Source organism: Vulcanococcus limneticus LL, assembly GCF_002252705.1.
Lineage (GTDB): Bacteria > Cyanobacteriota > Cyanobacteriia > PCC-6307 > Cyanobiaceae > Vulcanococcus > Vulcanococcus limneticus.
Window position 1 is genome coordinate 1 of sequence record NZ_NQLA01000010.1, and the last position, 54,305, is coordinate 54,305.

The 54,305-nt window shown below is 69.4% G+C and carries 56 protein-coding genes (1 of these 56 running past the window's edge); 19 read left to right on the forward strand and 37 right to left on the reverse strand.

Annotated elements, in window-relative coordinates:
* Positions 1-49: 49 nt before the first annotated feature.
* The 3 genes from CJZ98_RS06410 to CJZ98_RS06420 all read right to left on the reverse strand — a co-directional run bounded on the left by CJZ98_RS06410 (position 50) and on the right by CJZ98_RS06420 (position 1,410).
* On the reverse strand, positions 50-550 hold the full coding sequence (locus CJZ98_RS06410; RefSeq protein ID WP_094589569.1) for a DUF6079 family protein: 501 nt from the start codon (positions 548-550) through the stop codon (positions 50-52).
* Positions 525-1,013 carry a BREX-3 system P-loop-containing protein BrxF gene (brxF, locus tag CJZ98_RS06415; protein WP_094589571.1) on the reverse strand — a complete coding sequence of 163 codons (489 nt, stop codon included), beginning with the start codon at positions 1,011-1,013 and terminating at the stop codon, positions 525-527. The genes CJZ98_RS06410 and brxF overlap by 26 nt, the downstream gene beginning before the upstream one ends.
* A 160-nt stretch (positions 1,014-1,173) precedes the next feature.
* Positions 1,174-1,410 carry a hypothetical protein gene (locus tag CJZ98_RS06420; protein WP_094589573.1) on the reverse strand — a complete coding sequence of 79 codons (237 nt, stop codon included), beginning with the start codon at positions 1,408-1,410 and terminating at the stop codon, positions 1,174-1,176.
* Here CJZ98_RS06420 and CJZ98_RS06425 point away from each other — a divergent pair.
* On the forward strand, positions 1,393-1,800 hold the full coding sequence (locus CJZ98_RS06425) for a hypothetical protein (RefSeq protein WP_094589575.1): 408 nt from the start codon (positions 1,393-1,395) through the stop codon (positions 1,798-1,800). The two genes, CJZ98_RS06420 and CJZ98_RS06425, sit on opposite strands and share 18 nt — an antisense overlap.
* 71 nt (positions 1,801-1,871) lie before the next feature.
* Here CJZ98_RS06425 and CJZ98_RS06430 read toward each other — a convergent pair whose 3' ends face one another.
* The 8 genes from CJZ98_RS06430 to CJZ98_RS06470 all read right to left on the reverse strand — a co-directional run bounded on the left by CJZ98_RS06430 (position 1,872) and on the right by CJZ98_RS06470 (position 7,870).
* Entirely contained in the window at positions 1,872-2,084 is a 213-nt protein-coding gene (locus CJZ98_RS06430) for a hypothetical protein (RefSeq protein ID WP_094589577.1), read from the reverse strand.
* 751 nt (positions 2,085-2,835) lie between these two features.
* Positions 2,836-3,111, reverse strand: a complete 276-nt coding sequence (locus CJZ98_RS18210; protein ID WP_157910895.1) for a hypothetical protein — start codon at positions 3,109-3,111, stop codon at positions 2,836-2,838.
* A gap of 407 nt (positions 3,112-3,518) precedes the next feature.
* Entirely contained in the window at positions 3,519-4,310 is a 792-nt protein-coding gene (locus tag CJZ98_RS06440; protein WP_094589581.1) for an RAD52 family DNA repair protein, read from the reverse strand.
* Between the two features lie 50 nt (positions 4,311-4,360).
* Positions 4,361-4,600, reverse strand: coding sequence for a hypothetical protein (locus tag CJZ98_RS06445; protein WP_094589583.1), 240 nt, complete (start codon positions 4,598-4,600; stop codon positions 4,361-4,363).
* Between the two features lie 101 nt (positions 4,601-4,701).
* The gene (locus tag CJZ98_RS06450) at positions 4,702-5,325 is read right to left on the reverse strand and encodes a siphovirus Gp157 family protein (RefSeq protein WP_094589585.1); all 624 of its coding nucleotides are present in this window, start codon (positions 5,323-5,325) and stop codon (positions 4,702-4,704) included.
* Between the two features lie 68 nt (positions 5,326-5,393).
* Positions 5,394-5,891, reverse strand: coding sequence for an SLOG family protein (locus CJZ98_RS06455; protein ID WP_094589587.1), 498 nt, complete (start codon positions 5,889-5,891; stop codon positions 5,394-5,396).
* A 1,392-nt stretch (positions 5,892-7,283) separates the two neighbouring features.
* Entirely contained in the window at positions 7,284-7,520 is a 237-nt protein-coding gene (locus CJZ98_RS06465; protein WP_094589592.1) for a hypothetical protein, read from the reverse strand.
* Positions 7,521-7,558: 38 nt separating this feature from the next.
* The gene (locus CJZ98_RS06470) at positions 7,559-7,870 is read right to left on the reverse strand and encodes a hypothetical protein (RefSeq protein WP_094589594.1); all 312 of its coding nucleotides are present in this window, start codon (positions 7,868-7,870) and stop codon (positions 7,559-7,561) included.
* Positions 7,871-7,963: 93 nt separating this feature from the next.
* Between CJZ98_RS06470 and CJZ98_RS06475 the strand changes: the two genes are divergently transcribed.
* From CJZ98_RS06475 to CJZ98_RS06485, 3 genes are all read left to right on the forward strand, one after another.
* A complete protein-coding gene (locus CJZ98_RS06475; RefSeq protein WP_094589596.1) occupies positions 7,964-8,482 on the forward strand; it encodes an AbrB family transcriptional regulator in 519 nt (172 codons plus the stop codon).
* 79 nt (positions 8,483-8,561) lie between these two features.
* Entirely contained in the window at positions 8,562-9,017 is a 456-nt protein-coding gene (locus tag CJZ98_RS06480) for a DUF6554 family protein (protein WP_232756272.1), read from the forward strand.
* A gap of 61 nt (positions 9,018-9,078) precedes the next feature.
* Positions 9,079-9,426: a hypothetical protein gene (locus CJZ98_RS06485; RefSeq protein WP_157910896.1), complete on the forward strand. Its 348-nt coding sequence runs from the start codon at positions 9,079-9,081 to the stop codon at positions 9,424-9,426.
* 43 nt (positions 9,427-9,469) lie between these two features.
* Here the strand turns inward: CJZ98_RS06485 and CJZ98_RS06490 are convergent, their stop codons facing one another.
* Both CJZ98_RS06490 and CJZ98_RS19510 read right to left on the reverse strand, forming a co-directional pair.
* A complete protein-coding gene (locus CJZ98_RS06490) occupies positions 9,470-11,047 on the reverse strand; it encodes a DEAD/DEAH box helicase (protein ID WP_094589600.1) in 1,578 nt (525 codons plus the stop codon).
* Positions 11,019-11,162: an EspF repeat-containing protein gene (locus CJZ98_RS19510; RefSeq protein ID WP_094589684.1), complete on the reverse strand. Its 144-nt coding sequence runs from the start codon at positions 11,160-11,162 to the stop codon at positions 11,019-11,021. Before CJZ98_RS19510 ends, CJZ98_RS06490 begins: the two co-directional genes overlap by 29 nt.
* A 126-nt stretch (positions 11,163-11,288) precedes the next feature.
* Here CJZ98_RS19510 and CJZ98_RS06500 point away from each other — a divergent pair, with 126 nt between their 5' ends.
* Complete coding sequence (locus CJZ98_RS06500) at positions 11,289-11,735, forward strand: HNH endonuclease (protein WP_094589602.1); 447 nt, start codon at positions 11,289-11,291, stop codon at positions 11,733-11,735.
* A 5-nt stretch (positions 11,736-11,740) separates the two neighbouring features.
* Here CJZ98_RS06500 and CJZ98_RS06505 read toward each other — a convergent pair whose 3' ends face one another.
* On the reverse strand, positions 11,741-12,001 hold the full coding sequence (locus tag CJZ98_RS06505; RefSeq protein WP_094589604.1) for a hypothetical protein: 261 nt from the start codon (positions 11,999-12,001) through the stop codon (positions 11,741-11,743).
* A 78-nt stretch (positions 12,002-12,079) separates the two neighbouring features.
* Here CJZ98_RS06505 and CJZ98_RS06510 point away from each other — a divergent pair, with 78 nt between their 5' ends.
* Positions 12,080-13,087 (forward strand): NAD-binding protein, encoded by a 1,008-nt coding sequence (locus CJZ98_RS06510; protein WP_232756273.1) that lies wholly within the window; start codon positions 12,080-12,082, stop codon positions 13,085-13,087.
* On the opposite strand, the gene CJZ98_RS06515 is transcribed toward CJZ98_RS06510, so the two are convergent.
* Positions 13,063-13,242, reverse strand: a complete 180-nt coding sequence (locus CJZ98_RS06515; protein WP_094589608.1) for a hypothetical protein — start codon at positions 13,240-13,242, stop codon at positions 13,063-13,065. The genes CJZ98_RS06510 and CJZ98_RS06515 overlap by 25 nt on opposite strands.
* Between CJZ98_RS06515 and pdxA the strand changes: the two genes are divergently transcribed.
* Complete coding sequence (pdxA, locus tag CJZ98_RS06520) at positions 13,241-14,287, forward strand: 4-hydroxythreonine-4-phosphate dehydrogenase PdxA (protein WP_094589610.1); 1,047 nt, start codon at positions 13,241-13,243, stop codon at positions 14,285-14,287. The genes CJZ98_RS06515 and pdxA overlap by 2 nt on opposite strands.
* A 21-nt stretch (positions 14,288-14,308) precedes the next feature.
* Here the strand turns inward: pdxA and accB are convergent, their stop codons facing one another.
* Both accB and efp read right to left on the reverse strand, forming a co-directional pair.
* A complete protein-coding gene (accB, locus tag CJZ98_RS06525) occupies positions 14,309-14,776 on the reverse strand; it encodes an acetyl-CoA carboxylase biotin carboxyl carrier protein (protein WP_094589612.1) in 468 nt (155 codons plus the stop codon).
* 5 nt (positions 14,777-14,781) lie between these two features.
* Complete coding sequence (efp, locus tag CJZ98_RS06530) at positions 14,782-15,342, reverse strand: elongation factor P (RefSeq protein WP_094589613.1); 561 nt, start codon at positions 15,340-15,342, stop codon at positions 14,782-14,784.
* Between the two features lie 219 nt (positions 15,343-15,561).
* Here efp and CJZ98_RS06535 point away from each other — a divergent pair, with 219 nt between their 5' ends.
* On the forward strand, positions 15,562-16,641 hold the full coding sequence (locus CJZ98_RS06535; RefSeq protein WP_094589615.1) for a peptidylprolyl isomerase: 1,080 nt from the start codon (positions 15,562-15,564) through the stop codon (positions 16,639-16,641).
* Between the two features lie 24 nt (positions 16,642-16,665).
* On the forward strand, positions 16,666-17,727 hold the full coding sequence (thiL, locus tag CJZ98_RS06540) for a thiamine-phosphate kinase (protein ID WP_094589617.1): 1,062 nt from the start codon (positions 16,666-16,668) through the stop codon (positions 17,725-17,727).
* 95 nt (positions 17,728-17,822) lie between these two features.
* On the opposite strand, the gene CJZ98_RS06545 is transcribed toward thiL, so the two are convergent.
* Entirely contained in the window at positions 17,823-18,845 is a 1,023-nt protein-coding gene (locus tag CJZ98_RS06545) for a type I glyceraldehyde-3-phosphate dehydrogenase (protein WP_094589619.1), read from the reverse strand.
* Between the two features lie 188 nt (positions 18,846-19,033).
* Here CJZ98_RS06545 and murC point away from each other — a divergent pair, with 188 nt between their 5' ends.
* The 3 genes from murC to CJZ98_RS06560 are packed head-to-tail and all read left to right on the forward strand — an operon-like array spanning position 19,034 to position 21,771.
* The gene (murC, locus tag CJZ98_RS06550; RefSeq protein WP_094589621.1) at positions 19,034-20,476 is read left to right on the forward strand and encodes a UDP-N-acetylmuramate--L-alanine ligase; all 1,443 of its coding nucleotides are present in this window, start codon (positions 19,034-19,036) and stop codon (positions 20,474-20,476) included.
* 3 nt (positions 20,477-20,479) lie between these two features.
* Positions 20,480-21,400 carry a UDP-N-acetylmuramate dehydrogenase gene (gene murB / locus CJZ98_RS06555; RefSeq protein ID WP_094589623.1) on the forward strand — a complete coding sequence of 307 codons (921 nt, stop codon included), beginning with the start codon at positions 20,480-20,482 and terminating at the stop codon, positions 21,398-21,400.
* Between the two features lie 29 nt (positions 21,401-21,429).
* Positions 21,430-21,771: a YbaB/EbfC family nucleoid-associated protein gene (locus CJZ98_RS06560; RefSeq protein WP_094589625.1), complete on the forward strand. Its 342-nt coding sequence runs from the start codon at positions 21,430-21,432 to the stop codon at positions 21,769-21,771.
* A gap of 45 nt (positions 21,772-21,816) precedes the next feature.
* On the opposite strand, the gene rsgA is transcribed toward CJZ98_RS06560, so the two are convergent.
* From rsgA to grpE, 4 genes are read right to left on the reverse strand one after another with little or no spacing between them, the layout of a single operon-like run.
* Positions 21,817-22,881 carry a ribosome small subunit-dependent GTPase A gene (rsgA, locus tag CJZ98_RS06565; RefSeq protein WP_094589627.1) on the reverse strand — a complete coding sequence of 355 codons (1,065 nt, stop codon included), beginning with the start codon at positions 22,879-22,881 and terminating at the stop codon, positions 21,817-21,819.
* The gene (locus CJZ98_RS06570) at positions 22,871-23,131 is read right to left on the reverse strand and encodes a sulfurtransferase TusA family protein (protein WP_232756274.1); all 261 of its coding nucleotides are present in this window, start codon (positions 23,129-23,131) and stop codon (positions 22,871-22,873) included. Before CJZ98_RS06570 ends, rsgA begins: the two co-directional genes overlap by 11 nt.
* A gap of 5 nt (positions 23,132-23,136) precedes the next feature.
* Positions 23,137-24,267 (reverse strand): molecular chaperone DnaJ, encoded by a 1,131-nt coding sequence (gene dnaJ, locus CJZ98_RS06575; protein ID WP_094589629.1) that lies wholly within the window; start codon positions 24,265-24,267, stop codon positions 23,137-23,139.
* 3 nt (positions 24,268-24,270) lie between these two features.
* A complete protein-coding gene (gene grpE / locus CJZ98_RS06580; protein ID WP_232756276.1) occupies positions 24,271-25,044 on the reverse strand; it encodes a nucleotide exchange factor GrpE in 774 nt (257 codons plus the stop codon).
* A 156-nt stretch (positions 25,045-25,200) separates the two neighbouring features.
* On the opposite strand from grpE, the gene CJZ98_RS06585 reads away from it, so the two are divergent.
* The 3 genes from CJZ98_RS06585 (at position 25,201) to CJZ98_RS06595 (ending at position 29,700) form a co-directional block, all read left to right on the forward strand.
* Positions 25,201-27,114 (forward strand): GspE/PulE family protein, encoded by a 1,914-nt coding sequence (locus CJZ98_RS06585; RefSeq protein ID WP_094589633.1) that lies wholly within the window; start codon positions 25,201-25,203, stop codon positions 27,112-27,114.
* A 135-nt stretch (positions 27,115-27,249) separates the two neighbouring features.
* Positions 27,250-28,332, forward strand: a complete 1,083-nt coding sequence (locus CJZ98_RS06590) for a type IV pilus twitching motility protein PilT (RefSeq protein WP_094589635.1) — start codon at positions 27,250-27,252, stop codon at positions 28,330-28,332.
* Between the two features lie 102 nt (positions 28,333-28,434).
* Complete coding sequence (locus tag CJZ98_RS06595) at positions 28,435-29,700, forward strand: type II secretion system F family protein (protein WP_094589637.1); 1,266 nt, start codon at positions 28,435-28,437, stop codon at positions 29,698-29,700.
* Positions 29,701-29,730: 30 nt separating this feature from the next.
* Here the strand turns inward: CJZ98_RS06595 and CJZ98_RS06600 are convergent, their stop codons facing one another.
* Positions 29,731-31,029, reverse strand: coding sequence for a BaiN/RdsA family NAD(P)/FAD-dependent oxidoreductase (locus CJZ98_RS06600; RefSeq protein ID WP_232756285.1), 1,299 nt, complete (start codon positions 31,027-31,029; stop codon positions 29,731-29,733).
* Between the two features lie 248 nt (positions 31,030-31,277).
* On the opposite strand from CJZ98_RS06600, the gene dusA reads away from it, so the two are divergent.
* Positions 31,278-32,345, forward strand: a complete 1,068-nt coding sequence (gene dusA, locus CJZ98_RS06605) for a tRNA dihydrouridine(20/20a) synthase DusA (protein WP_094589688.1) — start codon at positions 31,278-31,280, stop codon at positions 32,343-32,345.
* Between the two features lie 53 nt (positions 32,346-32,398).
* On the opposite strand, the gene CJZ98_RS06610 is transcribed toward dusA, so the two are convergent.
* The 7 genes from CJZ98_RS06610 to CJZ98_RS06640 form a co-directional block, all read right to left on the reverse strand.
* Positions 32,399-32,923: an RNA recognition motif domain-containing protein gene (locus tag CJZ98_RS06610; RefSeq protein ID WP_094589641.1), complete on the reverse strand. Its 525-nt coding sequence runs from the start codon at positions 32,921-32,923 to the stop codon at positions 32,399-32,401.
* Positions 32,924-33,048: 125 nt separating this feature from the next.
* Complete coding sequence (gene argH, locus CJZ98_RS06615) at positions 33,049-34,449, reverse strand: argininosuccinate lyase (RefSeq protein ID WP_094589643.1); 1,401 nt, start codon at positions 34,447-34,449, stop codon at positions 33,049-33,051.
* A 102-nt stretch (positions 34,450-34,551) separates the two neighbouring features.
* Complete coding sequence (locus tag CJZ98_RS06620; protein ID WP_094589690.1) at positions 34,552-35,943, reverse strand: PP2C family protein-serine/threonine phosphatase; 1,392 nt, start codon at positions 35,941-35,943, stop codon at positions 34,552-34,554.
* A gap of 292 nt (positions 35,944-36,235) precedes the next feature.
* Complete coding sequence (gene ftsY / locus CJZ98_RS06625; protein WP_094589645.1) at positions 36,236-37,951, reverse strand: signal recognition particle-docking protein FtsY; 1,716 nt, start codon at positions 37,949-37,951, stop codon at positions 36,236-36,238.
* Between the two features lie 8 nt (positions 37,952-37,959).
* Positions 37,960-38,577: a transcription antitermination factor NusB gene (gene nusB / locus CJZ98_RS06630; RefSeq protein WP_094589647.1), complete on the reverse strand. Its 618-nt coding sequence runs from the start codon at positions 38,575-38,577 to the stop codon at positions 37,960-37,962.
* Entirely contained in the window at positions 38,577-39,326 is a 750-nt protein-coding gene (locus CJZ98_RS06635; RefSeq protein ID WP_094589649.1) for a DUF502 domain-containing protein, read from the reverse strand. Before CJZ98_RS06635 ends, nusB begins: the two co-directional genes overlap by 1 nt.
* An 81-nt stretch (positions 39,327-39,407) precedes the next feature.
* On the reverse strand, positions 39,408-40,058 hold the full coding sequence (locus CJZ98_RS06640; protein WP_232756277.1) for an HpsJ family protein: 651 nt from the start codon (positions 40,056-40,058) through the stop codon (positions 39,408-39,410).
* Between the two features lie 31 nt (positions 40,059-40,089).
* Here CJZ98_RS06640 and queG point away from each other — a divergent pair, with 31 nt between their 5' ends.
* The 3 genes from queG to CJZ98_RS06655 all read left to right on the forward strand — a co-directional run bounded on the left by queG (position 40,090) and on the right by CJZ98_RS06655 (position 44,601).
* Complete coding sequence (gene queG / locus CJZ98_RS06645; RefSeq protein ID WP_094589651.1) at positions 40,090-41,073, forward strand: tRNA epoxyqueuosine(34) reductase QueG; 984 nt, start codon at positions 40,090-40,092, stop codon at positions 41,071-41,073.
* Between the two features lie 26 nt (positions 41,074-41,099).
* A complete protein-coding gene (locus tag CJZ98_RS06650; protein ID WP_094589653.1) occupies positions 41,100-41,996 on the forward strand; it encodes a tetratricopeptide repeat protein in 897 nt (298 codons plus the stop codon).
* A 94-nt stretch (positions 41,997-42,090) separates the two neighbouring features.
* Complete coding sequence (locus CJZ98_RS06655) at positions 42,091-44,601, forward strand: DNA gyrase/topoisomerase IV subunit A (RefSeq protein ID WP_094589655.1); 2,511 nt, start codon at positions 42,091-42,093, stop codon at positions 44,599-44,601.
* A gap of 51 nt (positions 44,602-44,652) precedes the next feature.
* Here CJZ98_RS06655 and purF read toward each other — a convergent pair whose 3' ends face one another.
* The 7 genes from purF to CJZ98_RS06690 all read right to left on the reverse strand — a co-directional run.
* The gene (gene purF, locus CJZ98_RS06660; RefSeq protein WP_390625496.1) at positions 44,653-46,173 is read right to left on the reverse strand and encodes an amidophosphoribosyltransferase; all 1,521 of its coding nucleotides are present in this window, start codon (positions 46,171-46,173) and stop codon (positions 44,653-44,655) included.
* A 44-nt stretch (positions 46,174-46,217) separates the two neighbouring features.
* Positions 46,218-48,641, reverse strand: a complete 2,424-nt coding sequence (gene purL, locus CJZ98_RS06665) for a phosphoribosylformylglycinamidine synthase subunit PurL (RefSeq protein WP_094589659.1) — start codon at positions 48,639-48,641, stop codon at positions 46,218-46,220.
* Positions 48,642-48,798: 157 nt separating this feature from the next.
* Complete coding sequence (locus CJZ98_RS06670; protein WP_232756279.1) at positions 48,799-49,773, reverse strand: RNA methyltransferase; 975 nt, start codon at positions 49,771-49,773, stop codon at positions 48,799-48,801.
* Positions 49,774-49,777: 4 nt separating this feature from the next.
* A complete protein-coding gene (dnaN, locus tag CJZ98_RS06675; protein ID WP_094589661.1) occupies positions 49,778-50,908 on the reverse strand; it encodes a DNA polymerase III subunit beta in 1,131 nt (376 codons plus the stop codon).
* Between the two features lie 618 nt (positions 50,909-51,526).
* The gene (thrC, locus tag CJZ98_RS06680; protein ID WP_094589694.1) at positions 51,527-52,585 is read right to left on the reverse strand and encodes a threonine synthase; all 1,059 of its coding nucleotides are present in this window, start codon (positions 52,583-52,585) and stop codon (positions 51,527-51,529) included.
* Between the two features lie 100 nt (positions 52,586-52,685).
* Positions 52,686-53,291 carry an alpha/beta hydrolase gene (locus CJZ98_RS06685; protein WP_094589663.1) on the reverse strand — a complete coding sequence of 202 codons (606 nt, stop codon included), beginning with the start codon at positions 53,289-53,291 and terminating at the stop codon, positions 52,686-52,688.
* 46 nt (positions 53,292-53,337) lie between these two features.
* Positions 53,338-54,305: the final stretch of an ABC1 kinase family protein gene (locus CJZ98_RS06690; RefSeq protein WP_232756280.1), read on the reverse strand. Its footprint extends 1,171 nt past the window's final position; only the last 968 of its 2,139 coding nucleotides appear in the window; its start codon lies off the right edge, out of view — the gene reads right to left on this strand; its stop codon occupies positions 53,338-53,340.

Below are 54,305 nucleotides of genomic sequence, written 5' to 3' on the forward strand. Positions count from 1 at the left end.
CCGCACCTCCGGAATGACAGCTCGTCATTCCACCTTGTTCAACCTCTGATCAGGGCATTCGGGCCTCGGGATTTACACCACGCGAAGGGACGCGGCCGAAATGGACTCCATGCTCCGCCAGGGCCTCCTGAAGGGTCTCCAGCACAAACTGCCGGAGCGACATCGAGGAGTTAATCTCTGCGCGGATAACGACAAAATGTCCCGCAATCTTCTCGGCTGCCTTGGCAACAGCAGGGTTTGTCAGCTTCTCTGCCAGTTCCGCCTTCTCAGCCACAGCGGAGATCACCGCTAACTGGTGAGACTTGCCTGTGCCGTAGTTGCCGACAACCAGAAGCCCCTTGTTATCCGCAGGCTCCTGGAATTGAAGTTGCTGGAAGATCACGCTTTCCAGCTGCTCACCCATGCGATCCGAGATCACAAAGGTCTGCACCAGCCTGAGGGCTTGGTCGTCGCGTTCAGCTTCGTTGAGCTGAACAACCGTTTCAATCGGATCAAACTGAATCAGGTCTGAATATTTCATGTCTTCACGCTCCTGCCAGGCCGTGACCATCGGCGGTCACAATCTGCACGTCTTTGACGTCGAGGCGCCGATATTCTGGGTGGTCGGGCGACCCGTAGATGAGCTTGCCTGCGGTGACCTCCCCTTGCCAGGCTGCGATCACCGTGCGGTTCCGCGAAGCACGCTGGAGCGCCATCATTGGCTCTTGCTGCAAGGCAGGGTGGAAGAGCAAGCCAATGTTGTCCAACATGCTCACTGTCTGATTGCCTTGCTCTTCGATTAAGTCCCTGACGATGTCTGCGGTTCGAAGTCGTCTTTGCTTGCTAGTGAGATCCAGCAGCCGCTCGGAAAGAACTTTGTTGAGGTTCAACAAGCTCCAGCCCTTGGCTACTTGGAGCTCGTTGAAAGCACTGGTTTTTCCACTGCCAGGGGGACCAGCCACCAAGACCAGGCGATAAAAGCTCTTCGATGCCAGCTCAGCTTGCTCAGCGATGCCGCGTGCCAGGTCTCTCATGGGCAGGGTGGTACAGCCGATCTAGCCGGGACTCGTAATGAGCGGCCGTTGCTGTAGGCCGCAGCACCCAGTCTGCCGCCAGGGCAGCCCAGGCGCAGCCAGTCTTCTCCTGCTCCTACCCGCCAATGCCGAACCTATGCAGCCTGTGCATTGTTTTGGCCTACGGGCCATGCAACCGCAGCGCCTCCTCGTATTCCGCCCCGATCCCCAGGCCTGAGTCCTCATCAGGCATCAGTCGCTTCATGCCCACGTGGATCAGACAGGCCAGGGCCAGGTCGCTCCAGCTGCCCGTCAGGGTCTTGAGGCTGCGGGAGCCCTCGATGGCACCAGCTACCTCACCCGCCATTCCTTTCAGCAGATAGGCGAACGCCAGCCCACCGTGGAGGACCTGAGCCATCCGGCCTGGCAGTGGGACGAGCAGGCGGTGCAGAGCACCAACCAGCGGATGGAGGGCCTGGCCATCAACGCCTTGCTGGTGCAGCTCTACCAGCCGGAACTGCTGACCACCGGCCCGGCTGCCAGGGTGCCCAGCGGCAAGGGCTTCTCGGCTGGTAGTGCGGACGACACCGGCGCCGTCACGCCCCAGGGCCCGGTGTGGATCGGCAAGGACTTACGGCTCGACCGCACCCCCAGGGCCCCATCAGAAGGGAGCGCGGCTGGCACCAGTAGCAGCGCCTCCCGTCGGCCCCACTGGCGCAGCGGCCACTGGCACACCGTGCTGCATGGCGAGAAGCGAAAATGCCGGCGGATGCAGTGGTTCCAGCCGGTGTACGTGGGGCTGAGCTGAGCACATCGACCCGGACACGACCCACACCCCCGAAGAAGAAAACCCGGCGGGGATGCCGCCGGGCATCCACCTCAGAGCACCTGGACCCTGGCCTGAGGCCCGAGCACCTGCTGCTGATTGGAGGCCAGGATCAGCGCCTCCTCGCGGGGCACGTAGTGCGGCTCGGCCGATATGTGCCCCTCGCGATCGAGGAAGAGCACCCTGAGGAGCTGGCCAGCGGCATCAAGCAGATGTACCGAGACGATGCGGATCGGGCAGGTGCGGCTGAGAGGAGCGGCGGCCATGGCTGTGCTGGCGAACGACACCGCCGTTCAGCCCCGGCGCCGCCTGTGCCACGCAAGGGGCGCGGAGCGCAGCGCAGCGACTCGCGTCAGCCCTTGCGCGGCGCGCAAGCCGGGGCAGGCCGGGTGGCGTGATCGCCAGCGCCATGGACCCACAACCCATCAAATCGATAGCCGCTGACGCAAGACCAGTCAGGTGTGCCGTACTGCGCCTAAACGGACGAACAATGCAGCCAACGCATAAAAATGACGGCCCAGAGAGACAGATTCAGACTTCACCGCAGCTAAGTAGACACATCTTGGATTGGCACACTGTCTAGGTATTGGTCTGGCGAGATTTTTTCAAGACCCATTGCGCCGCAAGGGATCTCAAGAATTCGGGATATTTTGGGTTATACGAGCCCGTAGTGCGCAGCCGGAAGAACTCGTGCACAGGACATTCACAACGCGCGAGTCTAAGCACCAAGGCCAAATTTTCGCAACATTTCACAACATCAGGCGCTTTGCCACCATCCCTGGTGGTACCTCCGCCTTGCACACCCCATCGGTGCTGCCAAACTGATTGGACCCCCGACAGGGACTGGCTCGGCTCGGTCTTCCGGGCAGGGAGCCCTGGGTCTTTCCAAAAGGAAAGGCTCAGGGGCTACTACCTCCCTGAGCCTCCCCTTGAAGGGTGCTCCTTCGTCAAGAGCTGCCTCATGGTGACTCATCAGAAGCCGGACGGCGAGTCCGGCGTACACAACTTCTCAATGGCTCATGGAGCCTTGACAGTTCCTGCATCGAGCCGCTCGATGCGTTCATTGGCTTGTTTAGAGGGTAGCCACTGCTCATCCTGCCAGCGCTCGGTCACTCCGGCAAGGAGGTGGCGGTGATGCCTGAGCCCCAGCCGACCCGCTGTTACCTGTACAAAGTCGAGGCTTACGGCGTCTCCGCTACGGGTGATCCCTATGCCGACGTTTTGCTGATCCATCCACAAGGCGGAACCTGCAAGGCCAAGGCCTTCAGCAGTTGCTTCGGCGACCTCGATCAACTCCCTGCCTTCGTGGGGTCTGAGGTGAGCCTGCAGGTGACGCCCTCGGGTCTACAGCTCAGGCCCTTGGCAGAACAGGCCATGCCTGGGCTTGAGGGCTCAGTCGATCCGGCGCCTGACCAAGGCCTGACGGCGGATCGCTCGATCTGGAACTCCGATTGCGCGTTCTTTCCCCCCGAGGCAGACCCTTCCGAGCCGCCCCCCACCCCAGGCAGCTCCACAATCCCAACCGTGCAGGAAGTTGCCGCGACTGTGGCCCGCCTGGCCAGGGACTTTGAGCTGCCCACCGTCATGTGGGTCCACCTGCCGATTCGGCATGAGCGCTCCTCGGATCAGCAGCGTTGCCCCCAGGGGCACCACGTGCCCCCTGAGGCCTGATGACCTGATGCAACCGCGCCGACTGCGGACTACGCCGCCATCTGCTGCTGCACCAGGTAGGCCTCAATCCAGTCGTGGTGCCGCTTCTGCAGGATCCGATCGGCGATGGAAGTGGCATCTTCCGGTACCTGAAACCGCTTGCGGAAGGCTTTGGTGAAGCCCTCCAGCACCGGCCGGGGCAGACCGCGCAAGGTGGCGAGGATCTGGCGGGTGGTGGCCGAGTCGAGGGGCGTGAGGCCGGGATCGTTGTTGGCGCTTGGGGTGGTGGGCGAGGGGCGGCGATGGATGGATCGCGTGCCGTTGCTGGCGCTGGCAGGCAGGGGAGCGCTGCTGTTCCCTGTCGCCTGGGTGACCTCGCGTTGCTGCTTGTCGTAGAGGGCCAGGCCGAAGGGGTTCCCGAAGGTCATCAGCGCCCGCTTCATGGCATCGGTTTCGGCTTCCTTAAGTGCCGATTCGTGGGCCTGTCCCAGATCGGCGTCGATGCCGTGGCCGGCGCCGCAGCCCTCGCGGATCAACTGGGCACCGCTGCCCTCACCCACGGTGATGCGCACCCGGGCGGTGTAGGTGACTCCCCAGCCGGGGCGTTGGTCTCGGCTCGTGCCTCTGGCACCGATGGTTCGTTCGCTTTGGTTGACGCAGCGGAGGGCGACGGTTTCGCGCTGCCAGCCGTCAAAGCCAAAGATCCTGTTCGCTTCCGCGATCACCTGCCAGCCCTCCAGATAGCTGACGGAGCTGCGGCCCTGCTCTCGCTGGCGCACCTTGGCGCGATCCAGCGGGGCGGAGAGGGCAGTGATCTGCTCGGGGGAAAAGGTGCAGGTCATGGCGACGAGGGGTGAGGTGGGGAAGTGTGTGGTGAATGCAGATGAGGCGATCAGCTGGTCGCACCGTGAGGTGCGCTTGGCAGCGCAGCGGCTTCTGGGTCGAGGGGTTCGATCAGCACCCAGCAGGGCGGTTCACTGCAGTGGATGTGCTGGGGCGACGGGCGGCGGCTGTTCTTGCGGAGGATCGGCAGCACCCAGCTGCACAGCCGGGTCGACCAGATGTGCCCCCTGGGCCGGGTGCTGGTGGGGCTGTTGGTGGCGGTGGTACTGGCGTAGCTGGTGAGATCCATGGCTCTGGTGATGGGGTGATCGGTGGCTGTGTGGGCTCTGGGGGGAGTGACGTGGGCCCGCTCCTGCAACAGGCCCGTGTGAAAGGGGGCCCTTGCCCCCCTCAGTGGATGCGCCAGCTGCGGCGGGAGAGGAGCTGGGCGCCTTCGATGTGGCGGCCGGCCTTGAGCGCTTCTTTGATGGCGGCCTTGTCGGGCTTGGTGGTGGTGGTGACGGCGAGCCACTCGGAATCGAGGGCCTCCTCGTCGTCGATCACGACAGCCGAGGATTTGCGGCTGCTGAGCTCGTGATTGGGGAACGAGAACCGTGTGGCCGCTGGCTGCAGCTGGGTGAGGACAAAGATCAGCGACTCCTCCAGGGCATCGGCCCGGCCGGCATCAGAGCGGGCCAGATCGGCGAGGCGCTTGGCCTGCTGCTGGCGGTAGGCGGCCTGACCGCGGAGGTGCTCGATCACCCAGCAGGTGGCATCGGCCTTGGCGGAGAGGGCCGCCTTGTTGCCCTCTTCTGCCAGCAGGGCGGCCTCAAGCTCGGCGAGGGCCAGGGCGCGCAGCTCGGGGTCATCCGTTTCCAGCTGCTCGGCCAGCTGGCCGATGGCGGTGGTGAGCTCCTGGGACTCGATGCCGAGCTGCCAGAGCGATCCGGAGCGCTGGAGGGAAAAGGCAGGACCAGAGGTATCCGGGGCCGAAGCAGGGGCGGCAACGGTGGGGATGGGAGTGAGAACGGCCATGACGGTGAGAGGAGGAACAGGAAATGGAGAGGAGGCGCGACAGAACGCCAAAGGCTTGTGGTGACTGATCAGGAGCGGGGAATACCAGCCGGAACGGCCCAGAGCCCGGCCGACGTGCTGACCTCGGCCACCGAGATCGGCACCGGCGAACGGGAAGCCATCCGGCGGGCCTGCTGCACGAGCGAGGCGGTGCCAACGCCACCGGGGAACGCCACCACCAGCACCGAGGCGATCGAGACCGGGGAGGTGTGGGCCACGGCCTGGGCAATGGCCTGCTCGAGCAACTCCCGATTACGGATTGGCCCAGCCGCCCGGCCATGCCGCTCCCACCGAGCTGGCATCACCACGGAGGACCAGCCCAGCTGATGGGCAGCGCGGCCAATGGAGGCATCGGCCCCACGGGCACCGCCATGGAGCAGCAGATGCACCAGCCGGCCGCCGCTGCGGGCCAGCAGCTCAGCAGCCACACGCTGATGAGGCCAAGCCAGATCCCGGCCGCCCCCGGCGGCGATCACCAGAGAGCGGGCCGGGGCAATCTCCGGCCGCGATTGAATACATAAAGCCATGGATTCAGTTGCCAGAAGGACAACTGATCGGGGCATCACAACTGCTCAGCGATACGCAGGGGTGATGGCGAGACCAGGGGACGAGGTTGCCGCCGGCGATGGGCTCAGGGCCTTTGGCGCAGCCCTTATTCTACCAGTACAAACGCACTCTCTGGCGGGCAGAGCGACTGCAGGGCAATGGATCTGCCCAAAGCAAAGGCATTCGCTGGCGGCCTTGGAAACTGATCAGCAAGACCGCCAAATTCAGCCCTGTATGCCCAGCTGGCCGCGCAGCCGCGCGAGGAGGCCTGGGGCCCACCTCTGCCCCCATTGATGCGGGCGAATGCCCGGCCACCGCAGCCGCGGGAAACGAGCCCTGCCCACCACCTCACCACCGGCCTCGGAGCGGAGGGCGGCGGCGGCTGGCCGATGCACGCCACGGCGCAGCCGTGGCACGCTGAAGGACGGCCGTCGCCGACCGGACACACTGCTGAAACCGCGGGGCCAGACGTTGGATAACTCAGCCCGCCAATCTCTCGGGTGCGCTGGATTCAACTTTCAGATCTTGCTTATACCTCGCGGTCTTGGCGAAGGATTGCCAAGGGCAGAGGAATACTTGGCTTGCGTAAAGAGAACGCCCTTCACAGAGCAGCCCTCGCCCCTTCGCCTTACGTCCGCCGGCTCCAACTCGCGCCTTCTCACAACAGGGGAGAAGGCCAAAACCTTCTCACAGACCTTCTCACATCCAAGCCTGAGGGCACATGAGACCCAAGAGAGCGCAACCAGTTCCGCTAATCAACCGAGAAGCTTCCCAAGCTGAACGTCGCCGGTTCGAGCCCGGTCACCCGCTTTCAGTCCAGACCTGAAGGAATTCCCTGAAAGCCTTCCACGGAGTGGCGTTAGCGATGACACGAGCGCTCCTGCCACTCTCGCTGACCCCAAACCCTTGCCCTGACCGACCGGAGTGGGAGGTCTGAGGCAGGATTCGTCTCCTTGGTGGGTGTGACGGGAGGTCGCGGCAGCAGAGCCGCTTCAGGCCCTCGTCTTAATCACCTGCAGCACTTGGGGGCCAATGCTTCCAGCCCGACGCTCGCAGTCCAGGGCCAGGAGAATGTGGCGCGCCGATTCCTCTATCGCGCCGCGGGCCGCAGCCTGCTTGGCCTCGGCCTCATGGGCTGCCGCCTGATGGGTCAGGTCGTGGCGTTGCTGTCCAGCGAGAGGACGGGGGGCAGCCAAGGGGTGCTGCCCCAAGCGGGGATGGTGTGCAACCACAGCTGATGGAGCAGCTGCTGGTGATGGAATCGTCTCCGGCATCAGCGGATCCGTAAATCCAACGATCGTTGATTGGAATGTAACGCACCAGCAAGATGCGAGGTGTGGTGCACCCAGCGCATCACGAAATCCACACCCATTTCAGGTGCCAGGTTCTTCGCGGTTGCCGCCGAGGGCTGCGATCTGGGCCCTCAGCTGCTCGGAGCGCTGCTGATCGCCACGGGTCACAGCCACCGCCAGGGCGAATTCCAGCTTCTCCAGCTGGTGATCGCCCTCAGCGAAGGAGCGGCAGGCGGGCGTGGGGCGCGCGGCACCCGGCTGGGACGGGTGCTGGGCGGGGCGCTGATTCACGAAGCTGGAGCTGTTGAAGCTGGCCATGGTTCGCTTTCTTCCCATTGTGGCACCGCCCACCAGGGTCAGGCGGCCAGGGGCGTGGCGTCGTCCGCATCCACGGATCGAAGTGGAGCCCCATCAAGCTCCAGGCCCGCCGCCGAGGGCTCCGAATCGGCCAGCAGGGCCCGGCAATCCGCCAGCAGCAGCTCCACCGACTCCAGGGAGCGCAGCTCGGCCGGATCGGGCTCCACCGGCGCCGCCACGGCCTCCAGCTGCAGCTGCAGCACAGCCAAGCGCTGTTCGAGCTTCACCAGCCGCTGGGACAGGGCCGCCACAGTCTGGGCCAGATCCTCGGTGGTGCGGGTGATGCGGAACGAAACCGATTCGGGACTCATCGGATCAAAGCGGTAGCGCCGATCACACCACAGAACCGTCAGCGACTCAAGCCTTCTCCCAGACTGGACAGCTTCCTCCCCGTCTGGCCCCGGATGCACCCCCCGCTGAATTTGCTGGTGTATCTGCTGGCTGGCCTGGCCGGCGGGCTGCTGGCCCTGCGCACCGGCATCCCCGCCGCACCGCTGGCGGGAGCCCTGCTCGGGGCCGGCCTGGTGAGCATGAGCGGCCGGCTTGAGACGGCCCAGTGGCCCCTGGGCACGCGCACCCTGCTGGAGATCGGCATCGGCACCGTGATCGGCACTGGCCTGACCAGCACCGCCGTGGCGGAGCTGCGGCAGTTGTGGCGGCCGGCCCTGCTGATCACCGTGACCCTGGTGGCCACGGGTCTGGTGGTGGGCCTGTGGTGCAGCCGCCTATTGGGCATCGATCCGGTGGTGGCCCTGCTGGGCGCCGCCCCGGGGGGCATCAGCGGCATGAGCCTGGTGGGGGCCGAGTTCGGCGTGGGAGCGGCGGTCGCGACCCTGCACGCGGTGCGGCTGATCACCGTGCTGCTGGTGTTGCCGCTCATGGTGCGACTGGTGCTGTCGCTGCAGGGGTCCCAGTCGGGTTAACCGGCCCTGGACAGGCCCAGCGCCCTGGATACGGTGGGCCCCTTCCCTCACCCCCGCCGGCTCCCGAGCCGCCGCCCCCATGGCCCACCCCGCCATCCGCCGCGCCCTCGCCGCGCTGCTGCCCGCTGGCCTTGGCGCCGTGGCCACGGCCCTGCCGCTGCTGCCGGCGGCCGCCGACACACCCGCTGACACACCCGCCGGCAAAGGTGCCCAGGTGTATTGCTTCATGCGCGGCGCCGGCAACAACCACGAAGTGAGCTGGACTGCCGCCTATTCCCTGATCAAGCGCCAGAGCGCCAGCCTGTTCAAGACGTCGCCGGAACATGCCGCGGTGATGATCACCGAGGCGGTGGTCCAGAACCCTGGCACCTTCCCAGACTGCGGCCGCTACCTGGGCAGCCTGTTCGAGCGGGCTGCCACCCCGCCTGAGGCCGCGGCCAGTCCCGCCGCCGGCAGCACTCCCTCGACCCAGGGCAGCGGCCCCACGCGCATTCCCACCAGCGGCGTCACCCGCAACGATCGCTACAACTACTGAGTTGGCATCCCAATCCCCGCGAGCCCAGCGACGGCCAGACCGCCAGCGCCCCCTGGCCCTGATGGTGCTGGGCACTGCCCTGGGGGGCCTGCTCGGCGGATGCGCGGCACCACCGCCACCGCAGGAGCAGGTCAAGGGCCCGGCGCGGGATGACTGTCTGCGGGAGGTGCGCCTCGACGCTCTCCAGACCGCCTTGGAGCGCTGCGATGCCGTGGTGGCCGCCTATCCCCGCGACCCCCAGCCGCGCAACGAGCGTGCCCTGCTGCAGTCCCTGGCGGGCAACCGGGTGGCCGCCTGCAGCGACAGCAGCGCCGCCGAGGTCCTGCTGCGCCAGGCCACGCCTGGACGCCGCGGCGACCCCCAGCTGGTGGAGGAGATCCGCATCCGCGCCGCCGGCTGCCGCGGCTGAGACCAGGCCGTTGCGATTGGGGGCTCACCCCAGGTCACCCTGCTCACCATTCGGCGAGCAGCCGCCGCACCATCTGCGGGAACGACTGGCGGCGCAGGGCACTGGAGTGGCGCCCCAGCAGCACCTCGATGCGCTCGGCCTTGCTGGCGATCAGGTCGTCCACCAGCTGGTCGGCGACGCCAAGCTGCAGCCAGTGGCACTGCAGCGGACCGCCCATGCCGATGCGATGGCAGCGGTCCTCCGCCTGCTCCGCGTCGCCGGGGGTCCAGGGGCGCTCCAGCAGCACCACGTGGCGCGCCCGGTGCAGGGTGAGGCCCAGCCCTCCCACGCCGAAGGTGCTGATCAGCAGCGGATCGGCGCCGGCCTGGAAGCGCTCGACCCTCGCCTGGCGCTCGGCCGGACGCACCCGGCCCGTCAGCAGCTCGCCGCCCAGCCGGGCCTGCAACAGCTCGGCGGCGGCCACGAATCCGCTGAACACCAGCACCGGCTCGCCCCGCCCCAGCAGTTCCCGCACCAGGCGGGTGGCGGCGGGAAGCTTGTATTCGGCGGCGATCTGGCGCAGGGCCGTGAACACGGCCAGGGCCTCGGCATCGCGCCGCACCAGGCCGGCGGCAGCGCGGCGGCGGTAGTCGTCCACCGCCAGATCGAGCCGGTGCTGGAAGCCCTGGCCCTCGCCGGCACTGAGGATCACGGGGTGGTGGAGCCGCTGCTTGGGCGGCAGGTCCAGGCAATCGGCCTTGCGGCGGTGCAGAAGCAGCGGTCGGGTGAGCCGCTGCAACTCCTTCAGGCCAGTGGCCCCCAGGGCCTGCCAGTGGCGCCGGCCACCGGGGCCCTCGCGCCAGTGGCCCTGGCAGTAGCGCTCCTCGTAGGCACGCTGGTCGGCGGCAAGGGGATGGCCGATGGCGGCCAGCAGGGGGAACAGCTGCACGGGGCGACCGTTCTTCATCGGCGTGCCGGTGAGCAGCCAGCAGGCCCGCAGGCGCGGATGGCGGGCCAGCCGCAGGAAGGCCCGGGTGCGGGTGGCGCCCAGGTTCTGGGCGTAGTGGGCCTCATCGGCGATCAGCACGGTGCCGGCGGGGGGCAGCTCGGCCGGCAGGCGGGCCCAGCTGAACAGCTCGATGGCCAGCTCCAGGGCCGCCGCCTCCTGGCGCCAGTGGGCGTGGAGCCCGGCGGGGGCCACCACCGCGATGCGGCCGCCACTGGCCCGGGCCAGGGTGCGGGCCGCCACCAGGGCGGTGAGCGTCTTGCCCAGGCCCATGGCGTCGGCCAGCAGCGCCCCGCGGCGGGCCAGCAGCCAGCGCACCGCCGAGCGCTGGTGGGCAAACAGGTGGCGGCCATCGGGCAGGGGCGCCTGGAGATCGGCCTCGGCCACCAGCTGCCGGTGCGGCGGCAGGGGCGGCAACGGCTGGCGCAGCCAGGCCAGCCACTGGGCCAGCTCCGGATCGATCGGAAAGCGGGAAGCGAAGCGCCGTTCCAGCTCGTGGGCAGCCTCCAGGGGAAAATCCCAGCAACGCTGGCGGGAGCGCCAATGGCCCCGGGGCCGCACGGCCTGCAGCTGCGCCTGGGTCACGGCGTCGAAGGGGGTGACCACCTCAATGGAGCCAGAGGCGCCCAGCCGCATCAGGCAGCGGGCGGGAGCGGCAGGCCTGGACGGGCTGAGAGGGCGGGCCAAACGGGGAACACGACGCCGGAGGAGCTCGCCGGCGGGCCAGTCGCTGGACGCGCCGCCAGCCAATTTAAGGCCCACAGCTGCAAAGACAAGTCAGCCTGAACGTCCTGGTCCCTATCGGTCAGAACGGCATCCTTCGACACATTGACAAGACAGCGACTCCAGGCAGACTCCCCGCAACCGAGTTGATCGGATGCACGCCAGGGATGCGGTTTTCCTTGAGGATCTGTGCCCCAAACTTCGTGTTCGCCGCTGGAGACAATCTCTCCACACATTTACGGATCAAAGCTGCATCTACTGCGGCAATCCATCCGAATCAATTGACCATGTGCTGCCGCGCAGCCGCGGCGGCCTGAGCGTCACCGAGAACTGCGTGCCGGCCTGCCTGGCCTGCAACGGTCGCAAGAGTGACACCGACGCCTTCGACTGGTATCGGCGCCAGCGCTTCTACGATCCCCGCCGCGCCATGGCGATCCGGGCCTGGATCGACGGGGATCTGCGGCTGGCCCTGCGGTTGCTGCAGTGGGCCAGCCCCCAGGCCAGCCCAACGCCGGGCCGCCCCAGCGCCAACCAGGGGCGAACCGCCAACCGGAAAACCAGGGACGGCGGCGACCCTGGCTGGGCGTTCCAGGCCGCCTGAGCGCCCTACCAGACGCGACAGGCGGCCAGGCCATTGTGGCGCTGGCAGATGGCAGCTTGGGCCGAGGGCTGCTCCGGCGCCAACAGGGCCGCCGCCGCCAACAGGGCCGCCACCAGCCAGGCCAGGGGCCAGACACCGGCCCTGGCCCGAGGGCCGGCACGCCGGGTGCACCAGCGCCGACCCGCCAGGGATCCAGCGCTGGGGACCGGGCCGCGGATGGGGCCGCGCAGCGGAGCGAGGGGAGTAGAGAGACAGGACGCGGCCATCGATCGGGATCGCGGTGTGATACATCTGTACTCATGGCTTCCTGGGCTGTCAACCCGGCGACCGGCGCGCCTGCGGCGATGAACCCCTCAACAACCTCGGCGACGATGGGTCAGGCGCTGCCGGCGGGCGCCTCGGTGCTGGTGCTCGGGGGTGGCTACACAGGCCAGCGCTTCGCCGCCGCCGTGGGGTCGCTCGGGGCCAGCGTGACCCTCACCCACCGGGGCCCGGAACCGCCGGAAGCGGACGCCCCAGGCCGGCGCTGGCTGCGCTTTGATCCGGCCGCCGGGGCCATGCCCACGGCCGAACAGCTGGCGGGCACCAGCCATGTGCTGGTGACGATCCCACCCGATGGCGAAGGGCGGGACCCCGCCCTGGACGCCCTCGGCCCAGTGCTGCGGCAGCTGCCCCTGCAGTGGCTGGGGTACCTCTCCACCACCGGCGTCTACGGCGATCTTCAGGGAGCCTGGGCCGACGAGGGCACACCGCCCAACCCGGGTCTGGGGCGCAGCCGGGCCCGCCTGGCCTGCGAGCAGGCCTGGCTGGGCAGCGGCCTGCCGGTGCAGAGCTTCCGGCTGCCTGCCATCTACGGCCCGGGCCGCTGCCCCTTCCAGAATCTGCTGACGGGCAAGGGGCGGCTGGTGCACAAGCCGGGCCAGGTCTTCTGTCGCATCCACGTGGACGACATCGTCGGGGCGCTGCTGCACTGCCTGGCCCTGCCGCCCCAGCACCGCCCCGCGGTGGTCAACGTGAGCGACGACGTCCCCTGCCCCTCCAGCGAGACCCTCGGCTATGGCGCCCACCTGCTGGGCTGCCCGCTGCCGCCGGCGCAGCGCTATGCGGACGTGGTCGCCAGCATGGGCCCGATGGCCCTGAGCTTCTGGTCCGAGAACCGGCGAGTCAGCAACCGGCTGCTCTGCCAGGGGCTGGGCTATCGGCTGCGCTATCCCAGCTACCGGGAGGGCTTCCAGGCCTCCCTGGCGGAGGAGCGGCAGACGGCCTCTGCCCAGGCCAACGCGCCGTCGTCGACCGCTGGCCGGCCAGCCGCCGGGCCCGGGTCTGCTCAGGGCCCGGCGGCGCCGGCCTGACTGCGGTCCGCCGGGCCGGTGGACCGGCCTGGATCCGGCACGAAGGGCACGCCGGCATCGTGGAGCAGACGGTCCCAGTGCAGCTCCACCCAGCCGTTGCGCACCCCGCTCACCAGGGCGAACAGCAAGCCACCGAGAAGCAACCAGCGCACCATGGATCCATCACCGACCAGCCCAGACGCTAGGCAAGGGCGCATCGCCCTCAGCTTGGGGGATCCCGCCGGGATCGGCGCGGAGGTGACCCTCAAGGCCCTGGCGGCCCTGGCCCGCAGAGAAGGGCCCGAGAGCTGGACCGGCTCGAAGGGCCCGCTGCTGGTGGGGTGCCGTCGCTGGCTGGAGGACACCTACCGCAGCCTGCGGGCAGGGGGCGAGGAGCCCCTGCTGGACCCGGCGGAGCTGGAGCTCCTTGATCTGCCGCTGGGGGAGCCAGTGCCGCCGGGGGCAGGCGGTGCCGCCAGCGGAGCGGCCAGCTTCGCCTGGCTGACAGCCGCCACAGAGCTGGTGCAGCAGGGCCATTGCCGCTCCCTGGTGACCGCGCCGATCGCCAAGCACGCATGGCATGCCGCTGGCCACGTCTATCCCGGCCAGACGGAACGCCTGGCGGAGCTGGCCGGTGTGGCAGAGGCCTCGATGCTGTTCACGGCCCGCTCCCCCAACGGCGGCTGGCGGCTGAACACCCTGCTGGCCACCACCCACATCCCCCTGGCCGCCGTGCCCGCCGCGCTCACTCCGGAGCGGGTGGAGGCCAAGCTGGCCGTGCTCCTGACCTTCTGCCAACGCTTCCGACCGCAGCCGCGCCTGGCTGTGGCAGGGCTCAATCCCCACGCCGGCGAGGCGGGCCAGCTGGGCCGGGAGGAGCAGGATTGGCTGATCCCACTGCTGCAGCGCTGGCGGTCACGGCACCCTGAGGCGGAGCTGCTGGGCCCCCTGCCACCCGATACCTGCTGGCTGGAGGCGGGGGCGGCCTGGGGGGGCAGAAGCGGGAAGGCTGCCGCCGATGGCTATCTGGCGCTCTACCACGACCAGGGACTGATCCCGGTGAAGCTGCTGGCCTTCGATCAAGCGGTCAACACCAGCCTGGGGTTGCCGTTCCTGCGCACCTCCCCGGACCACGGCACGGGCTTCGCCATCGCCGGCCACGGCATCGCCCGTGGGGCGAGCATGGCAGCGGCCCTGGAGACTGCCCGGGAGCTGGGCTGAGCCCAGGATCGCCAGATGGGATCAGCCGGGCTTGACCCGCATCAACGCCTGGCCAAATTCCACGGGGGTGCCGTTCTCCACCAGGATCTCGACCACTTCGCCGCTCACCTCGCTCTCGAGCTCGTTCATCAGCTTCATCGCCTCCAGGATGCAGACGGTCTGGCCGACGGCGATGCGGGCTCCCAACTCCACGAAGGAGGGCTCGCCCGGGGCCGGGGACCGATAGAAGGTGGCCACCATCGGCGCCGTGATCTCCACCAGATCGCCGCGGACAGCAGGAGCTGTGGGGGGCGCAGGCGAGGGGGTGGAGGGCAGCACAGGAGCGGCCACGGCGGGAGCGGCGGCCTGCATCACCACCTGGGGCTGGGCCGCCGGCAGGTTGCGACGCAGTTCCAGGCGGAAGTCATCGCCCTCAAGCTTGAGCTCCTGGATGTCGCTCTCACCCAGCAGGGTGATCAGCTCGCGAAGCTGGTTGTGATCGAGCTGCATGGCAATCAGTTCTCGCGGCCGAGGTAACTATCGGTGCGGGTGTCGATCTTGATCTTCTCGCCGATCGACAGGAACAGGGGCACCATCACCTGGGCACCGGTCTCAACGATGGCGGGTTTGGTGCCGCCGGTGGCGGTGTCACCCTTGACGCCGGGATCCGTCTGGGTGATCTCGAGCACCACGGAGTTGGGCAGTTCCACCTCGAGGGGCTTGCCGTTCCAGTAGACGACGCTCACCTCCATCCCTTCCTTGAGGTACTTGCGCTGGTCGCCGATCTGCTTGGCGGTGAGGCGCGTCTCCTCGTAGGAGGCCATGTCCATGAACACGTAGTCGTCGCCCTCCATGTAGGTGTGCTGGAGGGTGGCCTTGTCGAGCTGGGCCTGGGGCACGGTCTCACCGGCCCGGAAGGTCTTCTCCACGACGTTGCCGCTCTGCACCGCCTTCAGCTTGGTGCGCACGAACGCCGATCCCTTGCCGGGCTTCACATGCAGGAATTCCACGACACGCCAGACCTGGCCGTCCAGCTCGATCGTGGTGCCGGTACGAAAATCGTTGCTCGAGATCATTCCGGCAGAACGGGATCGCCGGATTGTACGGCTGTGCCAGAGTCCAGACAGAGACAGGGGCTGGCCATGGATCCCAGGCAGGCGGCGGCGGAATCCAGTACAGCCCGGGCGCTGTCGGGACCTCTCCACGCGGCGCGGGGAGCGGTCCCGACAGTGTCTGCAGCCACCGACATGGTGCCTTGGTGGACAGCGGGTCTTCGCGCCCTTACCCCCTGGGGAATGGGGCTGCGGCGGCTCGCCCTGGGCAGCGCGCTGCTGACCTGCCTCGTGCTGGGCCAGCTGCTGGCGGCCCCGCTGGCCCTGGCCGCCCTGCCCCCCGGCAACGCCGTGACCGATCCGGCCGCGATCCTGCGGGATGCCCTGCCGATCCAGGCCAGGGATCTGCAGGAGCTGCAGCACCGGCTGGAGAGCACCAGCGGCGACCTGCGGGCCAAGCGCTGGACGGCCCTGGCCGGCACGGTGCGCCGCAGCCAGACTCTGCTGACCAGCCGCCGCGAATCGATTCTCAATGATCTGCCTGTACGGGCCAGGGCTGAAGGCGAACAGCTGCTGGACCAGCTGCAGACCCAGCTCCAGTCACTGGCCAGCTCGAGCGAGGCGGCCGATCGCGAGACCTTCCTGGCCGATCGCCGCAGCGCCCTGACCACCGTGGGCGACCTGGAGGCTCTGCTGGTGGGGGCCTTCCCCTTCGAGATTCCGGCCGACTTCGCGGCCCTGCCGCGGCTGCTGGGGCGCGCCACCGTAGAGATCGAGACCAGCAAGGGCACCCTCACCGCCGTAGTCGACGGCTACAACGCGCCCCTGACCGCCGGCGCCTTCGTGGATCTGGTGCAGAAGGGCTTCTACGACAAGCTGCCCTTCACCCGCGCCGAGGACTTCTACGTGCTCCAGACCGGCGATCCGGCCGGTCCAGTCGATGGCTACATCGATCCCGCCACCAAGGCCGAGCGCACGGTGCCCCTGGAGATCCGGGTGCCCGGCCAGGATGCCCCCTACTACAACCACACCTTCGAGGAACTGGGCCTGTTCAAGGCCACACCGGTGCTGCCCTTCGCCACCCTGGGCACCCTCGGCTGGGCCCACTCCGATGCAGCCCTGGACGACGGCTCCTCCCAGTTCTTCTTCTTCCTTTACGAAGCCGAGCTCACCCCCGCCGGCCTGAACCTGGTGGATGGTCGCTACGCCGCCTTCGGCTACGTGGTGGAAGGCTTCGACGTACTGGAGGAGCTGGGTGTGGACGACAGGATCCTGCGTGCCCGGGTGGTGGACGGCGCCGAGAACTTCCAGGCCCACGCCTAGGGCCAGAGACCGATCGTGCAGCCCATGGAGCGTCCCTTGGAGCAGCCCGTGGAGCGCCTGGCGGACCTGGGCGAATGGGAGCTGCTGCGCCGGCTGGCCCGCTACGCCCCACCCGGCCAGTTCGATGACGACGCGGCCCTGATCCCCGATGGGCAGGACCCTGCCCAGGCGGGCGAGGCCGGACGGCGGCAGGCCGATCTGGTGGTCAACACCGACGTGCTGGTGGAGGGCATCCACTTCAGCGACGCCACCATGGGCCCCGCCGATCTGGGCTGGCGCGCCAGTGCCGCCAACCTCTCGGACCTGGCGGCCATGGGCTGCCGCCAGGTGGTGGGCCTGACGGTGGGGCTGGTGGCACCGGCCCAGACGCCCTGGCCGTGGGTGGCCGGGGTGTACGACGGACTGCACCAGAGCCTGGAGCACTACGGCGGCACCCTGCTGGGCGGTGACTGCAGCGGCGGAAGCCAGCGGCTGCTGGCGGTGACGGCCCTGGGGCGGCTGGGCCGCGGCCCGATCCGGCGCCGCGATGGGCGGGCCGGCGACTGGCTGGTGAGCACCGGGCCCCATGGCCTCAGCCGGCTGGGCCTGGCCCTGCTGCTGGGGGAGCTGGATCCGGCCACTGCCGGACTGGACGGGGTGCTTTGCCAGCAGGCGATCACGGCCCACCGCCGCCCCCGGCCCCGCTTCGACGCCGTGGCCAGCCTGGAGGCCTGCCAGCCGGCCAGCAGTCCCTGGCGGGTGGGCGGCACCGACAGCAGCGATGGCCTGGCGGCCGCCGTGGTGGCCATCGCCCGGGCCAGCGGCTGCCGAGCCCGGCTGGAGCGGCAGGCCCTGCCCCTGACACCCGCACTGGCGGCCCTCACCAGCGGCGAAGCCTGGTGCCTGGGGGGCGGTGAGGACTTCGAGCTGGTGCTGGCCATTGCCCCTGACTGGGCCGAAGCCCTGCTGGCGGCCCTACCCGGGGCCGGGCGGATCGGCGAACTGGCTGCGGAACCCGCCGCGCCCGGCGAGCCCTGGCTGACCTGGAGTGACAGCGACGCGCCCCTACCGGAGGGCGTCGCGGGCTTCTCTCACTTCAGACCTTGAACAGGCGGCCATGACAAAGCCGCCCCGAAGGGCGGCCCAGGGTTGCGGATCGGGAGGCTCGACGGCTCAGCGGACTGAGTCGGAAGCCGTCAGGCTCACTTCCAGTTGCGGGCGACCACTTCGGCCAGGTCCACGACGCGCTGGCTGTAGCCCCACTCGTTGTCGTACCAGGCGATCACCTTCACCATGTTGTCGCCCATCACCAGGGTGAGGTCGGAATCGATGATGGTGGATTGATCGGTGCCGGCGTGGTCGGAGGAGACCAGGGGCAGGTCGGAGTACTTGATGATGCCCTTCATGGCGCCCTCGGAGGCGGCCTTGAGGGTGGCGTTCACCTCCTCGCGGCTGGTGGAGCGGCCCACCTCCAGCACCAGATCGACCACCGACACGTTGGGGGTGGGAACGCGCAGGGCGATGCCGTTGAGCTTGCCCTTCATCGGCGGGTACACCAGGGCCACGGCCTTGGCGGCGCCGGTGCTGGTGGGGACGATGTTGATCGCGGCGGCACGGGCGCGGCGCAGGTCCCGGTGGGAAGCGTCGAGAATGCGCTGGTCGCCCGTGTAGCTGTGGGTGGTGGTCATCGTGCCCTTGACGATGCCGAAGGCCTGATCCAGCACCTTCACGATCGGCGCCAGGCAGTTGGTGGTGCAGCTGGCGTTGCTGACGATGTCGAACTCCTCGTGGCGGTAGTCGCCATCGTTCACGCCCACCACGAAAGTGCCGATGCCGTCGCCCTTGCCGGGGGCCGTGATCAGCACTTTCTTGGCACCGGCCTGGATGTGCTTGCCGGCCCCTTCCTTGTCGATGAAGACGCCGGTGGCTTCGATCACCAGGTCCACACCCCACTCCTTCCAGGGCAGGTTGAGGGGGTTGCGATCCGAGAAGCACTTGATCGTTTTGCCGTTGACGATGATCGCGTCGTCGGTGGCGGACACCTCGGCGTCGCGGATCCGGCCCAGCATCGAGTCGTACTGGAGCAGGTGCGCGTTGGTGCGGGGATCGGACGTGTCGTTGAGACCCACCAGCTCGATGCCGGTGTTGGCCCCGCGGCTCAGCCAGCAGCGCGCAAAGTTGCGACCGATCCGGCCGAATCCATTGATCGCAACGCGCAGGGTCATTGGCGGTAAGCGGGAAAAGCCGCTAGCAAGGGAGATTTGGCTGCCGATCATACAGAAATAGGCCGGACCCCCCCTGGGCCCAAGGCCGGCCTGACGGCGCGAGCCGTATCGGACGGTCTCAGGGGGGACCCCGCCGAGGCGACAAGCAGGACGTCCGGGATTAGCGTCGGCCCGACACGGAGACGCCCTTGGCCCTGACGCTCGATCGCCACCAGCCCCTCCACTTCATTGGAGTTGGTGGCATCGGCATGTCGGCCATTGCCGGGATTCTGGCGGATCGGGGCTTTGCGGTGACGGGCTCCGATCCCCGCGACAACGCCGTGCTGCAGGACCTGCGCGGCCGCGGCGTGCGGGTGTTCCGCGAGCAGAGCGCCGGCACGATCGCCGCCATCCGGAGCGGCACCTCCAAGCCACCCCTGGTGGTGGTGAGCTCCGCCGTGCCCGAGAGCAACGCGGAGCTGGTGGAGGCCCGGCGCGTGGGCCTGGAGGTCTGCCACCGCTCCGATGTGCTCGGCGCCCTGATCGCCGCCCAGCCGTCGATCGCCGTGGCCGGTAGCCACGGGAAGACCACGACCAGCACGCTGGTGGCCAGCCTGCTGCACACCACCGACCAGGACCCCACCGCCGTGATCGGCGGGATCGTGCCGGCCTTCGCCAGCAACGGCCGAAGCGGCCAGGGCTCCCTGCTGGTGGCCGAGGCCGACGAGTCGGATGGCTCGCTGGTGAAGTTCACCGCCTCCCTCGGGGTGATCACCAACCTGGAGCTGGACCACACCGACCACTACCCCGACCTGGAGTCCCTGATCGCCACCCTGCAGCGTTTCGCCCGCGGCTGCGGGCACGTGCTCGCCAACCGCGACTGTCCGATCCTGCGGGACCGCTTCCAGGCCGACAGCTGGTGGTCCACCAGCAGCGTGGAGGGCACGGCCTTCGCCGCCATCCCGCTGCAGCTCCACGGCGACAGCACCCAGGCCCGTTTCTACGAGAACGGCGAGCCGGTGGGCGAATTCAGCCTGCCGCTGCCGGGCCTGCACAACCTCAGCAACGCCACCGCGGCCCTGGCCGCCTGCCGGCTGCAGGGCCTGTCGTTCGCGGAGCTGCGCCAGGCGATCGAATCCCTGCAGGCCCCGGGTCGCCGCTTCGACTACCGCGGCAGCTGGCACGGCAGGCTGGTGGTGGATGACTACGCCCATCACCCCAGTGAGGTGGACGCCACCCTGGCCATGGCCCGGCTGATGGTGAGCAGTGGCCGCAGCCCGTTACCGACCTGCCCCCGGCGGGTCCTGGCGGTGTTTCAGCCCCACCGCTACAGCCGCACGGCCGAGTTCCTCGGCCCCTTCGCCCAGGCCCTCAGCCAGGCCGATGCCGTGCTGCTGGCCCCGCTCTACGCGGCCGGCGAAGCCCCGATCGCGGGCATCTCCAGTGCCGCCATGGCGACCGAGATCCGCCGGCTGCGGCCCGAGCTGACCGTGGCCGTGAGCGCCAGCCTCGACGATCTGGCGGTGGCCGTGGCTGAGCACAGCCTGGAGGGGGATCTGGTGCTGGCCATGGGCGCCGGCGACGTGAACGGCCTCTGGAGCCGGCTGGAAGCCCTGGAAAGCCGGGATCTGCCACTGCCGCTGGCGGCCTGAACCATGGCGGCACAGGCGGGACCCCAGGGGTTGCGCAGGTCGGTGGGCCTGGCGGACTACACCACCTGGAAAGTGGGCGGTCCGGCCGACTGGTTCGCCGAACCGGACAGCGTGGAGCAGCTGCAGCAACTGGTGGCCTGGGCGCGGTGCGAGGGACTGGAGCTGCGGGTGATCGGGGCCGGTTCCAACCTGCTGGTGAGCGACGCCGGGCTGGCGGGCCTCACCCTCTGCCAACGCCGCCTGCAGGGCAGCCAGCTCGACAGCACCAGCGGCCTGGTGGAGGCCCTGGCGGGGGAGCCTCTCCCCACCCTGGCCCGGCGGGCGGCTCGTGCGGGTCTGGCGGGGCTGGAGTGGTCGGTGGGGATCCCGGGCACCGTCGGCGGTGCCGTGGTGATGAATGCCGGCGCCCAGGGCGGCTGCACCGCCGAGTGGCTGGTGGATGTGACGGTGCTGGACCCCCTGCGGGGTGGCGAGCCCGTCGTGCTCAGCGCCGCCGAGCTGGACTTCGACTACCGCCACAGCCGCCTGCAGCACGAGCCTCTGCTGGTGCTCTCGGCCCGCTTCCAGCTGCAGAGCGGCCACGATCCAGCGGCCGTGGGCCAGCGCACCAGCGCCAACCTGCACAGCCGCACCAGCAGCCAGCCCTACCAGCAACCCAGCTGCGGCAGTGTGTTTCGCAATCCCGAGCCCCGGAAGGCGGGCCAGCTGATCGAGGGGCTGGGCCTCAAGGGGCTACGTGTGGGCGGCGCCCAGGTGTCGCCGATCCACGCCAACTTCATCGTCAACGCCGGCGGCGCCAGTGCCGCCGAAATCGACCAGCTCATCGCCCTGGTGCAGCATCGGGTGGCGGAGGCCCACGGCATCGCCCTGCACACCGAGGTGAAACGGCTGGGGCGCTTCGGGGACCTGGCCCCGCCCGCTTAGCCTGCCGCCAACCCTCTCGCCTCTCCCCGATGGCTGGCTTCGGACTTCCCAACTTCGGTCAGCTCACCGAGGCGTTCCGCAAGGCCCAGCAGATCCAGCAGGACGCCGCCAAGCTCCAGGACGAGCTCGACGCCATGGAACTGGAGGGCCAGAGCAGCTGCGGCCGCGCCAGCGTCTGGCTGTCGGGCAACCAGCAGCCCCTGAAGGTGCGAATCGCGCCGGAGCTGGCCGCCGAGGGTGCCGCCGCCACCGAGGCCGCCACCCTGGAGGCCCTCAAGGCCGCCTACGACACCTCCACCGCCACCATGAAGGAACGCATGGAGGAACTGACCGGCGGCCTCAACCTCAACCTGCCCGGCATCGGCGGCTGAGGGCGCGGCTCCGGACGCTTCCGGTGGCGCTCTGACCGATCAAGCTCACTCCGGCTCCGGATCTCCCTGGCGCAGGCGTTTGCGGGAGGGCTGGCGCAGGCGCTGATCCAGCCGGGGCTCGCGGCGGCTGCCCCGCTGCTTGAGGCCCGGCTCCGCCGGCCGCTCCCGCGCCGCTGCGGCCTGCTCCAGGCAGGCGACCAGGCACTGCCGATAGAGGGAGTAGCGGTCCCAGTCGACCCCAATGGCGCAGCCGGGATCGCCGCGGTGCAGGCAATTCTTGAAGCGGCAGACCCCCCGCTCCAGCCGCTGGCGGATCTCCGGGAACAGGCCGGCCAGCGCGACGGGATCATCCGGCAGATCCGGCCGGTTGAAGCCGGGGGTGTCGGCCAGCAGGGCCCCCGGCGCCAGGGGAAACAGCTCCACGTGGCGGGTGGTGTGGCGGCCGCGCTGCAGCCGCCCCGAGACGCTGCCCACCCGCAACGCCAGATCGGGGATCAGGGCGTTGAGCAGGCTGCTCTTTCCCACCCCGGAGGGCCCGCACAGCACGGCGATCCCGGGGGTCTGGAGTCGCTGGCGCAGGGGCTCGAGGCCCTCCCCCCGCAGCGACGAGACCAGCAGCGGTGGGTAGCCCCAGCCGCTGAGCCGGGCACGCCACTGCTCCGCCTGGTCTGTGGAGAGCAGATCGGCCTTGGTGAGCACCAGCTCGACCGCCACGCCACTGCGCTCAGCCGTCAGCAGGAAACGGGTGAGCTGCAGGGGATCGGGCTCCGGCTGGGCCAGCGCCATCACCACCACCACCCGGCTGCAGTTGGCCACGGCGGGCCGCTCCAGCAGACTGGAGCGCGGCACCAGCTCGGCCACCGCGCCCCGGGCCGCGGCCCAGTCGATCCCCTCCACCCGCACCCGATCGCCCACGCAGATCTGCTGGCCGGTCTTGGCGAGGCGGGTACGGCGCACGCACAGCAACTGGTCCAGCCCACCGGGAGCCGGCTGCTCCAGCTGCACCCGGCAGAAGTTGGCCTCCAGGGCCACCACCAGGCCCATGGCCTGGCTGGGCAGATCAGGAGCCGGGCCGGGAGCGGAAGGCGGAGCGAGGAACTCAGCCGCCATGGCGGCGGATCAACAAGCGCACCGCGCTTTCATCGAAGGGCTCGCACTCCACCTGGTGTCCGTCGCCCCGCAGCCCCTCGCTCACCATCTGCTCGGGTTCGCCACGATCCAGATCCAGCTGTAGCCATTGACCCGGCTCCAGTTTCTCCAGGGCCAGGCGCGCGCGGATGAAGTTGACCGGGCAGGGGGTACCACGCAGGTCCAGACCGACGGCGGGAATGGGAGTGGGAGCCGGCTCAGGCGGGGTCACGGCGCTCAATCCCGGTGGCCGAACAGGCCACCGAACAGGCCGCTCTTGTGGGGGTGCTTGTGGCCCCTGGCGGTGTGGTGACCAGCCAGCTGCTCCAGCAGCTCACGCTCCTCGGCGTTGAGCTTGGTGGGCAACTGCACCTTCACGGCGATCTGGTGGTTGCCGCGGGCCACGGGGTTGCCCAGCTTGGGCACGCCCTTGCCCGCGAGGGTGAGGGTGGCACCGGGCTGGGTACCGGCCGGGATCTCCAGCTTCTCCGGCCCATCCACGGTCTCCACCTCAATGGTGTCCCCGAGAATCGCCTGCAGGTAGTTCACCGTCACCTCCGAGTGGATGGTGGTGCCATCACGCCGCAGGCTGGGGTGGGGCTGCACCGACAGGAAGACGTAGAGATCGCCGGCCGGACCGCCCCGCTGGCCGGCATTGCCCTCGCCCGCCACCCGCAGCCGCGTGCCGGAATCGACGCCCGCTGGGATGTTGAGCCGCAGCTTCTTGCGCACCTGCTGCAGACCCTGGCCGCCGCAGGCACCGCAGGGATCGGCGATCACCTGGCCGGTGCCCTCGCAGCTGGGGCAGGCCGCCACCTGGGTGAAGCTGCCGAAGGGGGTGCGGGTGGCGCGGCGCACCTGGCCGGCGCCACCGCAGGTGCCGCAGGTGGTGGGGCCGCTGCCGGCCTTGGAGCCGGACCCACTGCAGGTGTTGCAGGTCTCCAGGTGGCGCACCTGCACCTCCTTCTCCTGGCCGAAAATCGCCTCGCTGAAGCTGATGGTCAGATCAAGGCGCAAATCGTCGCCCTGGCGGGGGCCGCGGCGGCGGGCACCACCGCCGGCTCCGGCCGCCCCGCCGAAGCCGCTGAAGAACGTCTCGAACAGGTCGGCGAAGCCGCCCATGTCGCCCATGTCGGGCATGCCTCCGCCCCCCCCGAGGCCGGCCTCGCCGAACTGGTCGTAGCGGGCGCGGGTCTGGGGATCGCTGAGCACCTCATAGGCGCGGCCGATCTCCTTGAACCGGTCCTCGGCGCCGGGATCCTTGTTGATGTCCGGGTGGTACTGGCGCGCCAGGCGGCGATAGGCCCGCTTGAGGGTGTCGGCGTCAGCGTCGCGGCTGACCCCCAGCAGGTCGTAGTAATCGGCCATGGATCAATCCCCTGCCTGGGCGTCGCCCTGGTCGGCAGCGGCGGCCGGAGCGCCCCCCGCCTGGCCGGGGCCGGGCCCCATCGACACCTTGACGAGGGCATGGCGCAGCACCCGGTCATTGAGGCGGTAGCCACGTTGGAGCTCAGTAATCACCACGTCCTCGGGGTGCTCGTCGCTGGGCTCGCGCAGCACGGCCTCGTGGAAGTTCGGGTCGAAGGGCTCGCCCTCCACCCGCATCGGCGCGACCCCGAGCTGCTTGAACACGTCCACCAGCTGCTTGTAGAGACCCTGATAACTGCCGTGCAGGCTCTGGGCCTCCTCGTGCTGGGGATTGAGCTGCTGGCGAGCGCGTTCGAAGTTGTCCACCACAGGCAGGATCTCGCTGAGGGTGGAGCAGGCGATCTGGGTACGCAGGTCGTCCTGGTCGCGGCTCTGGCGCTTGCGGAAGTTGTCGAAGTCAGCGGCGATGCGCATGTACTGGCCCCGCAGGCTCTCGTTCTCGGCCTTGAGGCTCTCGAGTTCTGCCTCCAACTGGCGCAGGCGATCACCGGCAGGCTCGCCGCTCGCAGCCGACTCGGAAGCCGCATCAGCGGTGGGGGAGGGGTGCTCGCCCGCCGCCGCGTCGAACTGCGTTGGCGTGGCGGCCCCAGCAGCGGAGTCCGGCGGCACAGCACCCGACGGAGTCGAGACCGCAGGCGTGGAGGCCGCAGGCGTGGAGGCCGCAGGCGTGGAGGCAGTGGCGGAATCCTGGGGGAAGGAGCTGACGTCACCGCTCATTGCTGACTGAACCGGAGAACTGATCTAGACATGTTGGAGTCCAGGGGTTCCCCCCCACAAGCGGCGGAAGCCCGCACCTCCCACGGGAGCTCCCGAGGAGCTGTTTGAGGACCCGGCTTCCCCACCCACCAAGGTCCCCACTCCTCGGCTGCCGCCATGACCCTCACCCCCGCCCGGCCGGTCCCAAACGCCACCAGCCCCGCCCAGCAGCGGCTGGAGGTGGAACTGCTGCTGGGGGAGCGGGTGCTGCCCTCCCTCGACCTCAGCCAGGCCGGCATCAGCCGCTGGGCCTGGGCCCAGACCCTGCCGCAGGAGCGCTGCCGGGAGCTGGGCTGTCTGCCCGTGCGCCAGGAGGGCGGCACCCTGGTGGTGGCCGTGCCGACCCACTGGGGGCTGGAGCAGCGGGGCCAGCTGGGCGAGCTAGCGGCCGCGGCGGGGGTCACGATCGACATGCGCCTGGCGCTGAAGGCCGACATCGACGCCGTCCTGGCCCGCGAGAGTGGAGACCGCCCAGCTGGTGCAGGCTCCGCCGCAGCTCCAGCGGCATCGACGGCGGCGCCTGCGCAACCGCCAGGCAGCCCCGCAGCCACCCCAGGAACCGCTTCTCCCGCACCTGTTGCCTCTCCACCCCAGCGCAAACCAGGCAAGCCACCGAAGCGGCTCTCACTGCTGGATGACATCAACCTCACCGGGACTCTCCAGGAGGCACCGCCCGATGAGGCGAGTGGAGAGGACCTCGATGCGAGTATCAGTGCCTCAAATTCCTCGCCGATCGTGAGCTTGGTGGACAAGATCCTGGTGCAGGCCCTGAGCACCGGCACCAGTGACATCCACGTGGAGCCCCAAGAGGACGGCCTGATCATCCGGTTCCGCCAGGATGGCGTGCTGGAGCAACTGGAAAAACTGCCCAAGAACATCATCCCGGCTGTGACCTCCAGGCTCAAGATCATGGCGGACCTGGACATCGCCGAGCGCCGACTTCCCCAGGACGGCCGCATCCGCCGCCTGTTCCGGGGCCGCACCTTTGACCTGCGGGTCAGCACACTGCCGACCCGCTATGGCGAGAAGGTGTGCATGCGTCTGCTAGACAGCGGCGCTACCAAACTCGGCCTGGACAAACTGATCACCGATGTCCATTCCCTCGAGATCGTGCGGGACATGGGCTCGAAGCCCTTCGGCATGATCCTGGTGACGGGCCCCACCGGCTCAGGTAAATCCACCACCCTCTACTCCCTGCTAGCGGAGCGCAACGATCCCAGCATCAACATCTCCACGGTTGAAGATCCGATCGAATACACGCTCAAGGGCATCTCCCAGACCCAGGTGAACCGGGAGAAGGGCTACGACTTTGCCCTGGCCCTGCGGGCCTTCATGCGGCAGGACCCCGACGTGCTGCTGGTGGGGGAAACCCGCGACCTGGAAACGGCGAAGACTGCCATCGAAGCGGCCCTCACCGGCCACCTGGTGCTCACGACCCTGCACTGCAACGACGCCCCCAGCGCCATCGCCCGCCTGGCGGAGATGGGGGTAGAGCCATTCATGGTAAGCGCCTCACTGATGGGCATCATCTCCCAGCGTCTGGTGCGACGGGTCTGCCCCAGTTGTCGGGTGTCGTATCACCCTTCTGAGCAGGAATTGGGCCGCTTCGGGCTGTTCGCCAGCAACGAACAGAACATCAACTTCTTCAAGGCCAAACGGTCCCTCAACAACCAAGACGACGTCTGCCCCACCTGTCTGGGGCTGGGCTACAAGGGCCGGGTCGGCGTCTATGAGGTGCTACGCGTCAATGAGGTGCTGGCCACCGCCATCTCCCAGATGGCCACCACCGACCGGATCCGCAAACTGGCGCTGGAATCGGGAATGAAGACGCTGCTGGGCTACGGGCTCGATCTGGTTCGCCAGGGGTACACGACCCTGGAGGAAATCGAGCGGATGATCCTCACCGACTCAGGCCTGGAATCGGAACGACGCGCCAAGGCCCTGCACACGATCACCTGCAAGGGCTGTGGGGCGGGAATGCGCGACGAATGGCTGGAGTGCCCCTACTGCCTGACGCCTCGAGGCATGTAGAGGAGAGTGCCGCAGATGGCGCAGCCAAAAGATCGCACAGCCGAGAGAAAGCCATTCCGAGCGCGCCTTCGGTCTTGCTGGGGCTGCAGCTAGGCAACAGAATAGATCCCATTGACTTCTCCAGCCCCTCCCCCCATGGAACTCCTGATCGAAGACCTGATGGAGGAGCTGGTCAAGCGCGGGGGCAGTGATCTTCACCTGGCGGCCGGTCAGCCGCCCTATGGGCGCTTCAGCGGCAGCCTCACGCCCATGCGCGAGGCCCCCCTGAACGAGGAGACCTGCAACCGGTTGATCTTCTCGATGATCAACAATTCCCAGCGCAAACAACTCGAGCAGAACTGGGAACTGGATTGCGCCTATGGCCTGAAGGGCGTCTCTCGCTTCCGGGTCAATGTCTATCGCCAGCGCGGGACCTATGCGGCCTGTCTGCGGGCCCTGGGCAGCAACATTCCCAGCCTGCAGGCCCTAGAGCTGCCACAGGTGGTGGAGGAAACCAGTCGCCGTCCCCGGGGCCTGGTGCTGGTGACCGGGCCGACCGGCTCGGGTAAGACCACGACCCTTGCCGCCCTGCTGAATCACATCAACCAAACCAGGGCTGAGCATATCCTCACGATTGAGGATCCGATTGAATTCACCTACAGGAATGACAAGAGTCTGGTTCACCAGCGCCAGCTCAACGACGACACCAAGAGCTTCGGTGCCGCCCTGCGGGCGGCCCTGCGGGAGGACCCCGACGTGATCCTGGTGGGGGAGATGCGCGACCTGGAAACCATTCAACTGGCGATCACCGCCGCCGAAACCGGCCACCTTGTGTTCGGCACCCTGCACACCAGCTCCGCCGCCCAGACGGTGGATCGCATGGTGGACGTGTTTCCCCCCCAACAGCAGACCCAGATCCGGGTGCAGCTCAGCAGCAGCCTGGTGGCCGTGTTCTCCCAGACCCTCTGCAAACGGCTGGATCCCGCTCCCGGACAGTTCGGCCGGGTGATGGCCCAGGAGATCATGATCAACAACCCGGCCATCGCCAACCTGATCCGGGAGGGCAAGACAGCCCAGCTCTACTCCCAGATCCAGACCGGCGGCCAGATGGGCATGCAGACCCTGGAAAAAGCCCTGGCCGATCTGGTGTTCAAGGGCGAGATCAGCAGCAAGGAAGCCATGGCCAAGGCCAGCAAACCGGAGGAACTGGGACGCCTGCTGCAAGGTCAGGGGGGTTAAGCCCAGCGCTGCGGAGCTCAAGCCCAAGGCCTTCGCGATCCCGCCACCCATCTCTCTACGCATCTCGCCACGAATTCCGCTACTCCTGCCGCCGAGCACCCGATGCCCACCTTCACCGCTACCTACACAGCCAGGGGTGGCCAGCTCCGGGAATTGAGGGTTTCCGCCGCGGACGTGGCCAGTGCCAAGCGGGATCTGCGACGTCGGGGGATCGTGCCGGTGTCCTTGGTGGCCAGTGAGGCTAAATCCAGGACTCCTGGGGCCACCGGCAGCACTGCGGGCAAGAAATCCTCGCTGCTGTCCATGGATCTGGGCAGCTTCTTTGAAGCGAAGCCTGGGGTGAAGGAGAAGGCGATCTTCGCCAACAAGATGGCGGCGCTGGTGGATGCGGGGGTCCCAATCGTGCGGGGCCTCGATCTGATGGCCAAGCAACAGCGGCTGCCCATGTTCAAGCGGGCCCTTACGGCCATCAGCGCCGAGGTGAACCAAGGTGGCAGCCTGGGTTCGGCCATGCGGCGCTGGCCCAAGGTCTTCGATCGCCTGAGCATCGCGATGGTGGAGGCCGGGGAGACCGGCGGGGTGCTCGACGAAACCCTGCACCGTCTAGCCATCTTGATGGAGGAGGTCGCCAAGCTGCAGAGCCAGATCAAGGGTGCCATGGGCTACCCCATCGCCATCCTGGTGATCGCCGTCAGTGTCTTTCTCGGAATGACGATCTTCATCATTCCCCAGTTTGCAGCGATCTTCAAAAGCCTCAATGCGGAGCTGCCTGTATTCACCCAGTTGCTGGTGGATCTGAGCAGCCTGCTGCGATCGTCATTCTCGATCTTTCTTGTCGCCGGCATCTTTGCAATCGGCTGGTTGTTTGTGGGTTACTACTCCACTCCCCAGGGCAAGCTCACCGTGGATCGCAACCTGCTGAAGATTCCGCTGTTCGGAGATCTGCTGCAGAAGAGTGCCACCGCCCAGTTCTGCCGGATCTATAGCGCCCTAAGCCGGGCCGGTGTCCCCATTCTGCTGGCGCTCGATATCGTCAAAGAAACTTCAGGCAATGCCGCCATTCAACTGGCTATCGAACAGGCCCGCACGGAAGTGCAGGAAGGGATCAACCTGAGCCGGGCCCTGTCTACCAAACAGGTGTTTCCCGATATGGCCCTGAGCATGCTCACCATCGGTGAAGAAACCGGGGAAATGGACAAGATGCTCTCCAAAGTTGCCGACTTCTATGAGGACGAAGTGTCGGTGACAGTGAAGAATCTCACCTCCATGCTGGAGCCGGCCATGATCGTGCTGGTGGGCGGCATGGTGGGGGCACTGCTCGTGGCGATGTATCTGCCCATGTTCAGTGTCTTCGACAAGATCCGCTGACCAGGACCGGCTGGCAGCAAGCGGAGGCCATCATCCAGCCAAACAGCCCTGCATCGCGCCCTGCCCCGCCAGCCAGCCGGAACTCCAGCAGTGCTGGAAGTTGAAGCCTCCGGTCACCCCGTCCACATCCAGTAATTCCCCCACCAGATAGAGACCGGGCACCAGCCGACTCTCCATGCTGGCGAGATTCACCTCGCCCAGGCTCACGCCTCCGGCGGTGACAAACTCCTCGCCGATCGGTCCCTTGCCAGCGACCGGATAGCGGCTGGCCCGCAGGGCCTGGATCAGCCCCTGCTGCTGGACCCGGGTGAGATCGGCCCAGCGGCGCTCCGGCTCCACGCCCTGATCCGCCAGCAGATGGAGCCAGAGGCGCCGGCTCAGGGCGCCCCAGGGCCGCGCGCTGGTGAGCTGGCGGCGAGCCTGCTCGCGCCGGCAGCCGGCGAACAACTCCTCCAGATCGGCCTGGGAGCGGCCACCGCTCCAATCAACCCGCAGCTCGGCGCGGTAGCCGGCCCGGTGCAGGGCCCGGGCCGCAAAAGCCGTGAGCCGCAGGGTGGCCGGCCCGCTCAGGCCCCAATGGGTGATGAGCACCGGCCCCTGCTGGCGGAAACGCCCGTCAGGCAGCTCCAGCTCCAGCTGCACCGGATCCATCACCACGCCAGCGAGCTCCAGCAGGAGATTGGGGTGGAACTTGAGGGTGAACAGCGAGGGAACGGGCGGCACCAGGCTGTGGCCCAGGGAGGTAGCAAGCCGACGGCCGCTGGGGTGGCTGCCGGTGGCCAGCACCAAGGCGCGGGTCTGGGCGGGGCTGGTAGGGGAGGGCGCCGGCTGGCGGGACGCCAGCTCCGCACGCTCGCCTGGCCCAGGATCACCAGCCCGTGGAAGCACACCGGCGCCGGCCTGACCGCTGGAGCCGCGGGCCTGCATCTGGAGCAGGAAACCCCCAGCGGGGAGAGCCTCGGCGGATTGGAGGGCCGTGTGGGTGCGTAGCACCACCCCCGCGCGCGTCGCGGCCTGACGCAAGGTCTGGATCACGGAACTGGAGCGGTTGCTACGGGGAAACATCCGACCATCCGCCTCCTCCACCAGGTCCAGGCCGTGGGCATCAAACCAGGCCACCGCATCGCCGCAGGCGAAGCGGCTGAAGGGGCCGCGCAGGGCCTTGCCACCGCGGGGATAGTGGCCCACCAGGGCGCGGGGATCCCAGCAGGCGTGGGTCACGTTGCAGCGGCCGCCGCCGCTGATCAGCACCTTTCCCAGCGGCTCGGCGCTGGACTCCAGCAGCAGCACCCGCTCCAGGCCGGCCTCGGCGGCGCTGATGGCGGCCATGAAGCCGGCGGGGCCGCCGCCGGCCACCACCAGATCCCAGGCCTCGGTGGGGGCGGAACCGATCGGGGGGTTGGAGGACCGGCTACTGGGGAGCCCATGGTCGGAGGCCGAGCGGCTGGAGGCGGGGCGGGGCATGGAGAGTCGGAGGGCACGATGGAGGGATGCAAGAGGCGCCCCCGCAACACCCCCTGAGCGAGCCTGCCACCGCAGCGGCGGAGGGGCCCCCGGGCCGCGACCCCATCGCCGGGATGAAACCGCAAACCGACCCGGCCGAAGCCGAACCCTCAGGTGCCCAGCCCATTGCCGCCCACCGCTTCAGCGTGGCGCCGATGATGGATTACACCGATCGGCACTTCCGGGTGCTGTTCCGGCAGATCAGCCGGCGCAGCCTGCTCTACACCGAGATGGTGGTGGCCCAGGCCCTGCACCATTGCCAGCAGGCTGGAGCGGCCGGCGACGGGCGGGCCCGCCAGCGACTGGAGCGGCTGATCGGCTTCGATCCCTGCGAGCACCCGATCGCCCTGCAGGTGGGCGGCGACGATCCAGCCCTGCTGGCCGAGGCGGCCCGGATCGCCGCCGATCGCGGCTACGACGAGATCAACCTCAACGTGGGCTGCCCCAGCGAGAAGGTGCAGAAGGGGCGCTTCGGCGCCTGCCTGATGGCGGAGCCGGATCGGGTCGCCCAGTGCGTGGCGGCGATGGCGGCCGCCAGCCCCCTGCCGGTGACGGTGAAGCACCGCATCGGCATCGATGCGCGGGATTCCTTCGAGGAACTGCTGGCCTTTGTGGACCGGGTGGCCGCCGCCGGCAGCAAGCGCTTCAGCGTGCATGCCCGCAAGGCCTGGCTGGAGGGCCTGGATCCCAAGCAGAACCGCACCATCCCGCCCCTGCGCCATGACCTGGTGATGCGCCTTAAGCAGGAACGCCCTGAGCTGACGATCGAACTGAACGGGGGCCTGCAGACCCTGGCCGACTGCCTGCCACCGCTGCAGCAACTGGACGGAGTGATGGTGGGCCGGGCCGCCTACGACCATCCGCTGCGCTGGGCTGCCGTGGACCGGGAGCTGTTCGGGGTGGCGCAGCCCCAGCCCGCCACAGCCTCCCAGGTGGTGCGGGGCCTGATCCCCTACGCCGAGCGCTGGTGCTCAGGAGGCGGGCGGCTGTGGTCCATCGCCCGGCACCTGGTGCAGGTGGTGGAGGGGGTGAGCGGGGCCCGGCACTGGCGGCGCCAACTGGGCCAGACCGCCGGGGAACGCACGGCCGGCCCCGAGGTGCTGGAGGCCGCGGCCCGGCAGCTGGAGGAGCACGGGCTCTGAGCACCCATCAGGTGGGGGGCCTTGCCGGAGAGGGGCCCGGCGTGGCTGAAGGATCAGTCCTGGGCGCCGCCGTAGGTGTCGCTGCCGCCATCGCTCGCCCCCCAGCTGCTGCCGCCCGCGGTCGTGTCGCCGCTGCTGCGCCGGCGGCGGCTCCGGCCCTCCCCGAACGCATCGCTGGCGCCGCCATAGCTGCGGTCCTCCCAGCTGCTGGCGCCGGAGCTGCGACCGCCACCGCCACTGCCGCCAGCACCTGCGTAACCACCGCCGCCGCCGCCGTAACCACCACCGCCACCCGCGCCATAGCCACCGCCACCACTGCGGCGCGGTCCGCCCGCGGAGCGGGGTTCGGCCTTGTTGATGCGCAGGGGACGGCCCATCAGCTCGGCCCCCTGCAGGGCTTCGATGGCGCGGGCTTCGGTCGCCTCATCGGCCAGCTCCACGAAGGCGAATCCCCGCTTGCGGCCCGTGTCCCGCTCCAGCGGCAGGGAACAGTTGGCCACGCCGCCGAAGGGGGCGAACAGTTCCACCACATCTTCCTGCTCAGCGCGGAAGGGGAGGTTTCCAACAAAAATGCTCACGGGCCGTGGGGGCCGATCAGGCAGGAATCTTCGAACTGAGACTAGACGCGGTTGGGGAGTCCGCGCTGTAAGCGCACACTCCGCAGCGGGGCCACAGGGGCCAGGGGAAACCAACCGCGCGATTCTCAGTCCCGCAGACGCGCCTGAGCTCGATCCAGCTGCAGGCGCACCTGCTCAAAGGCCGTGCCGCCCTCGCTGCGGCGGGCCGCCACCACCTGGCGCGGCTCGATCGCCGCGAAGATGTCGGCCTCGAAGGCGGGGTGCAGCTGCTGCCAGCGCTCCAGCGGCAGCTGGCGCAGCAGGATCCCCTCCTGCAGACAGCCCTTCACCAGGCCACCCACGAGCTGATAGGCCTCGCGGAACGGCACCCCCTTGGCCACCAGGTAGTCGGCCACATCGGTGGCGTTGGAGAAATCGCTGGCCACCGCCTGCTCCAGCCGCTCGGGCCGGAACGTGAGCCCCTCCTCGAACAGGATCGCCATCGCCTCGAGGCAGTCGAGGGTGGTGCGCACGGTGTCGAACAGGGCCTCCTTGTCCTCCTGGAAGTCCTTGTTGTAGGCAAGGGGCAGGCCCTTGATCATCACCAGCAGCCCCTGCAGGTGGCCGAACACACGGCCGCACTTGCCGCGCACCAGTTCCGGCACATCGGGGTTCTTCTTCTGGGGCATCAGGCTGCTGCCGGTGGCGCAGCGGTCGGTGAGGCTCACGAAGCCGAACTCCTCGCTGGCCCAGAGGATCACCTCCTCGCTGAGGCGGCTCAGGTGCACCATCACCAGGCTGGCGGCGGCGCTGAACTCCACGGCGAAGTCGCGGTCGCTCACCGCATCGAGGCTGTTGGCATACACGTCGTCGAAGCCCAGGGCCGCGGCGGTGTGGCGCCGATCGATCGGCACCGGCGTGCCAGCCAGGGCGGCGGCCCCCAGGGGGCAGATGTTGACGCGCTTGCGCAGGTCGCGCAGGCGGGCCCGATCACGCTCGGCCATCTCCACGTAGGCCAGCAGGTGGTGGGCCAGGCCGATCGGCTGGGCCCGCTGCAGGTGGGTGTAACCGGGGATCATCACCTCAGCGTGGGCTTCAGCCTGGGCCAGCAGGGCTCGCTCAAAGCGCACGATCGCCGCATCGATGGCGTCGATCTGGCCCCGCAACCACAGGCGCAGATCGGTGCCCACCTGGTCGTTGCGGGAGCGGCCGGTGTGCAGCTTCTTGCCCAGGGGGCCCAGCAGGGCGATCAACCGGCGCTCCACGGCGAAGTGCACGTCCTCGTCCTCAAGGCCGGGATTGAACTGTCCGGCGGCCGCCTCGGCGCGCACCTGCTCCAGCCCCGCCACCAGTTGCTCAGCCTCATCGGCCGTGAGCACGCCGGTGCTGGCCAGCATGCGGGCATGGGCGATCGAGCCGTCCAGATCCTGCTGCAGCAGGGTGATGTCGAAGCCGATCGAGGCGTTGAAGCGCTCGATCGCCGGGTGCAGGCCCTGCTCAAAGCGATCGCTCCAGCTGCCGGCCTTGCCGCCGGTCACGCCAGACATCTCAGGGGCTGCCATCACACCGGATCTGCGCGACCGTTCAGCTTGGCAGGCGGCTGCGCGACGCCAATCCGCTGCGTGACGCCAATCCGTGGGACAGGCGACTCAGCTGGGCAGGCTGGGCAGCATCACCTCCTCGCGCACCTTGAGCACCACCAGCGAAGCGTCGTCCTCCAGGGTGCGATCGGGCCCCACGAAGCGATCGAGCCGGGCGAACAGCTGATCGAGGATGCCCTGGGCACCAATGCCGGAGCGGCAGGCGGTGTGCAGGGCGCGGATCAGCCGCTCCTCGTCGAAACGCTCGCCGTTGAGGCCCGGCGCCTCGGTGACACCATCGGTGTAGTAGAGCAGCACATCGCCCGGATCGAGCACGACCTGCTCGCAGCCGTACTGGGCCTCGGGCTGCAGGCCGATCAGCAGACCCGGCGCATCCAACCGATCCACCGTGTTGCGCAGCCGCCGCCAGATCAGCGGCGGGTTGTGGGCGGCGTTGGCATAGCGCAGCAGGCGGGTGCGGGGGTCGAAGTCGGAATAGAAGAGGGTGACGAAGCGGTGCGAGTGGGAGAGATCCTCCTGGGCCAGCTGGTTGAGGTCGTGCAGGATCCGATCCGGCGGCAGACCGCTCAGCACCTCGGCCCGCAGCATGCCCCGCAGCAGCGTCATCAGCAGCCCAGCCGGAACCCCCTTGCCCATCACGTCGCCCATCACCAGGGCCCAGCGGCCCTGCTCCCGGCGCCGACCGATCAGCTGGGGCTTGGTGGGGATGAAGTCGTAGTAGTCGCCGCCCACTTGGAAGGCCGGACGGCAGCGGGCCGCCAGCTCCACCCCCTCGATCACCGGGCAGTGATCCGGCAGCAGCTGGGCCTGGATCTCGGCGCCGATGCTCATCTGGCGGTCGATGCGCTCGTGACGGCGTGCCTCCTGCTGCAGCAGCTCGTTCTCGATCGCCACGCCGGTGAGGTCGGCCACCAGCTGCACGTGGCGGCGGTGCACCTCACTCCAGCTGAGGCCACTGGCGGCTCCGAGCACATAGAGGCGGCCGCGCTGGCGGCTGCGGGCCACCACCGAGGTGCCGAACAGGGGCCGATCGGGCAGCAGGCGCCGGATTTGCTGATCCAGCCGGCCGGCCACCCCCTCCTCGCCGGAGAGCTCCTGCAGCTCCCGATCACTGAGGCCGGCGATCTGGCGCAGCAACGCCTCGCTACCCTCCACGGGACAGGCATGCAGCTGCTCCCGCCAGAGGCGACCATCGGGATGGAACGCCACCAGCACCGCCCCCTCAGCCCCCACCAGCCGGGCCGCCACCAGCGGCACCAGCTCCAGGAAGCGACCCAGATTGGTGAAGCTGCGCAGGGCAAAACCGAGGGAGGCGAGCAGGTCCTGGTTGCGACGCTGCTCACGGCTGAGACTGTCGACCAGCTGGCGCAGCGAGGCGACGGCACTCAGGGCCTGGCCGCTGATGGACGCTGGCCCGGCGAGCGGGGGAGGCTCGGGCACCTGATCGGGCACCGCGGCGGGGCTCTGGAGCGGCGAATCAGGCCGCCGTGGGGGCGGCGTGCTGCTCACCGAGCGGCCGCGAAGTGCACGCAAAGTAGCAGGAGTTTTTGGGCTTGCGGCTGGCCCTGCGGGACGGCGCGGGCCGGGGATGGAGGTTGGGGGGCTCCAGGAGCCAGGCCCGAATCCGTCCCGCAGGGCCAACCGCAAGCCCTAAGCCAAAGGGGGCGGGATTGGATGTGGGAGGAGCGGGGGAACGGGCAACGGGGCCAGCGGCCCGTTGCCCGCGGCGCGTTCAGGAGGCCAGCAGGGCTTCGACGAACTCGAAGCTGTTGAAGGGGCGCAGGTCGCGGATGCCCTCGCCGGCGCCGATGAAGCGGATCGGCAGGGCGGCCTCGGAGGCCACCGCCAGGGCGACGCCGCCGCGGGCACTGCCGTCGAGTTTGGTGAGCACCACGCCGGTGAGGCCAGCCGCCTTGGCAAAGGCCATCGCCTGTTTGAGGCCGTTCTGACCCTGGCTGGCATCAAGCACCAGCAACGACTGCACCGCCGCCTCGGGCGCCAGCTTGTCGACGATGCGCCGCACCTTGGCGAGCTCCTCCATCAGGTTGTGCTTGGTCTGCAGCCGCCCGGCGGTGTCCACCAGCACCAGGTCGGTGCCCTTCGCCTTGGCGGCTCCGATGGCGTCAAACACCACGGCGGCCGGATCGGCGTTGGCGGAGGGGTTGGAGATTACCGGCACACCGCTGCGCTCACCCCAGACCTCCACCTGGCGCACGGCGGCGGCGCGGAAGGTATCGGCCGCGGCGATCAGACAGGTGTAGCCGCTGCGGATCGCCAGGTTGGCCAGCTTGCCGAGGGTGGTGGTCTTGCCGACGCCGTTGACACCCACCAGCAGCCAGACATTCAGACGGCCCCGCTCAGGCGCCAGCAGCGGACTGCCGCTGGCCTGGATCGGACCCTCCAGCAGACCCTGCAGCTGCTGCTTGAGGAAGCGGATGCCCTCGGCCGGATCGACCACCTCCTCATTGAGACGCTTGCGCAGGGCTCCCAGCACGTGGTCGGTGGCCTGGACACCGACGTCGGCGCGCAGCAGCAGGGTTTCGAGGTCGTCGAGGATCTCGGGGGTGAGGGGATCGTCGCCCAGGCTCTCGAGGATCTGGGTGACGAAGCCGCGCCGGGTCTTCTCCAGGCCGCGGCGAAGCCTGCCCAGCCAGTCGATCTCCTCCAGGGAGATGTCGTCGAGCTGGCGGCCCTGGGCGGCAAGCACCTCGGCCGACCAGGTGAAGTCGGCATCGAAGGCGCCCAGCTGGGGTTCGGCCTCAACGACAGCCGGAGCCCCGGGGGACACGACCGCAGCGGTGGGGGGAGCGGGAGCCGGCGGGGGTGCCTCGATCGCCCGCTCCAGCAGCTCGGCCTGGCGCTGCTCGCGCTGGGCCGCAGCCAGCTCCAACAGCGACAGACCGCTGGAGGGAGCGGCGGGGACGGGGGTCGAGCCAGTGGCAGGAGCTGGAGAGACCTGGACCGCGTCAGGGGCGGGGGGTTGTGGCGCTGGTGCGGGGGCAGCGTCGGCCGCCGACACGGAGGGCTCAGACCCGGCTTGGAGAACGGACTCGGAGCGATCAGGAACAGCCGGAGCGGGTTCGCTCAGGAGACCTGCGGTCGGCGCAGGCGACGCGGGCTCGGGGGCAGGGGCCGGCACCGGTGCGGCGGCAACCTGGGGCCCGGCAGCCTCCTGCTGGCGGGCCGCCTCCTGCTGGGCCTTGAGGCGGGCATAGGCCTGGCGGGCCCACTCCAGGGCGTCCTGATCGACGCCGGGGCTGCTGGGCTCTGGACTGCTGGGCGAGGGCTCGGGCGCCGGCGCCGGCTCGGAGGGCTGGTCCGGCTCGGCAGGCGCGGGGGCCAAGCCGGCGGACGCCTCCTCAGCGGCCGGCGGCTGCGCAGCTGGTTCCGGCTGGGGATCCGGCTGGCTCTCGGGGGCCAGCTTGCGTTTGAACCAGTCGAACACCATGGCGACCCTCAGCTGGCGGCGCTGGTGAAGCGGCGCAGGACGCCGTTGATCATGCGCCGGCCCTGCTCGTCGCTGTAGCGGTTGGCCAGTTCCACCGCCTCGTTGCAGGCCACCGCCGGCGGGGTCCGGAACTCCTCGATGTCGATGGCGGCCAGGCGCAGGATGTCGCGGTCGATGCGGGGCAGACGGGTGAGGCGCCAGCCCTCCATCACGCCGTCGAGGCGGGCATCCAGGGCCTCGCGCTGACGGAGCACGGCGCGGGCACGATCCAGGGCGCCGCGGCGCACCTCGTCCTGGTCGGCGAGCATCAGCAGCCGCGGCAGCTCCAGGCTGGCCGAGAGGCGGTTGAGGCCCTGCTCGGCATGGGCCAGGCCCTCCTGCAGGTGCTGGCGCACCCGCGGCAGCTGCTCGGCGCCCTCCTCCTGCAGCTCGCTGTCGAGCAGCTGCTGCTGGGCGGCCTGCAGGTCGGACGCGGCCTGGTCGAGGGCCTCACGCACGTGTTGGCTGAGGGTGGCCTGGGCCTGCTGCAGCAGGGCATCGAGGCCGGTGTCGGCGGCGGGCTGGCGGTCGCTGATCTGGCCAAGCAGCAGCAGGGCCAGTTCACGGGCGATGGAGCGGCTCTGCATCAGGCCTTGTTGGGGGGAATCGAGGAATAGGCCGGCGCCCGCAGCTGGGCCAGCAGGCTGGAGAAGCTGCGGCTGGAGGGAGCTTCGCGCTCGTCGGGGTTGACGATGCCGGCGGAGATGATCGTGCGGAAGGCATCCTCCACCGAGATGTCCAGGTCCCGAACCGACGTCTCGGGCACCACCGCGTACCAGCCGGTGGTGGGGTTGGGCGCCGTGGGGATGAACACGCTCAGCATCGGCTGGTCGAAGCCGCCGGCGATGGAGCTGCCCAGGACACCCGTGACGAAACCGAGGGCAAAGAGGCCCTCGCGGGGGTACTCCACCAGCACCACCCGGCGGAAGCGGGTGGAGTTGTCGCGCAGCACCGTTTCCAGCAGCTGCTTGAGGGTCTTGTAGACGGACCCGGCCAGGGGGATGCGCTGCAGCGTGCCCTCGCCGAACTCCAGCAGCCAGCGGCCCACGATGTTGCGGGCCATCAGGCCGATCAGCAGGATCGCCAGCAGCGGCACCAGCAGACCCACCCCCAGGTTGATCAGCTCCTGGAGGAGCGGATTGAGGGTGTTGAACGGGTTGAACTGCTTGGGAACCGAAGTGAGGAACGCCAGCACGAAGCGGCTCACCGTGGTGGCCAGCCAGATGGTGGTGGCCAGCGGGATCACCACCAGCAGGCCGGCGATCAGGTCGTTCTTGAGGTCCTGCTGGAGCCGGTCGCCCAGCGGCTGGTCAGGTCTGGGACTGGATTGCACCAACGGGGGGCCCGGCTCTCCGGTCTGCAGAAACCACCTCGCAACTTAGCCAGCCGTCGGTGCCGACCCGCGGCGCGTCCGGATTCAGAGCAGCGCCGCCAGGGTCACCAGGGTGAAGGCGATGGCCAGCACCACGGCGGTGCCGGTGCCACCGATGCGGCGCTGGTTGGTGGCCAGATCGCGGGCCCGCTCGGCCTGCTGGATCTGCTGGTCGGCCTGGCCGAGCTGGCGCTCCATGAAGGCGGTGGCTGCCTTCCGCTTCTCCTCTTCGGAGGCATTGGGAGGAATCTGGCCGGTCTGCTCACCCTGGGCGATCACCTGCTCCAGCACCTGGGGGTTGCTGAGCTGGGCCCGGGCCATCGCCACCTGGCCCTTCTGGGCCTGCAGGGCCTGGTCGGCCTTGAGGCTGATGGCGGTGTCACCGCTGATCGAAACCGGAATCGCCGCCAGCAGGGCCAGGGCCAGCACGGCGCCGATCACCGCCACCACCCATTTCAGGGGCGTGCGACCGGCCTTGGGCTCGTCGAGGCGGGCGCCGACCAGCACCAGCAGCAGTCCCACCAGCGCCATCGGAGCCTGGGTCACCAGCCGCTCCACCAGCAGCTGGCGGAAGGCCTCCTCGCCCCAGCCATTGACGGCCAGCACCGCCAGCAGCTGCAGGGCCAGAAGCACCACCAGGGTGAGGCCCAGCCAGCGCGACAGAGTGCCGAATCGGCCGGTGGGGGCGGTGGTCACAGCAGGATGGCGCAATCGCGCAACTGTACGGGTGGCCGCCGGACCTGCCCAACTCGCGGAAGCAATCCGGCAAGAGGCGGCGCGGCTGGGCTTCGATCCGGTGGGCATCGCCGCGGTGCCCGGCGGCCCGCGGCTGGCCCTGCGCACGGCCGCCCTGGAGCGCTGGCTGGCGGCGGGCCACCAGGCCGACATGGCCTGGATGGCGGACCCGCGCCGCCGCCAGGTGGAGCAGCTGCTGCCGGGGGTGCGCAGCCTGGTGGCCGTGGGCCTCTCCTATTACGTGGCCGCCGAACGGGCGCCGGGCAGCCTGGCGGTGGCCCGCTACGGCTGGGGGCGCGACTACCACCGGGTGATCGACGGCCGCCTGCGCCAGCTGGGCCGCTGGCTGGAGCACCAGGTGCCGGGGGTGCGCTGGCGGGCCTGCGTGGACAGCGCCCCGCTGCTGGACAAGGCCTGGGCGGAGGAGGCGGGCCTGGGTTGGATCGGCAAGCACGGCAACCTGATCCACCGCGAGCGCGGCTCCTGGCTGCTGCTCGGCCACCTGCTCACCAGCCAGGAGCTGGCGGCCGACGCGCCGGCCACGCCCCACTGCGGCGCCTGCAGCGCCTGCCTGGACGCCTGCCCCACCGGCGCCATCGCCGAGCCTTTCGTGGTGGATGCCCGCCGCTGCCTGGCCTTCCACACGATCGAGAACCGCGAGCCGGCGCTGCCGCCGGCGATCGCGGCCGCCCTGGGGCCCTGGGTGGCCGGCTGCGACATCTGCCAGGACGTGTGCCCCTGGAACCAGCAGGCCCTGGCCAGCAGCACCGACCCGGACGTGCAGCCACGGCCCTGGTGGCTGGACCTCAGGCCCGAACAGGCGCTGGCCTGGAGCGACGCCGACTGGGACGAGATGCTGCGGGCCTCGGCCCTGCGCCGGATCAAACCCTGGATGTGGCGCCGCAACATCGCCGCGGCCCAGGGCGCGGCCAGCGCTGGCCCACAGCCCAGGGACGGCCCGGCGGAGGCTCCCTAGGCTGGGAGCTGGAACGAACGGCCGCGATGGCACCGCGTTGGTTGAGGTCCCTGGCGGCGGCCCCCCTGGTGATTGGGGCGCTGCTGGCGGTCCCGCGGCCCGCCCAGGCCCTGGTGCCCTACGTGCTGGTGCCCGGCAACCGGGACCTGGAGGCCGCGGGGCTGGGCATCGCCCAGGCGGCCGCCCGGCTCTTGAGGCTGGGCCAGGCGGAAGATGCCGCCCGGCTGGCGGCCCTGACCGTGCAGCTGCTGCCCCAGGATCCCCGCGGCTGGGTGCTGCTGGCCGAATCCCAGCTGCGCAGCAACCAGATCCAGAAGGCGGGCGTGGCGCTGGCCCGGGCCAAGCAGCTGGATCCCAAGAACCCGGGCATCTGGTTTGCCGAGGGCTCCCTGGCCCTGCGGGACGGCAAACCCAAGGAGGCCAGCGGACTGATCCGCCAGGGCCTCAAGCTCGACCCGAAGAACGCCAGCGGCTACTTCGACCTCGGCAACGCCCAGATCCTGATGGGCAACCGCACCGCCGCACTGGAGGCCTTCGAACGGGCAGCCACCCTGCGCAAGGACTTCTGGGAGTCGATCAACAACCAGGCGCTGGTGCTGTTCGAGCAGGGCAAGGAGAGCGAGGCCATCCAGCGCTGGCGGCGGGTTCTGGCGATCAAGGCCGATGCGGCCGAGCCCAGGCTGGCCCTGGCCGCCGCCCTCAATGCCAGCAAGTCCGGCAGTCCGGAGGCGATCGAGCTGGCCAACACCGCCCTGGCGGCGGAGCCCAACTACGTGCTCGATAGCTACCAAAAGGAACAGCTGTGGGGCGATCGGCTGCGCTCGGCCACCCGCACCCTGCTGGGCCGCGCCGAACTGAAGACGGCGGTGGAGCGGGCCCAGGCCAACGCCGGGGCCAGCAGCAATGACGACGAGGGCTCCTAGCCCAGCGGACTCGAGCAGCGCCGCCGTCACCGGGTTGGCCTGGACAGGATCTGTAGGCTGAGCGCCACGTTCCGCCCCCAGAGCCCAGCACCGGATGGCCGAGGAGCGCCCCGAGGAATCGATCGGCAAGTCGATCGAACCGATCGCCCTGCACCAGGAGATGCAGCGGTCGTACCTCGAGTACGCCATGAGCGTGATCGTGGGCCGGGCCCTGCCCGACGTGCGCGACGGCCTCAAGCCGGTGCAGCGGCGCATCCTGTTCGCGATGCACGAGCTGGGGCTCACCCCGGATCGGCCCTACCGCAAGTGCGCCCGCGTTGTGGGCGACGTGCTCGGCAAGTACCACCCCCACGGCGATCAGGCCGTGTACGACGCCCTGGTGCGGCTGGTGCAGACCTTCTCCAGCCGCCACCCCCTGCTGGACGGCCACGGCAACTTCGGCTCGGTGGACGACGATCCGCCGGCGGCCATGCGCTACACGGAGACGCGGCTGGCGCCGATCGCCCACACGGCGATGCTGGATGAGATCGGCGCCGACACCGTTGACTTCGCCCCCAACTTCGATGGCTCCCAGCAGGAGCCCACGGTGCTGCCGGCCCAGCTGCCCTTCCTGCTGCTGAACGGCTGCACCGGGATCGCCGTGGGGATGGCCACCAACATCCCGCCCCACAACCTGGGCGAAGTGGTGGATGCCCTGATCGCCCTGATCCGCAAGCCCGAGCTGAGCAACGAGAAGCTGCTGGAGCTGGTGCCCGGCCCGGACTTCCCCACCGGCGGCGAGGTGCTGCTCGGCAGTGGCCTGCGCGACACCTACCTGGGCGGCCGGGGCAGCATTCCAATGCGGGGCGTGGCCCACATTGAGGAGGTGCAGCCAGGCAAGGGCCGCCACCGCCGCGGCGCCGTGGTGATCACCGAGCTGCCCTACCAGCTCAGCAAGGCGGGCTGGATCGAGAAGCTGGCGGAGCAGGTGAACGACGGCAAGATCACCGGCATCGCCGACATCCGCGACGAGTCGGATCGAGAGGGCATGCGGGTGGTGGTGGAACTGCGCCGCGACGCCGACCCCGAGAAGGTGCTGGCGGAACTGCAGCGCCGCACTGCCCTGCAGAGCAACTACGGCGCGATCCTGCTGGCCCTGGTGCACGGCAAGCCGGTGCAGCTGAGCCTGCGGGAGCTGCTGCTGCAGTTCCTGGAGTACAGGGAACTGACGATCATCCGCCGCACCCGCCACGCCCTCAAGCGGGCCGAGGACCGGCTGGAGGTGGTGGAGGGCCTGACCAAGGCCCTGGGCTCCCTGCGCCAGGTGATCGACATGATCACCGCCGCCCCCGACGCCAGCGCCGCCCGGGCCAGCCTGCAGGTGCACCTGGATCTGAGCGAGCGCCAGGCCGATGCCGTGCTGGCCATGCCGCTCCGTCGCCTCACCGGCCTGGAGCAGGAGAGCCTGCGCAAGGAGGCTGATGACCTGCGGCTGGAGCGGGGTCAACTGCGTCACCTGCTGGAGGAGCGGCCGGCGCTGCTGGACGCGATGGTGGGGGAACTCAAGGCCCTCAAGAAGCGCTACGCCACGCCTCGCCGCACCCGGCTGGTGCAGGGCGGCGACGAGCTGGTGGCCCAGCGCAGCGCGGCCGTGCGCCCCAACGCCGAACTGCAGCGCCGGCGGGCCCTGGAGGGACTGGCCAGCGACGGCCGCCTGCTGATCCAGGCCGATGGCGCCGTGAAGATCGTGGGGCCGCAGCTGCTCGGGCGGCTGCACCTGGAGGAGGCCGCCGACGCGGGCGAGCATCCGTCGCCGGCGCGACTGATCCTGCCGGTGGCTCAACAGCCGGCGCTGCTGGCCTTCACCGCCAGCGGCCGGGTGGCGCTGTTGCGCTGGGAATTCGCCGGCCAGCAGCCGGGCCATCTGGAGAAGTTCCTGCCCGATGGCATCAGCGGCGATCCAGTGGTGCAGGTTCTGCCCCTGCCGGGGGCCGGCTCGGGTGGCAGTGGGGCTGCGTCAGATGTGAGCCTGGGCCTGCTCAGCAGCGATGGGCGTTTCAAGCGGCTGCCCCTGGAGGAGTTTCAAGAGCTCTCGGGCCGGGCCGCCACCGTGCTCAAGCTCAAGGAGGGCGTGAATCTGCGGCGGGTGGTGGTCTGCCGGGACGGTGAGGAGCTGGTGGTGGCCAGCAGCACCGGCCGGATGCTGCGCCTGGAGGTCACCGAGGCCAACCTGCCGGTGATGGGCCGCACCGCCCAGGGACCGATGCTGATGCGGCTGCTGCCGGGGGAGGCCGTGGTGGGGGCCGCCTGCGCCGGCGAGGGCGCCAGCGTGCTGCTGGCCAGCCGCCTGGGCCAGCTCAAGCGCCTGGCGATCGCGGGCCTGCGGCCCTGCGAACGGGGCGACCTGGGCCAGATCGGCCTGCGCTTCCGGGAGCGCGGCGATGCCCTGGTTGACCTGCAGGGCGGCGAGGCGGCTGTACTGGGGGCCGTGCTCGGCGATGGCCGCAGCATGCGCCTGGCGAGCGATCAGCTCCCGGCCGAGGACGCCACGGGCACCGGCCAGCTGCTTGCCCTCAAGGCCACGGACACGGTGAAGGAACTGGTGCCCCTGATCCAGGCGGTCTGAGGGCGGGCCGCCAGCCTGCGACTCCGACCGCCTGGATCAGAGCCGGGTCAATCAGACCGTGGCGGCAATACCTGCCGGCTCCAGCATCAGCTTGCTGTTGCGCAGCGATTCCTCCATGGCGATCGGATAGGCACCGTCGAAGCAGGCCGTGCAGAAGTGGCTGGCATTGGCCTGGGCGGCCTCCACCATTCCCTGCTTGCTCAGGTAGGCCAGCGAATCGACGCCCAGGTGAGCGGCAATCTCCTCAAGGGTGAGCCGGGCAGCGATCAGCTGGTCCTGGGTGTCGGTGTCGATGCCGTAGAAGCAGGGGTGGGTGACGGGCGGCGAACTGATCCGCATGTGCACCTCGGTGGCACCGGCCTCGCGCAGGGCCGCCACCAGCTTGCGGCTGGTGGTGCCGCGCACGATTGAATCATCGATCACCACCACCCGCTTGCCGGCCAGCACATCCGGAAGCGGATTGAGCTTCACGCGGATGCCCGCCTCGCGCATGGCCTGGGTGGGCTGGATGAAGGTACGGCCCACGTAGCGGTTCTTGATCAGGCCATCGCCGAAGGGGATGCCGCTGAGCTGGGAGTAGCCGATGGCCGCCGGGATGCCGGAATCGGGCACGCCGATCACGATGTCGGCCTCCACGGGGGTTTCGCGGGCCAGGGCCTCACCGATCCGCACCCGGTAGCTGTAGAGCGACTCGCCGAAGAAGCGGCTGTCTGGCCGGGCGAAGTAGATCATCTCGAACACGCACAACTTGGCGGGTTCGCTGCACCACTGCTCGCGGTGGGGGGTGGGATCGCCCTGGCGGAAGTGGATGAGTTCGCCGGGGTTCACATCACCGTCGTAGCTGGCGCCGATGATGTCGAGGCCGCAGGTCTCGCTGCTGGCCACCCACTGGGCCTCGGCCTGCTCGCCCATGTGGCCGAACACCAGGGGCCGGATGCCGTGGCCGTCCCGCAGGGCATAGAGGCCCTCAGGGGTGCCGATCACCAGGCTGAAGGCACCGCGGCAGCGGCCGGCTGCCTCACGGATCGCGGCATCCCAGTCGAGCCCCCCATTCACGGCGTGCTGCAGCGCGAAGGCGATCAGCTCGGAGTCGGTGGTGGAGGTGAACTCGGCTTCGGGAGTGTCGGCGGCGATGGCCTCGCGCAGTTCGCCGGCGTTCACCAGGTTGCCGTTGTGGGCCAGGGCAAAGGGGCCCTGGCGGGTCATCAGCACCACGGGCTGGGCATTGCAGGCGCGGCTGCTGCCGGTGGTGGAATAGCGGTTATGGCCGATGGCCAGGCTGCCGGGCATGCGCTCCAGCACGTCCTGGTCGAACACCTGACTCACCAGGCCCATGTCCTTGTGAAGGCGCACCTGGCCGTCGTCGAAGACGGCGATCCCCGCCGACTCCTGGCCACGGTGCTGCAGGGCGTAGAGGCCGAAGTAGGTGAGGTTCGCCACCGGCTGATCCGGCGCCAGAACAGCGAAGACGCCGCAGGCCTCCTCGGGTTTGTCGGGGCGCTCCGGACTGGCCGTGGGGCTGGCTGCCTTTGCAGCGGACGGGACCTGGGCGGGCTGGTCAGGCTGGTCGATCGGCACGGGCCATCCCACCTTTAGGTTCGCTTCGTCATTGTGCCTCAGTGGGTCGGGGGCACGGCGGCGCCGATGCGGCGGGGAATGGCCTGCTCGAAGGCCTGGCACAGGGGCTCCAGCCCTTCCCGCAACAGCAGAGAGCCCGCCTGGGTGATCGAGAGTTCCGGGTCGGCTTCCACCACCCCCAGGCACTGGGCCGGCACCGGGCTGCCGGCCGCCGCGGCCTGATCCAGGGCCTGCTGCCAGGCGGCGGTCTGGGCCGGCGGGATGCTCACCAGGATGCGGGCGCCACCCTCGGCGAACAGCAGCCGATCCAGGCGCGCCGTGCTGGCCGGCAGCTCCAGGTGGGCCCCCAGGCCCGAGGCGATGCTGGCCTCGGCCGCGGCGACCGCCAGGCCACCGTCGCTGAGGTCATGGGCGGAGGCCACCAGGCCGGTGGCGATGGCCTGGCGCAGGAAGGCCTGCACGGTCTTCTCCAGGGCCAGATCGATCTCCGGCGGACGACCGGTCACAGCGCCATGCAGGCGCTCCAGGTAGCTGCTGCCGGCCAGGCCCACGCGGGGATCCGATGCATCGGTGGCGGAGGCATGAGCCCCTGCGGGAGCGGAGCCCGTTTCCAGGGGTGTGCCCAGCAGCCAGATCAGGTCCCCGGCATCACGCCAGGCCAGGCCCCGCACCTGGCTGAGGTCGTGGACCAGGCCCACCATGCCCACCACAGGGGTGGGGTGGATCGGCTGCAGCGTTCCGTCGGGCAGGCGGGTCTCGTTGTAGAGGGAGACGTTGCCACCGGTGACGGGGGTGTCGAGGGCGCTGCAGGCGGCCGAGAGGCCGCGGCAGGCCAGGGCCAGCTGCCAGTAGCCGGTGGGGGTTTCGGGCGAGGGGAAGTTGAGGTTGTCGGTGACGGCCAGGGGCTCGGCACCGACACAGCTGAGGTTGCGGGCGGCCTCCGCCACGGCCGCCATGCTGCCGCGCTCGGGATCGAGGGCCACCCAGCGGTTGGGGCAGTCGACCACCGCCGCCACCCCACGGGTCGCGGCCTGCAGGGAACCCTGGCCCAGCTGGGGCCGCAACCGCACCACAGCCGCATCGCCACCGCCGGGGGGGAGCACGGTGTTGGCCTGCACCTGGTGGTCGTACTGGCGGAACACCCAGCGCTTGGAGGCGATGGTGGGGTCGTCGAGCAGGGCGCGGAGCACCTGGCCCCAACCGAGGTGCTGGCCCGCGAAGCTGCCGGCCGCCGGCGTGATGCCGGCGGTGCTGGCCTCCGGCAGTTCGGCCTCATGCCAGCGCCAGTGGGCCTGAATCTCGGCCGGGGGCTCGCTGAGCAGCTCATGCCGGTTGATCGGCGTGTCGTCGGCGAGGGCGCTGGCGGGCACCTCGGCGGCCACGGCACCGTTCTGCAGCACGCGCACCACGTTCTCCTGCAGCACGCGGCCCACCACCGCCGCCTGGAGGCCCCAGCGGGTGAAGCGCTCCATCAGCGCCTGCTCGCGGCCGGGCTTCACCACAAAGAGCATCCGCTCCTGGGATTCCGAGAGCAGGAACTCGTAAGGGGTCATGCCGGCCTCGCGGGCGGGCACCTTGTCGAGGTCCAGCTCGATGCCGAGGCCTCCCTTGGCGGCCATCTCCGAGCAGCTGCAGGTGAGGCCGGCGGCGCCCATGTCCTGGGCGGCCACCACATCGCCACTCTTGAAGGCATCGAGGCAGGCCTCGATCAGCCCCTTCTCCAGGAAGGGATCACCCACCTGCACGGCGGGACGGTCATCGAGGGAGGCGTCGGTGAGCTCGGCCGAGGCGAAGCTGGCGCCGCCCATGCCGTCGCGGCCGGTGGTGCTGCCCACATACACCACCGGATTGCCCACACCCTCGGCCCCCGAGCAGACGATCGCCTCGGTCTCCATCAGGCCCAGGGCCATGGCGTTGACCAGCGGGTTGCCGGAATAGCTGGGGTCGAAGGCCACCTCACCGCCCACGGTGGGTACGCCCACACAGTTGCCGTAGTGGGCGATGCCCGCCACCACCCCCTCCATCAGGCCCACATTGCGCTCGTCCTCCAGCGGGCCAAAGCGCAGGGCGTTGAGCAGGGCGATCGGCCGGGCGCCCATGGTGAAGATGTCGCGCAGGATGCCGCCCACGCCCGTGGCCGCCCCCTGGAACGGCTCCACCGCCGAGGGGTGGTTGTGGCTCTCGATCTTGAAGGCCAGCCGCTGGCCCTCGCCCAGGTCCACCACGCCGGCGTTCTCGCCAGGGCCCACCAGGATGCGTGGGCCCGTGGTGGGGAAGCCCTGCAGCAATGGCCGGGAGTTGCGGTAGCAGCAGTGCTCCGACCACATCACCCCGAACATGCCCAGCTCCGCGCGATTGGGGGCACGGCCGAGGCGGCGGCAGATCTCGTCGTAGTCGGCCTGGCGCAGGTTCTCCTTCTTGAGGGCCTCAGGAACGGAGTACTCGGGTGGGGCTACGACCACAGGGAGCTGGGCAGGAGGTCTCCAGTCTCGCCGAGCGACTCACCGGGGCGGGTAGGGCCTCGGCCCCCGGCGACCGCTCTGCGCGCCTGGGTACAGGCTGTCCAGATCTGCAGTCCAGATCTGCAGTGACCAGGGCCCGGAGGTTCGGGAGCTTCCCTCAGACCCAGGGGTCGTCGTCGGGGGTGGCGGGCGGCGGCCCATCACGGAAGGCGCCGCCGTAGCGGGAGCGGCGGGGTTCAATGCCATCAGGTGGATCGGAGGAGCGATCCCACGCCTCGACCTCAGGTTCGGGCTCCTCCTGGCCCCAGTCATCGCCATCCCAGGCCTCGGCCGGGGGACCTTCGCGGCGCCACTCCGGCTCACGCTCGGGGGCCGGCCAGTTCCCCTGTGCATCGCCACCCGATACCGACCGGCGCCGCGGCTCCGGTTCCGGGTCGAACTCCCGCTCCGGCTCGCGTTCCTCCCAGCCAGGCCCCTGGACGCCCTCATCCCAGGGGGGCTCCTCCAGCCAGCCCTCCAGGCGCTCTTCGAAACGATCGCCCGCCTGCTGGAACTGCTCCCGCAGCTTGCCGGTCTCCTCCTGCACCTGGTCCCGCCAGCGGCGGGAGCGGCGCAGGAACTGCTGGCGCACACTGGCGCGGGCCAGGGGCAGGTCGTCGAGACCCTGCAGGGCAGTGATCACCTGGCCGGGCTGCTGATCCACGATGCGATCGGGTGCCAGACGCCAGCGGCTGCTGCCCGGCAGGCGGGGATCACTGCGGGACACGAGGTAGTGGCGGATCCGGCCGCTGCGCAACTCCACGGCGGCATCGGCCACGCTGCCGAGCACGGCGCCGCCTCGGCCCACCAGGGCCGCCTCGATCAGGGTCGGCAGGCGCTCCACCGTCATCAGGTCGGTGATCGCGGGCTCGCCCTCCACGAACAGCTCCAGTTCCGCCAGCCCCCGCAACTGGTTGAGCCGCCAGGCCAGGCGCCTATCGCCAAAGGCCGAGGGCTTGCTGATCCAGCCCAGCAGCCGGTGCACCGGAGGGTGCATCCAGGCGATCACGCCGGCGCCGTGATCCAGACCCTGGGCGTCGCGCACGTGGCGGCGCAGCAGGTCGCTCAGCAGCAGCTGTTCTGGCAGGGGCACCGGCTCAGCTGCGGATCTGCACCGGCATCACCAGATAGGTGAAGCCGCCGTCGTCCTGGGGGGAGAGCACCACGGGGGTGGTGGGGGCGTTGCAGCGCAGCTCCACCCGCTCGGCGGCGATGGCCTTGAGGCCCTCGAGCACGTAGCGCACGTTGAAGGCGATCTGGATCGCATCGCCGCTCACCTCGGCGGCCACGGCCTCCGAGCCGCTGCCCACGTCCTGGGCGTCGGCGCTGATCTGCAGCTGGCCCGCCACCGGATCGCTGGTGATCTTCACCACGTTGTTGTGCTGATCGGCCAGCACCGCCACCCGCTCCAGGGCCGATACCAGGGCGCGGCGGTCCACCACCAGCGAGCGGGCGAAGCTCTCCGGAATCAGCTGCCGGTAGTTGGGATAGGTGCCATCGAGGCTGCGGCTGGTGAGCACCTGGTCGGCCCAGAGGAACACCACCTGGCCCCGGTCGCAGAACAGGCTCACCGGATCGCCGCCACCGCGGGCCGAGAGCAGCCGCTCCAGCTCCCGCAGCGAGCGGGCCGGCACCGTCACATCCATCAGGCCCGTGCCGGGGGTGGTGTTCTCGAGGCGCAGCACGGCCAGGCGGTGGCCATCGGTGGCGGCGCACTCCAGCCCCTGCTCATCGAGGCCCAGATGCACGCCGGTGAGCAGCTGCTTGGCCTCGTCGCTGCTGCTGGCGAACAGGGTGGCCCGCAGGCCCTTGACCAAGACCTCGGGATCAAGGCGGATCGGGGTGCCGCTCTGCACCAGGGGCAGCTCGGGGAAGTCGTCGGCGGGCATGCCCCGCATCTGGTAGCTGCCCGACTGGCTGGTGAGTTCCACCTGCTCGCTGCCCTCCTCGCAGCTGAGGGTGATCGGGCTATCGGCGGAGAGACGCGCCACGATCTCGCCGAACAGCCGGGCCGGCAGGGTAATGGCGCCACTGCTCTGCACTGAGGCGGGCAGGCTCGTCTGGATGCCGAGGCTCAGGTCAAACCCCGTGAGACTCAGACGGCCGGTGCCGGCATCGGCGGTGAGCAGCACGTTGGCCAGAACCGGATGGGTGGGGCGGCCCGCCACGGCCCGGCTCACCAGCTGAAGGCTGGCATTGAGTTCGGCCTGGGAGCAGACCAGCTTCATGGCGCGGCATGGGGGCCCTCCACGGTTCCACAAGGCGTCCCGATCCGCAACGGGCCTGGTGGGCCGGATCCCCGCGACCTACTGCCCGACTGTCCAACGGATTGAAATCTTCCAAGAAAAGAAGACAACCCAGCAGCCGTAGGGACTGCGGAAAACCAGAAGAACGCTCCAAACCCTTTGCTATCACAGGAGATTCACTTCCCCCAGGCTGGGGAATCTGGTTTTGAGTTCCGGGAGTGCCCTGCGATTTCCACCGTTTCCCGGCCCTGGGGAAAAGTCGTCCAGGTTTTGCCGCCACGCAGTCGTCCGCTTCCCCCAAGGCCCTCCGCCGGTTTTCCCCAGCTTGCGGACAGGCGCTTTCTCAACTGGTTGGGGAAAGGCGGGTGGTTGTGGTTGGTTCGTTGCGGATCGGCTCGGTTCAGGGCTGCGCTGGGAGGTGTGCGGTTGAACCGGGCGAGGCTGTGGGCGGTCATTGCGGCACGGGACCCGCTCTGGGCGCCCATCACAAAGCCCCGCAGTGCCGGGGCACCACGGGGCTGCGGGGGATCGGGGAGGTGCGATCGGTCCGGGAGCTGGACTGGTTCAGGCCTGGCTCACGACCGCCCTGGTCGGCTCAGTTCAGAAGCCCATCACCTGGGCCACGGTGGCCGTGTCGGGATCCAGGCCGGTGTGGAACTTGGAGTCGTTGTGCTCGATGGCGGTGGTGGGGTCCTTGAGGCCGTTGCCGGTGAGCACGCACACCACCGTGGCGCCGGAGGGCACCTCCTCGCGCCGCTTGATCAGGCCCGCCACTGAAGCGGCGCTGGCGGGCTCGCAGAACACCCCCTCGCCGGCGCCCAGCAGCTTGTAGGCCTCGATGATCTCGGCGTCGGTCACGGCCATGAAGCCGCCGTTGCTCTCGGCGCGGGCCTTGAGGGCATTCTCCTTGTTCACCGGGTTGCCGATGCGGATCGCCGTGGCGATCGTGTCCGGCTGCTCCACGGTGTGGCCCAGCACCAGGGGCGCGGCGCCGGCGGCCTGGAACCCCATCATCCGCGGCAGCTTGCGGCTGTGGCCGGCGGCCCTGTACTCGTTGAAACCCATCCAGTAGGCACTGATGTTGCCGGCGTTGCCCACGGGGATGCACAGCCAGTCGGGAGCTTCGCCCAGGGCATCCACCACCTCGAAGGCGGCCGTCTTCTGGCCCTGCAGACGGTAGGGGTTGAGTGAGTTCACCAGGGTGACCGGATACTGATCGGCCACCTCGCGCACGATGGCCAGGGCCCGGTCGAAGTTGCCCTTCACCGCTAGCACCTCGGCGCCGTAGAGCAGGGCCTGGGCCAGCTTGCCCTGGGCTACATAGCCATCGGGGATCAGCACGAAGGCACGCATGCCGCCGCGGCGGGCATAGGCGGCGGCGGCGGCGGATGTATTGCCGGTGCTGGCGCAGATCACCGCTTCGGAGCCGGCCTCCTTGGCCTTGCTGATGGCCATGGTCATGCCCCGGTCCTTGAAGGAGCCGGTGGGGTTGAGGCCGTCGTATTTGAGATACACCTTCACGCCCTTGCCGATGCGCTCCGCGATCACCGGGGCGGGAATCAGCGGCGTGGCCCCCTCGCGCAGGGTGATCACCGGCGTTTTTTCCGACACCGGCAACCAGCGCCGGTAGCCCTCGATCAGGCCCGGCCAGTCCTGCATGGAGGGCTTGGGTCCCAGGCGCCGGCGCAGGGAGGACAGCAGGGGCACGGGCGGCAAGGGGGGGCTGGGCTCGAATCTACGGCCCGGGCCAGAACCCTGTTCAGGAGGCGTTTTTCGCCGGCTTCTGGCCCTCCTCGCCCCGCAGGCCATCCAGGGGAGAGTCCGAGAAGAACTTCACAAGCTCGCTGATTGAACTCGCCTTGCTCATGATCTGGAGTAACGCCGGGATGCTGATCTCCATCTCATCGTTCGGGTAGGCCTTGAGGAAGCCCACCGCTGTGAGGCTGCCGTTGCCGCTCACCAGGCCGTTGATCACGCCGGCCTTGAGGGCGGGCACCCCCGCCGAGCTCGCCTTGAGCGGGTACACGATCGTGGCCACCCGCGCCAGGATCGCCTCGCCGATCCGGGTGCTGAGCAGCCGGCTGGTGAGCACCAGCGGCAGGGTGAGCGGCTGGTTGAGCAGCTTGGATACCTCCGCCGGCTTCTGCTTGCTGAAGACCATCACATCCGCCAGCAGGCCACGGGCCTGGCCGGTCTGGGCCAGATGCTCCATGTCCGCCACCGGAATCGAGCGACGGAAGGCGCCACTCACGAACACCAGCTGCTCGGCCGCCAGGGCAGCGGGGCTTGCACCGATCAACCCCAGTCCAAGGGTGGCGGCGGCGGCGCTGGCGCTGAGGCGGCCCCGCAGGGTGGCGATGGCCATGGGCGAACGGGGCTTGGGATCGATGCCAGAACTGTAGGCCGGTTGTTCAGGAGGCCTGGGCGGTTTGCCGCGCGGCAAGCTCCACCCGCCGGCGGGTCTGGGGGGCCACCAGCACATCCCGCAGCAGCCGCACCACACCCCGTTCGGCCAGCCCCCGGGCCACATCCAGGCCCATGCGCCGCAGTTCGGTTTCCTGCAGCAGCCGCGGCAGCCGCCTGAGCAGCAGCTGGGGCTCGAAGCCCGGCAGCTGGCGCAGGATCTCCACCAGCCGTTGGATTGGCTCCAGCGAGAGCAGTTCGAGCTCGCCGGCACTGATTGGTTCGCGGCCCCGCAGGCCCGGTGGTAGGAGCCGCTGGGGCAGCCGCTGGCCCACGCGCAGGGCCGTCTGCCAGCCCAGGGCATCGAGCTGATCCACCACGGCCTGCACCAGCTGCTGGCGCAGCAGACCCGCCTTGGGGGAGAACAGGAAATCGAGCACCTGATCCAGCAGGCCGTCGAGATCGAGCTGGCTGCCGCTGGCGGCGCTGCTGATCAGGTTGTCGAGCCGCTGCCAGCGGAAGATCTCGCCGTCGAACAGCATCTCCTTGAGGCTGTTGCGCAGTTCGGGGTCCGGGTCTTCCATCAGCCGGCGGGCGAAGTAGGGGTAGGCGGCGCCGAGGATCTTGAAGTCGGGATCCACGCTCAGGGCGATGCCCTCCAGGGTCACCAGCGAGCGGATGATCAGGGCGTAGTAAGGCGGCACCCGGAAGGGGAACCGATACATCACGCCCGAGAGGTCATCGGTCACCGCCTTGAAGTCCATACGGCTGACGCCCATCTCCAGGGCCTGGCCGAACACCCCCTCGAAGGCCGGCACGATCGGTTCCAGGTTCACGTCCTCGGCCAGGAAGCCGAGGTTGACGAAGTCGCGCGAGAGCTTGCTGAAGTTGCGGTTCACAAGGTGCACCACCGCCTGGATCAGGCCGGTGCGGGCCTCGCGGTTCACCTCGCTCATCATCCCGAAGTCGAGGTAGG

Excerpts from the sequence above, each read along its gene's own strand:
- CJZ98_RS06510 (WP_232756273.1), top strand. The coding sequence starts at position 12,080 with ATGAACCCCTCAACAACCTCGGCGACGATGGGTCAGGCGCTGCCGGCG.
- CJZ98_RS06560 (WP_094589625.1), top strand. The coding sequence starts at position 21,430 with ATGGCTGGCTTCGGACTTCCCAACTTCGGTCAGCTCACCGAGGCGTTC.
- CJZ98_RS06410 (WP_094589569.1), bottom strand. The coding sequence starts at position 550 with ATGGTCACGGCCTGGCAGGAGCGTGAAGACATGAAATATTCAGACCTG.
- dnaJ (WP_094589629.1), bottom strand. The coding sequence starts at position 24,267 with ATGGCCGATTACTACGACCTGCTGGGGGTCAGCCGCGACGCTGACGCC.
- CJZ98_RS06500 (WP_094589602.1), top strand. The coding sequence starts at position 11,289 with ATGCACGCCAGGGATGCGGTTTTCCTTGAGGATCTGTGCCCCAAACTT.
- CJZ98_RS06490 (WP_094589600.1), bottom strand. The coding sequence starts at position 11,047 with ATGCGGCTGGGCGCCTCTGGCTCCATTGAGGTGGTCACCCCCTTCGAC.
- CJZ98_RS06485 (WP_157910896.1), top strand. The coding sequence starts at position 9,079 with ATGGTGCTGGGCACTGCCCTGGGGGGCCTGCTCGGCGGATGCGCGGCA.
- dusA (WP_094589688.1), top strand. The coding sequence starts at position 31,278 with ATGAAACCGCAAACCGACCCGGCCGAAGCCGAACCCTCAGGTGCCCAG.
- CJZ98_RS06650 (WP_094589653.1), top strand. The coding sequence starts at position 41,100 with ATGGCACCGCGTTGGTTGAGGTCCCTGGCGGCGGCCCCCCTGGTGATT.
- thiL (WP_094589617.1), top strand. The coding sequence starts at position 16,666 with ATGGAGCGTCCCTTGGAGCAGCCCGTGGAGCGCCTGGCGGACCTGGGC.
- CJZ98_RS06475 (WP_094589596.1), top strand. The coding sequence starts at position 7,964 with ATGCACCCCCCGCTGAATTTGCTGGTGTATCTGCTGGCTGGCCTGGCC.
- CJZ98_RS06545 (WP_094589619.1), bottom strand. The coding sequence starts at position 18,845 with ATGACCCTGCGCGTTGCGATCAATGGATTCGGCCGGATCGGTCGCAAC.
- CJZ98_RS06440 (WP_094589581.1), bottom strand. The coding sequence starts at position 4,310 with ATGACCTGCACCTTTTCCCCCGAGCAGATCACTGCCCTCTCCGCCCCG.
- efp (WP_094589613.1), bottom strand. The coding sequence starts at position 15,342 with ATGATCTCGAGCAACGATTTTCGTACCGGCACCACGATCGAGCTGGAC.
- ftsY (WP_094589645.1), bottom strand. The coding sequence starts at position 37,951 with ATGGTGTTCGACTGGTTCAAACGCAAGCTGGCCCCCGAGAGCCAGCCG.
- CJZ98_RS06505 (WP_094589604.1), bottom strand. The coding sequence starts at position 12,001 with ATGGCCGCGTCCTGTCTCTCTACTCCCCTCGCTCCGCTGCGCGGCCCC.
- murB (WP_094589623.1), top strand. The coding sequence starts at position 20,480 with ATGGCGGCACAGGCGGGACCCCAGGGGTTGCGCAGGTCGGTGGGCCTG.
- CJZ98_RS06535 (WP_094589615.1), top strand. The coding sequence starts at position 15,562 with ATGGGGCTGCGGCGGCTCGCCCTGGGCAGCGCGCTGCTGACCTGCCTC.
- CJZ98_RS06600 (WP_232756285.1), bottom strand. The coding sequence starts at position 31,029 with ATGGCCGCCATCAGCGCCGCCGAGGCCGGCCTGGAGCGGGTGCTGCTG.
- pdxA (WP_094589610.1), top strand. The coding sequence starts at position 13,241 with ATGGATCCATCACCGACCAGCCCAGACGCTAGGCAAGGGCGCATCGCC.
- CJZ98_RS06420 (WP_094589573.1), bottom strand. The coding sequence starts at position 1,410 with ATGGCTCAGGTCCTCCACGGTGGGCTGGCGTTCGCCTATCTGCTGAAA.
- CJZ98_RS06655 (WP_094589655.1), top strand. The coding sequence starts at position 42,091 with ATGGCCGAGGAGCGCCCCGAGGAATCGATCGGCAAGTCGATCGAACCG.
- brxF (WP_094589571.1), bottom strand. The coding sequence starts at position 1,013 with ATGAGAGACCTGGCACGCGGCATCGCTGAGCAAGCTGAGCTGGCATCG.
- thrC (WP_094589694.1), bottom strand. The coding sequence starts at position 52,585 with ATGCAGGACTGGCCGGGCCTGATCGAGGGCTACCGGCGCTGGTTGCCG.
- CJZ98_RS06465 (WP_094589592.1), bottom strand. The coding sequence starts at position 7,520 with ATGGCCAGCTTCAACAGCTCCAGCTTCGTGAATCAGCGCCCCGCCCAG.
- CJZ98_RS06590 (WP_094589635.1), top strand. The coding sequence starts at position 27,250 with ATGGAACTCCTGATCGAAGACCTGATGGAGGAGCTGGTCAAGCGCGGG.
- CJZ98_RS06515 (WP_094589608.1), bottom strand. The coding sequence starts at position 13,242 with ATGGTGCGCTGGTTGCTTCTCGGTGGCTTGCTGTTCGCCCTGGTGAGC.
- CJZ98_RS06685 (WP_094589663.1), bottom strand. The coding sequence starts at position 53,291 with ATGGCCATCGCCACCCTGCGGGGCCGCCTCAGCGCCAGCGCCGCCGCC.
- accB (WP_094589612.1), bottom strand. The coding sequence starts at position 14,776 with ATGCAGCTCGATCACAACCAGCTTCGCGAGCTGATCACCCTGCTGGGT.
- CJZ98_RS06455 (WP_094589587.1), bottom strand. The coding sequence starts at position 5,891 with ATGGCTTTATGTATTCAATCGCGGCCGGAGATTGCCCCGGCCCGCTCT.
- CJZ98_RS06480 (WP_232756272.1), top strand. The coding sequence starts at position 8,562 with ATGGCCCACCCCGCCATCCGCCGCGCCCTCGCCGCGCTGCTGCCCGCT.
- CJZ98_RS06445 (WP_094589583.1), bottom strand. The coding sequence starts at position 4,600 with ATGGATCTCACCAGCTACGCCAGTACCACCGCCACCAACAGCCCCACC.
- grpE (WP_232756276.1), bottom strand. The coding sequence starts at position 25,044 with ATGAGCGGTGACGTCAGCTCCTTCCCCCAGGATTCCGCCACTGCCTCC.
- CJZ98_RS06585 (WP_094589633.1), top strand. The coding sequence starts at position 25,201 with ATGACCCTCACCCCCGCCCGGCCGGTCCCAAACGCCACCAGCCCCGCC.
- argH (WP_094589643.1), bottom strand. The coding sequence starts at position 34,449 with ATGTCTGGCGTGACCGGCGGCAAGGCCGGCAGCTGGAGCGATCGCTTT.
- CJZ98_RS06450 (WP_094589585.1), bottom strand. The coding sequence starts at position 5,325 with ATGGCCGTTCTCACTCCCATCCCCACCGTTGCCGCCCCTGCTTCGGCC.
- CJZ98_RS06470 (WP_094589594.1), bottom strand. The coding sequence starts at position 7,870 with ATGAGTCCCGAATCGGTTTCGTTCCGCATCACCCGCACCACCGAGGAT.
- CJZ98_RS06430 (WP_094589577.1), bottom strand. The coding sequence starts at position 2,084 with ATGGCCGCCGCTCCTCTCAGCCGCACCTGCCCGATCCGCATCGTCTCG.
- nusB (WP_094589647.1), bottom strand. The coding sequence starts at position 38,577 with ATGCAGAGCCGCTCCATCGCCCGTGAACTGGCCCTGCTGCTGCTTGGC.
- rsgA (WP_094589627.1), bottom strand. The coding sequence starts at position 22,881 with ATGGCGGCTGAGTTCCTCGCTCCGCCTTCCGCTCCCGGCCCGGCTCCT.
- dnaN (WP_094589661.1), bottom strand. The coding sequence starts at position 50,908 with ATGAAGCTGGTCTGCTCCCAGGCCGAACTCAATGCCAGCCTTCAGCTG.
- CJZ98_RS06595 (WP_094589637.1), top strand. The coding sequence starts at position 28,435 with ATGCCCACCTTCACCGCTACCTACACAGCCAGGGGTGGCCAGCTCCGG.